Origin of the sequence: Pseudomonas sp. SB113 (genome assembly GCF_040754745.1) — a bacterium.
Taxonomy (GTDB): Bacteria; Pseudomonadota; Gammaproteobacteria; order Pseudomonadales; family Pseudomonadaceae; genus Aquipseudomonas; species Aquipseudomonas grimontii.
Genome location: NZ_JBFMHW010000032.1, coordinates 1 through 57,671, shown reverse-complemented (window position 1 = coordinate 57,671; position 57,671 = coordinate 1). Strand labels below are relative to the sequence as shown.

42 protein-coding genes are annotated in these 57,671 nt (G+C 61.3%); 14 read left to right on the top strand and 28 right to left on the bottom strand.

What is annotated here, in order from left to right; translation table 11 throughout:
• Window positions 1-263: 263 nt before the first annotated feature.
• On the bottom strand, window positions 264-1,514 hold the full coding sequence (locus tag AB1462_RS28170) for a ribonucleotide-diphosphate reductase subunit beta (protein WP_003173711.1): 1,251 nt from the start codon (window positions 1,512-1,514) through the stop codon (window positions 264-266).
• Between the two features lie 233 nt (window positions 1,515-1,747).
• On the bottom strand, window positions 1,748-3,160 hold the full coding sequence (locus tag AB1462_RS28165; protein ID WP_367248566.1) for a PLP-dependent aminotransferase family protein: 1,413 nt from the start codon (window positions 3,158-3,160) through the stop codon (window positions 1,748-1,750).
• Window positions 3,161-3,284: 124 nt separating this feature from the next.
• Between AB1462_RS28165 and AB1462_RS28160 the strand changes: the two genes are divergently transcribed.
• The 3 genes from AB1462_RS28160 (at window position 3,285) to AB1462_RS28150 (ending at window position 6,358) form a co-directional block, all read left to right on the top strand.
• On the top strand, window positions 3,285-3,917 hold the full coding sequence (locus AB1462_RS28160; protein ID WP_259195064.1) for a LysE family translocator: 633 nt from the start codon (window positions 3,285-3,287) through the stop codon (window positions 3,915-3,917).
• 106 nt (window positions 3,918-4,023) lie between these two features.
• Window positions 4,024-5,082, top strand: coding sequence for a diguanylate cyclase (locus tag AB1462_RS28155; RefSeq protein ID WP_367248563.1), 1,059 nt, complete (start codon window positions 4,024-4,026; stop codon window positions 5,080-5,082).
• A 46-nt stretch (window positions 5,083-5,128) separates the two neighbouring features.
• Window positions 5,129-6,358, top strand: a complete 1,230-nt coding sequence (locus AB1462_RS28150) for a M20/M25/M40 family metallo-hydrolase (RefSeq protein WP_259195065.1) — start codon at window positions 5,129-5,131, stop codon at window positions 6,356-6,358.
• Window positions 6,359-6,535: 177 nt separating this feature from the next.
• On the opposite strand, the gene AB1462_RS28145 is transcribed toward AB1462_RS28150, so the two are convergent.
• From AB1462_RS28145 to AB1462_RS28130, 4 genes are all read right to left on the bottom strand, one after another.
• Complete coding sequence (locus AB1462_RS28145; RefSeq protein WP_367248562.1) at window positions 6,536-7,186, bottom strand: hypothetical protein; 651 nt, start codon at window positions 7,184-7,186, stop codon at window positions 6,536-6,538.
• 2 nt (window positions 7,187-7,188) lie between these two features.
• On the bottom strand, window positions 7,189-11,880 hold the full coding sequence (locus AB1462_RS28140) for an RHS repeat-associated core domain-containing protein (protein WP_367248560.1): 4,692 nt from the start codon (window positions 11,878-11,880) through the stop codon (window positions 7,189-7,191).
• 110 nt (window positions 11,881-11,990) lie between these two features.
• Entirely contained in the window at window positions 11,991-15,074 is a 3,084-nt protein-coding gene (locus AB1462_RS28135; protein WP_259194931.1) for an efflux RND transporter permease subunit, read from the bottom strand.
• A 2-nt stretch (window positions 15,075-15,076) separates the two neighbouring features.
• A complete protein-coding gene (locus AB1462_RS28130; RefSeq protein ID WP_367248559.1) occupies window positions 15,077-16,183 on the bottom strand; it encodes an efflux RND transporter periplasmic adaptor subunit in 1,107 nt (368 codons plus the stop codon).
• Between the two features lie 100 nt (window positions 16,184-16,283).
• Between AB1462_RS28130 and AB1462_RS28125 the strand changes: the two genes are divergently transcribed.
• Window positions 16,284-17,489, top strand: a complete 1,206-nt coding sequence (locus tag AB1462_RS28125; RefSeq protein WP_259194933.1) for a multidrug effflux MFS transporter — start codon at window positions 16,284-16,286, stop codon at window positions 17,487-17,489.
• Window positions 17,490-17,567: 78 nt separating this feature from the next.
• Entirely contained in the window at window positions 17,568-19,508 is a 1,941-nt protein-coding gene (locus tag AB1462_RS28120; protein WP_315338809.1) for a TonB-dependent receptor, read from the top strand.
• Here AB1462_RS28120 and AB1462_RS28115 read toward each other — a convergent pair.
• A complete protein-coding gene (locus tag AB1462_RS28115) occupies window positions 19,466-20,824 on the bottom strand; it encodes an ATP-binding protein (RefSeq protein ID WP_259194954.1) in 1,359 nt (452 codons plus the stop codon). The two genes, AB1462_RS28120 and AB1462_RS28115, sit on opposite strands and share 43 nt — an antisense overlap.
• Before the next feature lie 20 nt (window positions 20,825-20,844).
• On the bottom strand, window positions 20,845-21,588 hold the full coding sequence (locus AB1462_RS28110) for a response regulator transcription factor (protein WP_146371678.1): 744 nt from the start codon (window positions 21,586-21,588) through the stop codon (window positions 20,845-20,847).
• Between the two features lie 179 nt (window positions 21,589-21,767).
• Between AB1462_RS28110 and AB1462_RS28105 the strand changes: the two genes are divergently transcribed.
• The 3 genes from AB1462_RS28105 (at window position 21,768) to AB1462_RS28095 (ending at window position 24,959) form a co-directional block, all read left to right on the top strand.
• Entirely contained in the window at window positions 21,768-22,634 is an 867-nt protein-coding gene (locus AB1462_RS28105; protein WP_367248556.1) for a pirin family protein, read from the top strand.
• A 175-nt stretch (window positions 22,635-22,809) separates the two neighbouring features.
• Window positions 22,810-24,255: a mechanosensitive ion channel domain-containing protein gene (locus AB1462_RS28100; protein ID WP_367248555.1), complete on the top strand. Its 1,446-nt coding sequence runs from the start codon at window positions 22,810-22,812 to the stop codon at window positions 24,253-24,255.
• 89 nt (window positions 24,256-24,344) lie between these two features.
• A complete protein-coding gene (locus tag AB1462_RS28095) occupies window positions 24,345-24,959 on the top strand; it encodes an LpxA family transferase (RefSeq protein ID WP_259194938.1) in 615 nt (204 codons plus the stop codon).
• Here AB1462_RS28095 and AB1462_RS28090 read toward each other — a convergent pair.
• From AB1462_RS28090 to AB1462_RS28050, 9 genes are all read right to left on the bottom strand, one after another.
• The gene (locus AB1462_RS28090) at window positions 24,956-26,278 is read right to left on the bottom strand and encodes a carbohydrate porin (RefSeq protein ID WP_367248553.1); all 1,323 of its coding nucleotides are present in this window, start codon (window positions 26,276-26,278) and stop codon (window positions 24,956-24,958) included. The two genes, AB1462_RS28095 and AB1462_RS28090, sit on opposite strands and share 4 nt — an antisense overlap.
• Before the next feature lie 186 nt (window positions 26,279-26,464).
• On the bottom strand, window positions 26,465-27,235 hold the full coding sequence (locus AB1462_RS28085; RefSeq protein WP_090404936.1) for an SDR family NAD(P)-dependent oxidoreductase: 771 nt from the start codon (window positions 27,233-27,235) through the stop codon (window positions 26,465-26,467).
• A gap of 28 nt (window positions 27,236-27,263) precedes the next feature.
• Complete coding sequence (rhaT, locus tag AB1462_RS28080; RefSeq protein ID WP_090404933.1) at window positions 27,264-28,322, bottom strand: L-rhamnose/proton symporter RhaT; 1,059 nt, start codon at window positions 28,320-28,322, stop codon at window positions 27,264-27,266.
• Between the two features lie 40 nt (window positions 28,323-28,362).
• Complete coding sequence (gene rhaM, locus AB1462_RS28075; RefSeq protein WP_186731569.1) at window positions 28,363-28,683, bottom strand: L-rhamnose mutarotase; 321 nt, start codon at window positions 28,681-28,683, stop codon at window positions 28,363-28,365.
• Window positions 28,683-29,564 (bottom strand): amidohydrolase, encoded by an 882-nt coding sequence (locus AB1462_RS28070; protein ID WP_367248551.1) that lies wholly within the window; start codon window positions 29,562-29,564, stop codon window positions 28,683-28,685. The genes rhaM and AB1462_RS28070 overlap by 1 nt, the downstream gene beginning before the upstream one ends.
• 69 nt (window positions 29,565-29,633) lie before the next feature.
• A complete protein-coding gene (gene aldA / locus AB1462_RS28065) occupies window positions 29,634-31,067 on the bottom strand; it encodes an aldehyde dehydrogenase (RefSeq protein ID WP_367248550.1) in 1,434 nt (477 codons plus the stop codon).
• A 10-nt stretch (window positions 31,068-31,077) separates the two neighbouring features.
• Window positions 31,078-31,878: an aldolase/citrate lyase family protein gene (locus AB1462_RS28060; protein WP_090404923.1), complete on the bottom strand. Its 801-nt coding sequence runs from the start codon at window positions 31,876-31,878 to the stop codon at window positions 31,078-31,080.
• A gap of 10 nt (window positions 31,879-31,888) precedes the next feature.
• Complete coding sequence (gene rhmD / locus AB1462_RS28055; RefSeq protein WP_090404920.1) at window positions 31,889-33,073, bottom strand: L-rhamnonate dehydratase; 1,185 nt, start codon at window positions 33,071-33,073, stop codon at window positions 31,889-31,891.
• A 16-nt stretch (window positions 33,074-33,089) separates the two neighbouring features.
• The gene (locus AB1462_RS28050; protein ID WP_090404917.1) at window positions 33,090-34,385 is read right to left on the bottom strand and encodes an MFS transporter; all 1,296 of its coding nucleotides are present in this window, start codon (window positions 34,383-34,385) and stop codon (window positions 33,090-33,092) included.
• A 115-nt stretch (window positions 34,386-34,500) separates the two neighbouring features.
• On the opposite strand from AB1462_RS28050, the gene AB1462_RS28045 reads away from it, so the two are divergent.
• The 3 genes from AB1462_RS28045 (at window position 34,501) to AB1462_RS28035 (ending at window position 36,966) form a co-directional block, all read left to right on the top strand.
• Complete coding sequence (locus tag AB1462_RS28045) at window positions 34,501-35,442, top strand: LysR family transcriptional regulator (protein WP_090404914.1); 942 nt, start codon at window positions 34,501-34,503, stop codon at window positions 35,440-35,442.
• Window positions 35,443-35,533: 91 nt separating this feature from the next.
• Window positions 35,534-36,052, top strand: coding sequence for a sigma-70 family RNA polymerase sigma factor (locus AB1462_RS28040; RefSeq protein ID WP_027607930.1), 519 nt, complete (start codon window positions 35,534-35,536; stop codon window positions 36,050-36,052).
• The gene (locus AB1462_RS28035; RefSeq protein WP_090404911.1) at window positions 36,049-36,966 is read left to right on the top strand and encodes a DUF4880 domain-containing protein; all 918 of its coding nucleotides are present in this window, start codon (window positions 36,049-36,051) and stop codon (window positions 36,964-36,966) included. The genes AB1462_RS28040 and AB1462_RS28035 overlap by 4 nt, the downstream gene beginning before the upstream one ends.
• A gap of 40 nt (window positions 36,967-37,006) precedes the next feature.
• Here the strand turns inward: AB1462_RS28035 and AB1462_RS28030 are convergent, their stop codons facing one another.
• Genes AB1462_RS28030 through AB1462_RS28020 form a run of 3 tightly spaced genes read right to left on the bottom strand, consistent with a single transcriptional unit; the run spans window position 37,007 to window position 39,529 of the window.
• Window positions 37,007-37,723, bottom strand: a complete 717-nt coding sequence (locus tag AB1462_RS28030; protein ID WP_259194945.1) for an ABC transporter ATP-binding protein — start codon at window positions 37,721-37,723, stop codon at window positions 37,007-37,009.
• A complete protein-coding gene (locus tag AB1462_RS28025; protein WP_090404905.1) occupies window positions 37,720-38,547 on the bottom strand; it encodes an ABC transporter permease in 828 nt (275 codons plus the stop codon). The genes AB1462_RS28030 and AB1462_RS28025 overlap by 4 nt, the downstream gene beginning before the upstream one ends.
• A gap of 10 nt (window positions 38,548-38,557) precedes the next feature.
• Complete coding sequence (locus AB1462_RS28020; protein WP_367248547.1) at window positions 38,558-39,529, bottom strand: aliphatic sulfonate ABC transporter substrate-binding protein; 972 nt, start codon at window positions 39,527-39,529, stop codon at window positions 38,558-38,560.
• 411 nt (window positions 39,530-39,940) lie between these two features.
• Between AB1462_RS28020 and AB1462_RS28015 the strand changes: the two genes are divergently transcribed.
• Entirely contained in the window at window positions 39,941-40,156 is a 216-nt protein-coding gene (locus AB1462_RS28015; protein WP_090404900.1) for a molybdopterin-binding protein, read from the top strand.
• A gap of 40 nt (window positions 40,157-40,196) precedes the next feature.
• On the opposite strand, the gene AB1462_RS28010 is transcribed toward AB1462_RS28015, so the two are convergent.
• The 3 genes from AB1462_RS28010 to AB1462_RS28000 all read right to left on the bottom strand — a co-directional run bounded on the left by AB1462_RS28010 (window position 40,197) and on the right by AB1462_RS28000 (window position 47,493).
• Window positions 40,197-44,630: a DUF6543 domain-containing protein gene (locus AB1462_RS28010; protein WP_367248546.1), complete on the bottom strand. Its 4,434-nt coding sequence runs from the start codon at window positions 44,628-44,630 to the stop codon at window positions 40,197-40,199.
• Between the two features lie 101 nt (window positions 44,631-44,731).
• Window positions 44,732-45,877: a MalY/PatB family protein gene (locus tag AB1462_RS28005; protein ID WP_367248544.1), complete on the bottom strand. Its 1,146-nt coding sequence runs from the start codon at window positions 45,875-45,877 to the stop codon at window positions 44,732-44,734.
• Window positions 45,878-45,942: 65 nt separating this feature from the next.
• On the bottom strand, window positions 45,943-47,493 hold the full coding sequence (locus AB1462_RS28000) for a hypothetical protein (RefSeq protein WP_367248543.1): 1,551 nt from the start codon (window positions 47,491-47,493) through the stop codon (window positions 45,943-45,945).
• A 246-nt stretch (window positions 47,494-47,739) separates the two neighbouring features.
• Here AB1462_RS28000 and AB1462_RS27995 point away from each other — a divergent pair, with 246 nt between their 5' ends.
• A complete protein-coding gene (locus tag AB1462_RS27995; protein ID WP_367248541.1) occupies window positions 47,740-50,979 on the top strand; it encodes a hypothetical protein in 3,240 nt (1,079 codons plus the stop codon).
• A 306-nt stretch (window positions 50,980-51,285) separates the two neighbouring features.
• Here the strand turns inward: AB1462_RS27995 and AB1462_RS27990 are convergent, their stop codons facing one another.
• The 5 genes from AB1462_RS27990 to AB1462_RS27970 all read right to left on the bottom strand — a co-directional run bounded on the left by AB1462_RS27990 (window position 51,286) and on the right by AB1462_RS27970 (window position 56,028).
• Window positions 51,286-52,596 (bottom strand): MFS transporter, encoded by a 1,311-nt coding sequence (locus tag AB1462_RS27990; RefSeq protein ID WP_090404887.1) that lies wholly within the window; start codon window positions 52,594-52,596, stop codon window positions 51,286-51,288.
• Between the two features lie 92 nt (window positions 52,597-52,688).
• The gene (locus AB1462_RS27985) at window positions 52,689-53,321 is read right to left on the bottom strand and encodes an N-carbamoylsarcosine amidohydrolase (protein ID WP_090404884.1); all 633 of its coding nucleotides are present in this window, start codon (window positions 53,319-53,321) and stop codon (window positions 52,689-52,691) included.
• A gap of 13 nt (window positions 53,322-53,334) precedes the next feature.
• A complete protein-coding gene (locus AB1462_RS27980) occupies window positions 53,335-54,087 on the bottom strand; it encodes an Asp/Glu racemase (RefSeq protein ID WP_259194952.1) in 753 nt (250 codons plus the stop codon).
• A gap of 10 nt (window positions 54,088-54,097) precedes the next feature.
• Window positions 54,098-54,898, bottom strand: coding sequence for an alpha/beta fold hydrolase (locus AB1462_RS27975; protein ID WP_367248538.1), 801 nt, complete (start codon window positions 54,896-54,898; stop codon window positions 54,098-54,100).
• Window positions 54,895-56,028 carry an FAD-dependent monooxygenase gene (locus AB1462_RS27970; RefSeq protein ID WP_090404876.1) on the bottom strand — a complete coding sequence of 378 codons (1,134 nt, stop codon included), beginning with the start codon at window positions 56,026-56,028 and terminating at the stop codon, window positions 54,895-54,897. The genes AB1462_RS27975 and AB1462_RS27970 overlap by 4 nt, the downstream gene beginning before the upstream one ends.
• 307 nt (window positions 56,029-56,335) lie before the next feature.
• Here AB1462_RS27970 and AB1462_RS27965 point away from each other — a divergent pair, with 307 nt between their 5' ends.
• On the top strand, window positions 56,336-57,388 hold the full coding sequence (locus AB1462_RS27965; protein ID WP_090404873.1) for a 2,5-dihydroxypyridine 5,6-dioxygenase: 1,053 nt from the start codon (window positions 56,336-56,338) through the stop codon (window positions 57,386-57,388).
• The last annotated feature ends 283 nt before the right edge of the window (window positions 57,389-57,671 follow it).

The following is a 57,671-nucleotide window of genomic DNA, read 5'->3' as shown; positions in this document are numbered from 1 at the left end:
TGCTCATCCGGGTTAATTTGGAGCCCAAGATATCGTGCAGATTCTTGTCTCCGACGATAAGCCGTTGACACCGCTTGAGGGTCCTCCATAATCACGCCGCGCATTTCCTCAAATGCATTCGTGATTGTGGTTTTTCCCCAACCGCGGCCCGTATAGGTGGGCTTTGTTCACCTCTCCGGTCAAGACCCATAGCAGCCGCTCGAACGGTTGCTGTGGGTTTCTTGTTTCTGGTCCCTTGTATTTCAGTCCCGACGTTATAGAGATCAATCCCAGCTCAGCGCACCGCCGGTCTGATACTCGATTACACGGGTCTCAAAGAAATTCTTCTCTTTCTTCAAGTCCATGATTTCACTCATCCAAGGGAACGGGTTAGTCGTCCCTGGATACTCTTCCTTCAAGCCAATCTGCGACAGGCGACGGTTAGCGATGAACTTGAGGTAATCCTCCATCATCGCCGCGTTCATCCCCAGCACCCCACGCGGCATGGTATCCCGCGCATATTCAATCTCCAGTTGAGTCCCTTGCAGGATCATCTGGGTCGCTTCTTCCTTCATCTCGGCATCCCACAAATGTGGGTTTTCGATTTTGATCTGGTTGATCACGTCGATACCGAAGTTCAGGTGCATCGATTCATCGCGCAGGATGTACTGGAACTGCTCGGCCACACCGGTCATTTTGTTGCGGCGGCCCATGGACAGGATCTGGGTGAAGCCGCAGTAGAAGAAGATGCCTTCCAGCACGCAGTAGTAGGCGACCAGGTTGCGCAGCAGTTCCTTGTCGGTGTCGACGGTGCCGGTTTCGAACTTCGGATCGGAGATCGAGCGGGTGTATTTCAGGCCCCAGGCGGCTTTTTTGGCCACCGATGGGATCTCGTGGTACATGTTGAAGATCTCGCCTTCGTCCATGGCCAACGATTCGATGCAGTACTGGTAGGCGTGGGTGTGGATCGCTTCTTCGAAGGCCTGGCGCAGGATGTACTGGCGGCACTCCGGGTTGGTGATCAGGCGGTATACGGCCAGCACCAGGTTGTTGGCGACCAACGAATCCGCAGTGGAGAAGAAGCCGAGGTTGCGCATGACGATGCGGCGCTCGTCGTCGGTCAGGCCTTCGGGGTTTTTCCACAGGGCGATGTCGGCGGTCATGTTGACCTCCTGCGGCATCCAGTGGTTGGCGCAGCCGTCGAGGTACTTCTGCCAGGCCCAGTCGTACTTGAAAGGCACGAGTTGGTTGAGGTCGGCGCGGCAGTTGATCATGCGCTTTTCGTCAACGGCGACGCGGGCGGAGGCGCCTTCGAGTTCGGCGAGGCCTTCGGCGACGTCGAGTTTGTCGAGGGCAGCCTTGGCGCGGATGATCGCGGCCGAGTCGTTGGCGGTCACGTTGCGCGCTTCCAGGGCGGCAGCGGCGCCGGCACCGTCGAGGCGGTCCATGTTGGCTTCGCTGGCGTGGCCGGCGTTGGCGCCCTTGATCACTGCTGCACCGGTGTCCTCGTTGTCGACTTCATCCCAACTCAGCATTGAAATACTCCCTTCTGTTCTGTTCTGACGGCGTGTGAACCCGTCCAAAAAAATCTGATTTGCAGGCTGCCAGGCATTGAAATACTGCGCAGAGTGTGGTCGGTCAATACCGATACTGCACACTATGTAGTGGTCTGTTCTGTTTGTGGGCACACTATATGGTGTGTAACAGAACCGGTCAACGCACAAGAAGGGATCGAACGTCGCAGGGACGGCAGAACCGCCGCTGCGGTTCAGGACCTGCGCCCGGCCTTCAGTAACAGCGCTTCAAACACCTGCTGCACCCGTGGCTCATCACTGTGGGCCACGTTGAAACGCATCGAATTGCGATGGGCCGGGTCGTAGCCGAAGAGCGCGCCCGGCGCCAGTACCATGCTGTGTTTCAACGCTTCCTGGGCCAACAGCTCGCCGTTCACACCCGCTGGCAGGCTTGCCCAGATGAACATCCCGCCTTCATAGGCCATCGGCAACTCACACCCGCAGCGCCGCAGCCATTGCTCCACACGCCCGCCTGCCTCCATCAGGCGTTGGACCATGCGCTTGCGGTGCTTGGCGTAGCTGCCTTCGCTGAGCATGCGGTAGACGATCTGCTCGAACAGCTCCGAGGTCACGCCGCCGCTCATCAACTTCATATTGGTCAGGTTGGCAGCCAGTTGCGGCGCGGCCACCACGAAGCTGACCCGGGTGTTGGCGCTGAGGATCTTCGAGAAACCCGACAGGTAGGTGACCTGGTCCAGCCCGGCAACGGTTGCCAGGCGCGGCGGCGGGTTGGGGTGCAGGTCGCCGTAAAGATCGTCCTCGACGATATGGCAGTGGTACTGCTGGGTCAGTTGCAACAGGCGAAACGCTTGGCTGGGACTGAAGGAATGGCCGGTCGGGTTGTGCAGCACGCTGGTGGTCAGGTACAGGCTGGGGCGGTGTTCGGCCAGCAGCTGTTCGAGGGCGCTGAAATCGAAACCGTCGGGGCGGCGTTGGAGGGTCACCACCTTGACGCCGTGCAGGGCCAGGTTGGCGTGGAAGTTGAAATAGCACGGTGCGTCGAGCAGCACCGTGTCGCCGGGACGTGCGAGCAGGCGCATCAGCATGTCCAGGCCTTGCACGGTGTTGGGGGTGGTGATGATCTGTTCCACCGGCACCGACAGGCCTTCGCCGTGCAGCTTGTGTTGCAGTGCCTGGCGCAGTGGCAATAACCCGGCCGGAGTGCCCAGCCCGGCGATGCGCAACGACGGCGCGCGCACCACGCCGCGCATGGCCTGGCGGATGGTCTCGGTGTTCAGCCATGCTTCCGGCAGGTGGCCGCTGCCGGGGCGCAACTCGCCGCCGGCGGTGACCAGCGGGCGACGCAGGACGCTGAGTAGATCCTGGGGCAGCAGGTCGACCCACGCCACCGAGGCCGGGCGCGCGCTGTCCATCGCCACAAAGTAGCCACGCCCCTGGCTGGAGGTCAGCAGGTTGCGCCCGCGCAGGCGGTCGAGGGCTTCGTTGAGGGTGAACTTGCTGACGCCCAGGGTCTGGGTCAACTCTCGCACCGACGGCAACTTGCTGCCGGGTGCCCATTCGCCGCTCTCGATGCGCTGGCTGAACGTCTCGACGATCTGCTGCACCTTGGGTGTGCCGTCCACGAACGCGATGGCGGATACAAACATAAACCGTCCTTGTGTTTGCCGGTGCTTTTACCGGTGAAGTTCGGCTGGATTAGGCCTGACTTTACCTGCCTTGTGCAACGTCGCTTGCCTAGACTGCAGGCCTTCTCACCCTAGGTCCAAGGCCATGACCAGCGCATTGACGCTCTCTTCGTTTATCTACTTCCTGCTGTTTTGCGCCACCATGACCTTCAGCCCCGGCCCCATGACCCTGCTGCTGTTGAGCCTGGGCCTGAAGGATGGCTTGCGCAGTTCGATCCCGGCGCAGATCGGCGCCAGTGTGTCGTACCTGATTTCGATCCTGGTCTTTGCCGTGGGCTTTTCGGAACTGATCAAGGGCAACCTCGCCATCACTCAGGGCATCCAGATTGTCGGTGTGGCCTACATCCTCTACCTGGCCTACAAGCAGTGGACCAGCAGCGGCGTTGCCATAGACCAGGCTGCTGGCGTAGAGGGCGCACGCCGCTTGTTCGGCAAGGGTTTGCTGACCGGGTTCTCCAACCCCAAGACCCTCATCATGTTCAGCGCCGTGTTCCCACAGTTCGCCGGGGCAGGGGAGCACAGTTCGGCGGCGGATATCGCCATCCTCGGGGCGACCTTCCTGGTGCTGCAATTTGCCAGCGGTTGCCTGTATTGCTACTTCGGCCAGCGCATCAGGCTCGTGCTGGAAAACCCCGAGCGCCGTGTGCTGTTGCAGCGGATCACGGCGGTGCTGTTGCTGGGTGTGGCGTGGATGCTGGCCCGGGGCTTTTCCCACTAAGCGTTTTGGATGGGTTTTTTGCCTGGGAGGTGAGCTTATGAGTGGTGGTGGCTAATTGCTGGCGCCCTGATAGACTCCAGGCATTCATCCAGGATTACAGCCGTCCATGCCAGCCGCCGGAGGAAAAGGACTTCCGCTCGCTACCCGTTTGTATAAATCCCGCACCTTAGGGCTGACGCTCGGTTTTGTGTGCGTGGTGTTTGGCATGTACCCGCTGGATCCACCCCCGTGGGTGTGGGCCTGGATGGTCATCAACGCGTTCGTCTGGCCGGTCGTGGCCTTTCAACTCTCGTTGCGTACCGCCAATGCGTTGCGCAGCGAGCGCCGTAACCTGCTGTTCGATTCGTTTTGCGGCGGTTTCTGGGTCGCTGCCATGCACTTCAACCCGCTGCCCGGTGTGACGACGCTGTCGATGATGACCATGAACAACGTGGCCATCGGCGGTCCGCGTTTCATGCTGGCGGGTTGGGTGGCGCAGGCGGTCGGCATCGGCACCTCGCTGTTGATATTCACCCCAGCCTTTATCGCCACGACCACCCCGATCCAGCTCTATGCCTGCCTGCCGATTCTGACGCTGTATCCGCTGGCGCTGGGCTGGATCTGTTACCGCCAGGCGGTGACCCTGGCCCGGCATAAACGCGAATTACTGGCGCTGAGCCGCACCGACAGCTTGACCGACTTGCTCAACCATGGCGCCTGGAAAGACCACCTGGAGATCGAGTTCCAACGCTGCCGCCGCGAACAGCAAGGGGCCGCGATTGCGTTGATCGACATCGACCATTTCAAACTCATCAATGACACCTATGGCCACGTCACCGGCGACATCGTGCTGCGTCAGCTCAGCAAAGTGCTGCGCCAGAACCTGCGGGTCACCGACCTGGCCGGACGCTATGGCGGTGATGAATTCTGCGTGATCCTGCCGGGCATGTCGCTCAACCGCGCGACCGAAGTGATGGATGCGTTGCGCGATCGCTTCAACGCGTTGGCGTACGCCCAGGACGCTTCATTGCGCGCCAGCTTGAGTATCGGCCTAGCGCCGTATCAACCGGAGCACGCCGATTCCACCACGTGGCTCAACGATGCAGACCTGGCGCTGTATGAAGCCAAGAGCAGCGGGCGCAACCGGGTCAGTTCGGTGCAAGGCACTTGGTTGCGGTCGGTCTAGTGGGGTAGGGTGAGGCGGCACCCCAACAAACAACAAGGATCGGTTCATGCCCTTCACCTTCCCGCGTACCCTCCTGGCCGCCACGCTGGCCTTGTCCTTCGCACTCCCGGCCTACAGCGCCGAACCCCACAAGCAGATCCAGGCGGACGCCGAGCAGTACAAGGCCCCGGCCCTGAAACTGCTGGAGCGCCTGGTGAATATCGACTCGGGTTCCGGCTACGGGCCAGGCCTGACCCAGGTCAGTGATATCGCCGTCGATGAACTCAAACAGCTGGGCTTCACCATTGAACGGGTGCCGGATGCCGCCGCCAACAGCAGCCATGTGATCGCCACCCTCAAGGGCAGCGGCAAGGCCAAAATCCTGCTGATGGCCCACATGGACACCGTGTTCAAGGAAGGCTCGGCGGCCGAACGGCCATTTCACATCAAGGACGGCCGCGCCTATGGTCCCGGCGTGATGGATGACAAAGGTGGCATCGTCGCCGGCATCTACGCGCTCAAAGTCCTGAAAAACCAGGGCTTCAAGGACTACGCACAGATTACCTTCCTGCTCGATGCCAGCGAAGAAACCGGTTCCGACATCGCCTCTGAACTGATCCGCAACACCGCCAAGGCCCACGACGTCACGCTGAACCTCGAACCCGGCCGCCCGGCCGACGGCCTGGTGGTGTGGCGCAAAGGCAGTGCCACCGCGGTGGTCGAAGTCAAAGGCAAAGCCGCCCACGCCGGCGTCGCCCCGGAGCTGGGGCGCAACGCCGCCATGGAAGCCGCGCACCAGATTCTGCAACTGGGCAAACTCGGTGATGAAGAAAAGAAGACCACCATCAACTTCACCGTGATCAAGGCGGGCGACCGCACCAACGTCATCCCCGACCAAGCCACCGCCAAGGCCGACGTGCGCGCGGCGTTGCCGGAAGAGTTTGATCGGATCGAGAAAGACTTGGTGCGGGTCTCCGCCAACAAGCTGATCCCGGAAACCGAAGTGACCACCACCTTGAAACGCGGCCTGCCGCCCATGCCGCAGACGCCGGAGTCGGACAAACTGGTGGCGATTGCCCAAGGGATTTATGGGGAGCTGGGTAAAAAATTGACCATTGAAGGCAGCGGCGGGGCGGCGGATGCCAGTTTGTCAGCCGGTGTGGGCACGCCGACGTTGGATGGGTTTGGGATAGTGGGGGGGAATATTCATACGCCGGAGGAGTACGCGGAGGTGGAGAGCGTCGCGCCGCGGATCTACTTGCTGAGTCGGATGATTATGGAACTGAGTAAACGCTGATCCGCCTGTGAGGCTCACCCATTCAACTCGGCTGAGCCTTCATTCCTTGTGGCGAGCAGGCTTGCCCTGCGTTGGGCTGCGCAGCCGGCCCAAACCTAAACCCACCGATCTACCTGAATAATCGCATCGCCCTGACGGGGGCCGCGGTTTTATTGTGGGGAGGTATATAGGTCGAAATTATATTTTTTGTTTGTTGTTTATATAGAGATGGATGTCTTCAATGCTTGTCTTGTCGAATCGGTTTTTGATTGTTTCTAAAATGTTTTTACTCTCGGTATTGGTGTGATAGATGAATTGAGCTGCGGCATGTGTATCGGATTCGTAAAACCTACATAACAATGTATCGGATTGAGACTCCAAGAATGTGCTGATTTTTTCGGGCGTAATACCATTTTCAAATATTGTCATTTTGGACCAGAGTTCGGCTATATCACTTTCTGTTTTTTGGATTATTAAGATGACGTCGTGCGAGCCTTCAAAACTCTGGTTCTTTATTTCTTTCGGATTGCCAGGGAGGTTTTTGATTGTCGAGTAAATATTGCTTTTTTCATTTTTTTTAAATAAGTCCCCGTTGTGAATCGTTTTGGCTGTGTTCTTTTTAAATAAGTGTTCCTCGCTTTTTGAATTGAATCCGGCAGTGAGTGCTGAGTCCCACTGTCTTTTAATCGACCATTTTTCTGATAGTGGTTCCATCACGGCACACCATGATTCCCAGACACTGTTGAAGTCATGACTTAATAGTGTGGTGGTAGTGAATCTTGCATCATTTGTTGGGTGTACGCTTTCCCATGGCCTTACTCCAGACTCATTTATATATACAGTTGTCATTTTTATCTCTTGAAGTAAGTGTGTGAGTCATCGCCAATTTTCAAAGGGACTTTTATGTCATGTGCGGTATTTTTGGTATTGAAATGTGGGCCATGATTGCCTTCTGTATGTCCTAGTGAGTGCTCATAAATTCTAGTAAGGTGTTTCTTTTTCAAGCTGAAAACGTACACGCGCCCCATGATATGACGATCCTGATCACGGATGGTCTCCCAATATATCTCTATCGGCTGAGTGTTTCGCGGTATGCCTCCTATCTCTTTTGCCCTTCTAAAAGCTCCGTTTCTCGACAGATTGGTATCCGAGCCTTTGGGGGGCTCTACATTTCCCTCGTTAACCTTGGCGTTTTTCTCCGGATCTTCAGCGTGATTTTTCGGTTTACATCCATCAGTACCCGGGCACCTACTCAACCCTAACGGATCCACCCACCCGATAGGGTTCGGCACGTACTGGTACGCATTGATCCCACCCGCCAACTTCACCGGGTCCGGCGTCAGGTAGCGACCAATATCCGGATTGTAGTAGCGATGGCGGTTGTAGTGCAGTCCGCTTTCCTGATCAAAGTACTGACCCTGAAAACGTAGCGGGTTGTCGATTTTGCCTTTGTCGAGTCGGCTGATCTGGCCGTAGGCGCGGTAGTGGGCGGACCAGACGATTTCGCCCTCTGGGTCTGTCAGTTCCTGTGGCGTGCCGAGGTGGTCCAGTTGGTAGTGGTAAGGCTTGGTATCTTTTGGGCCGAACCCTTCCAGCAGTGCCAGCGGACGAAAACTGTCCGGTTCATAGAGATAGGTGCGATGGCGTTCCGCATGGTGCTCGGCAATCAGCTTGTCGCCTTGCCAGAAAAACTCCGTCGTTAGGCCGTCAACGGCTTTGCTGATTCGTCGGCCAAACGGGTCGTAGCGATAGCTCGCGGTTTGCCCGTTGGGTTGGGTAATGTCGATCAGCCGGTGCTGACAGTCATAACGATATTCGGTGACGAGTTGATGGCCTTTGCCACGGCGTTCACGGATCAGGTTGCCGAAGGCGTCATAGTCGTAGTGACGGTCGCCCTGGATCATCAGGCGGTTGCCGGCGACGATGTCGGGGCCTGGGCGGTCGTGCATGAGCAGGTTGCCGGCAGGGGTGTGGCCGAAGCGTTCCTGCAGGTCTTGGGAGTGGTCGGCGCGGGTGAGGCGGCTTACGGGATCGTAGTGGTAGTGGTGTTCGCCTTTGCGGGTGTCGAGCAGGCGGGTGAGGTTGCCGGTTTTGTCGTAGTTGTATTGACGTTGGTAGAGGTGATCTTGTTGCTGGGTGATCGCGTGGGCGTGCAGGCGTTGCTGGTCGTCGTAGTGGTAGTGGCTGAGGAGTTGGCCTTGTTGGCGTTGGTGTTCTTGGCCGGCCTTGAACAGATGGGAGGTCAGCGGCGCGCCGTTTAATTCGACGTTGGCGAGGTGGCCGCCTTTGCTGTGGTTGAACACCAAGCGGTTGTTGTCGGGCAGGCGCAGGTTTTTAAGTTGGCCGCAGGCGTCGTAGCCGTAGCGCAAGGTGCCCCAGCCTTGGTGTTCGGCGGTGAGGCGGTTTTGTTGGTCGTATTCGTAGGCCAGCGCCCAGTGGCCGTCATCGACGCTGAGAAGGTTGCCCTGACGGTCGTAGGCATATTCAACAAGGCCGCCGTCGGGCAGGGTTTTTCGTACGAGGCGGTCAGCGTGATCGCGTTCGTAACGAGTGACTAACTGACTGCCATCGTCGCCGTATTCGGTCTTTTCCAGCAGATTGCCGTTGAGGTTGTAGGCATACGCCGTACGCTGCCCGTCAAACCCGGTTTCCTGCTGGATCAGCCCGTTGGGGTGATAAGCAAGTCGGTAGGTCTCGCCAACCTCGTTTTCGATCTCGGTCAGCAGTAATCGCGCATTGTCGTAGCGGTAGTTGACCTGGGTACCGTCGGCGTTGATGCGCCGACTGATCAGGTGCAGGCCGTCGGCGTATTCGTAGCGAGTAACGTGGCCCCGTTCATCGCGTTCGGCGGTGATTTTTCCGTAGGGGTTGTAGCTGTATTCCCTACAAGCACCGCCGGGTAAAGCGACACGCGTTAACCGACCGACACTGTCCCATTGGTACTGGGTCAGCGCCCCATGTTCATCCTCACGGGCAATCTGTCGGCCAAGATCGTCATAGCGGTACCGCTTGATCCCGCCATTGGGCAGTTGTTCCTCTATGAGCTGCCCACGATCATTCCACACCAGTCGCTGACAACTGTGATCGGGATACCAAACCCCAACCAGTTGCCCGTATTTGTTGTAGCTGTAGTCCGTGACATGGCCGTCGGGATCGGTCTTGCGGATGACATCGCCCTGGTCATTGCGCTCGTACTTCCAAACCGCCAGACCCCGCCTTACAACCCGTACGAAGCCATTGTCATGCTCGTAGGTTGTTGGCTCATCATCCCCGGGAAACAACGCCACCAACCGTCCGGCTTCGTCGTACTGATACGCCGTCACAGCGCCCAGAGGATCCTGCTCGACCGTCAGCCGGCCCTTGTCATCGTAGGATTTGAAGTGCTGCGCACCGTCCGGATCAATCCGCTGCACCAGCCGCGCCCGGTCGTCATGGACATACACTTCCTGGCTGCCATCGGCGTTGTGCACCGTGACACGGCCGTCGTCCCCCCAGGCATACCGCGTATCCATCTGGGAAAAACTGGCCCAATGCCGGACACATCGCGCCGCTTTGCCGGACCGTTCCCACGCCCAAAAGAAACTCGCCCCACCGGCCAGCCCACGCTCAAGAATCACGTGCTGATCGTCGTAGCGATAAACCTCGCTTTCGCCTATCGCATTGGTCGCCGAGACCAGCCGGCCAGCGTCGTCATAGGCGTAGGAAACGACGTTCTGCTCCGTGACCCAAACGTAGGGTTCACGTCCCTTGGCCCGCTGCACCTGGTAGTCCACTGCCACGATGCGGCCCGACGCATAGCGCAGGAACAGCGCACAACCCGCCCCGTTATCCAGCCGCTCAATGCGCCCCAGAAAATCCCGAGAAATCCGCAACCGGTTGTCATACGCATCACTGATCGAGACCAACACACCGTCGCGAAAGTGATAAAGCCGAGACGCCTGGGCCAACACCAACTCGTCCGGCAAAGAACCCAAATAGATCGCCGCTTCGGCCAAACTATTGGTGATTGCAGGCCGAGCAACGGTCGGCATCGGAAACGAAGTAATGCGATTCTCATGGTCCGTCCACACCACCGAATCGCCCGACACCGTAAGCCGATGCGCCAGCGAATGACTCCAACCAAACCCCAACCCGCCATCCACTTCCACCGCACTGGTGCGATATAACCGCGTCCACTCGAACGGCAAGATCCCATCCAACGTGCCATCGGTCAGGGTCAGCAATTCCTCCCCGGTAACCATCGACACCGGGCAGCCGTTGGTGACCGTCTTATCCGAAGAAGCCGCCGCATCCCCATTCAGGTTCTTCCCCGGAACAGGCACATCATCGACAAGCTCCTGCCTGACCAACACCGTTTGCTGAGTCTTCCTGCGAACCGCCGGCACCGGGTTCGAAACCACATGCTCCCCAGCCTTCAACGGCACATCCGGGATGGTCTTGATCGACGTCGCAGGGCTACCTAGCAGAACCGGTTTGGCAAGCTCGGCATGCTCATCCAGGCGAGATTTTCCGAACTCTCCAGCCATGCGCTCCAACCATCGGCGCGCACGTTGAGACTTGATGCTGCCCAGCACTTTCGTACTCATTCGCACCGCTATGCCCATCCCGGCAGTGGCAAGACACAGCAACAAATTGATCAATACTTCGGCGCTGATTTCCCCGAGCAATTCGTTCATATACGGCGGTGGCAACAGGCGCATCCAGCTGACCATTGCCGACAGATAGATGAACAGCAGCGGCTCGTCGCTGAGCACCAACAAGCCCTTGGCGAGGGTGTCGGCGCCGAGGCTCAGCAGCTTTTCAAGTTCGTCCCGAGACAGGTAATGCAGCAGTTGTTCGGCATAAGCCAACGGGTCGCCAAGCCACTGAAACAGCTGCTTGATAGTGTCCCAGAGCGAGTAAAGCGCTTCGCCGAAGCCGCGCGCGTAGGCTTGATGCAGGGAGAGGTAGCGCTTGGGGAAGCGGGCTTCGGAGTAACCCTTCCATAACGGTTCGAAGGTGGTCTCCCATTCACTGCGCAACCAACCGTCCAGCGGGGCAATAACCGACTGATAAGAGGCGTACAGCGCTTTGAAATGGTCTTTGGAGACGTTGGGGTAGAAGCTGACTCGGTACTGCTGGTTGCGATCACATTCCTTGATTTCAAGAATGCCGCTGGGTCCGATGGTTTTATGGAGGGGCTCGCCCAGGGGACCGCCGTTTGAATCGATGCGTTGCACCATCACGGGCGTATTGCCAATGGGCACGAACCGCGCGCTCTGGAACATGTGCACCAGGGTCAACGTGCCGTTTGCCTGGCACGTTGCGGTCGTGCTGCTGGGAATGAGGAAGCGGTTGATCGGCGCGACAAGCGCCACTTCATCCCCGACTTTGAAGACCTGTTCGATATCCAGCGCCGAGAAGCTGAAAAAGCTCTCCGCCCAGGCGTCGTAGGTATTGAGGCAGCGCTTGAAGTCGCTGAGGACGGATTCGACGTCTCGCGTCTTTGAATCCATGGCGGCCAGCACCAGGTAGCCAATGGCCTGGCTGCTCACCTCGATCATAAAACCGCCCCTTCAGCCGGGGCTTTAACGAAAACAACCATCTGCAATCCCTCGCACTGTGTATTCAGGCGAGGGACTTTGCAGAGGTTTTCAGGACAGGGGAGTAGAGCTTATCCGACCGTTACGTGGGATGTTTCGACAGCCTTTGTCTTCTCCCGGCCCAACACAAGGCTGCACAGCGCGGGCAAGAACAACAGCGTCAACACCGTGCCCACCAGCACGCCGCCAATCAGCACAAACGCCAGGGACGACCAGAACACCGACAACGTCAGCGGAATAAACGCCAGCGCCGCTGCCAGTGCGGTCAATATCACCGGCCGCGCGCGCCGCACCGTGGCTTCGACGATCGCCGCGTGGATCGCCATGCCATGCTCCTGGTTCTGGCGGATCTGGTCGGTAAAGATCAGCGTGTTGCGCATCAGGATCCCGCCGATACCGATCAGGCCCAGGATCGCGTTGAACCCGAACGGCTGGTTGAACAGCAGCAAGGTCGGCACCGCGCCAATCAAGCCCAGCGGCGCGGTGGCGAAGACCATGAACATCACGCCGAAGGAGCGCACCTGGAACATGATCACCGTGAGGGTCAGCAGGATCATGATCGGGAACAGCGCCGCCAGCGCCACGTTGGCCTTGGCGCTTTCTTCCACCGGGCCGCCGATCTCTATCCGGTAACCGGCCGGTAGCTTGGCGATCAGCGGTTGCAGGTCTTTGTACACGGCCATTTCCACGTCGGGCGGTTGCACGCCGTCGATGATGTCGGCGCGCACTTCCACGGTGCTTGCGCGGTTGCGGCGCTTGAGGATCGGTTCTTCCATCACCGCCTGGAACTGCCCGACCTGGGCCAGCGGCACCGACGTGCCGGCGCTGTTGGTCAGGGTCATATTGTTGAGATTACCGAGGTTCTCGCGCTGGCTGCCCTGGGAGCGGGCAACCACGGACACGGTGCGGTTGCCCTCACGCACTTCGGTGATCGGGTTGCCGCTGAGCAAGGCGTTGAGCTGGGATTTGACCTCGTTGGGGGTAAAACCCAGCAGGCGCAGGCGGTCTTGATCCAGCACCAGGCGATAACCGCTGGTGCGCTCGCCCCAATCGAGAAAGGCGTCCTTGGTCAGCGTGTTGGCGGCGACGACCTTACGCACGTCCTCGGAGACACCGCGCAACACCTCCACATTCGGGCCGGATACGCGGAACACCACGGGGAAGGGCACAGGCGGGCCGAACAGCAGTTGTGTCACCCGTACCCGCGCCGCTGGAAACTCACCGGCCGCAATTCGTTCACGCATGCGCAGCTTCAACGCATCGCGCGCATGGGAGTCCGGGGTTTGGACGATCAGCTTGGCAAACGCCGGGTCCGGCATTTCGGGGTTCAGCGACAGGAAAAACCGAGGCGCGCCGCCGCCCACATAGGTGTCGACCATGCTCGTCTGTGGTTCTTGCAGCAGCGCCTTTTCCAACTGCGCTGCTACCGCCTCGGTGCTCTTGAAGGCACTGCCGGGAGGCATATACACCTCAAGAATCAGCTCGGAGCGGTCGGAGTTGGGGAAGAACTGTTTCTTCACCACGGCCATGCCCAGTACGCACAGTACAAAGGCCGCGATAACCAATCCGGTCACCAGCCAACGCCTGCGCACGCAGGCTTCAACCAGGCTGCGCAGCTTCTGGTAATAGCGCCCGGCATAAATCGCGTCGTGACCGCCGGGCACCGGTTTGATCTGCGGCAGCAACTTCACACCCAGGTACGGCGTGAACACCACCGCCACCAGCCAGGACGAGATCAGTGCAAAGCCGACGATCCAGAAGATATTGCCGGCGTATTCCCCTGCACCGGACCGCGCAAATCCCACCGGCAGAAAGCCGATGATCGTCACCAGCGTACCGGTGAGCATCGGCGCCGCCGTGGAGCTCCAGGCGAAGGTGGCGGCATGAATCCGGTCGAACCCTTCCTCCAGTTTCACCACCATCATTTCAATCGCGATGATTGCGTCATCCACCAGCAGGCCCAGGGAAATGATCAGTGCACCCAGGGTGATGCGGTCGAACTCACGCCCGGTGAGCAGCATGATCACAAACACCACCGACAAGGTCAGCGGCACCGCAGCCGCCACCACCAGGCCGACGCGAAAGCCCAATGCCAACAGGCTGATGAGCATGACCACCGCCAGGGCGACGAAGAATTTCAGCATGAATTCATTCACCGCCAGGCTGATGTTTTTCGCCTGGTCGGAGACTTTGGCGAAGTTCACGCCCAAGGGCAGGTCCGCCTGGATCCGGGCTTCCTGGGCCTTGAGGCTTTTGTCCAGTTCCAGACCGTTCCAGTGCTTTTCCATGATCACGCCGAGCATCAGCGCCGGGTCGCCCTGGTGGCGGATACGGTAGCTCGGCGGGTCTTCATAACCGCGGCTGACGCTGGCCACATCGGCAATGCGCAGCACGCGACCGTTGACTTCCAGCGGCACGTTTTCGATCAGCGCGAGGCTGTCGAAGGCACCGTCCACACGGATATAAGCGCGAGCCCCTGCGGTTTCGACAAAACCTGACGGGGCCACGGCGTTCTGTGCGGCGAGGGCGGCGAAGATCTGGTCCGGCTTGATTCCCAGGGTCGCCAGGCGCTCATAGGAGAATTCGACAAAAATCCGCTGTGCCTGCTCGCCGAGGATATTGACCTTCTTCACCCCCGGTAGGTTGAGCAGGCCCTGGCGCAACTCCTCGGCCATCTGCACCTGTTGCCGATGGGGCAAGTGCTCGGCTTCCAGGGCGTACAGGGCGAAGTACACATCGGAATATTCATCGTTGAACAACGGCCCGATCACACCCTTGGGCAGTTTCGCCGCTTCATCGCTGAGTTTTTTGCGCGTCTGGTAGAACAGGTCCTGGATTTCACTGGGGCGAGTGGACTCCTTGTAGGTCATGCGCATCGACACAAAGCCCGGCTGGGCGATGGTCTCGACGCGGTCGTAGTAGTCCAGTTCCTGCAAGCGCTTCTCCAGGCGGTCGGCCACTTGCTCCTGCATTTCCTGGGCGGTAGCGCCGGGCCAGGCGGCGGTAATGGTCATGACCTTGACGGTAAACGACGGGTCTTCGGCGCGCCCCAGCTTGCCGAACGAGAAGATCCCGGCGGCTAGGATCGCAATGATCAAAAAAAGCGTGACTGCGCGGTGCTTGACCGCCAGTTCCGAGAGGTTGATGCCGCGCATGCTCATTGGTCCTGTTTGCGGTTGAGGGCCAGTGCCTGGGCGGGCAACAGGCGCACTGCATCGCCGCTGTGCAACAGGTGCGCGCCGAGGGCCACGACGACCTGGCCGGGATTGACGCCACTGTCGAGCAGGGCGTCCTCCTGGCCGAGGCTGGCAACTGACACCTGGGCGAAGCTGACCTTGTCATCCGCGCCGATCAACCACACGCCGGTGCCTTGTCCGGCATCGTGCAACGCACCGATGGGCACGCGGGTTTGTTGCGCCTGGCCGTTGCCTTGCAGGCGCACGGTGATGGTCGAACCGAGGGCGAAACGCTCGACACCGCCGTGCAGCACATACCGGGCGCGGTAGGTGCGGGTGGTGGGGTCGGCACTGGCAGAGAGTTCGCGCAAGGTGGCCGTTACCGCCTGGTCGGGGGCGCCGAAGGAGAAGGCCAGGGCTTTTTGTGCGGCCTGGTCGCGCTGGTTTTCCGGCAGGTTGACGATGGCTTCGCGGGCGCCGTCATGGGCCAGGCGGGCGACGATTTGCCCTTCGGCGACCACTTGGCCGCGATCCACCCGCACGTCGGTGACGATGCCGTCGCCGTCGGCCTTGAGCACGGAGTAGGTGCGGCGGTTCTCGATCTGGCTGGCGTCGGATTGCGCCGCGGCCAGCTCGGCCTCGGCCACGCGCAAGTTGGTCGCCGACTGATCGAAAATCTGCCGTGACACGGCACCGGTATTGGCCAGGCGCTGGTAGCGGTTTTCATCGTCGCGGCGTTGGCGCAGTTGTGCCTGGGCGGCGTTGACGCGGTTTTTCGCCGAGCGCAGGGCCAGCTCGAAGTCGCCTATATCCAGCACCAACAGGGTGTCGCCACGGGAGACATGCTGGCCGGGGTCGACCTTGCGTTCGATGACCTTGCCGCTGACCCGGAAGCCCAGGTCGCTTTCCGTACGCGCTGCCACCACGCCGGTGTAGGCGCTTTGCTGAGTGCCGGCGGCCTCGACTTTGGTCGCGAGTACCGGACGTGGTTGGGGCACTTGGGCGGCGGTGTCGGCCTGGCTGTTGCAGCCACTGAGGATGATCAACAGGGCCAGGGGCGTGAGAAGACGCGAGGGGAGAGGGTGCATGTCGGGCTCCGGGGGTAACCATTGGGCCAAAAATTATGGACATAATTTTTTACGCATATTATGGTCGAAATATAAATAAATCCAGCCCCGGAAAATCCCCATGTCGAACGCCCCGGCCCCATCGCGACGCTTATTGTTTTTACTCGTGGCCCTGACGGCACTGGGTGAAGTCTCGACCCAATTGATCATCCCAGGCTTGGGTGTGATCGAGCAGGCATTGCTGGCGCCGCCGGGTTCGGCGCTGATGGCACTGTCGGCGTTTGTCGCCGCCTTTGGCCTGGGGCAACTGGCGTTCGGCCCGCTGTCGGACCGTATCGGCCGCCGCCCGGTGCTGATCGGCGGGTTGCTGTTGTATGTGCTGGCGACGCTGTCGATGTTGCTGGTCCACGACATCCACCAATTCATCGCCGCCCGCGTGCTGCAAGGCCTCGGTGCCTGCGCCGCATTGGTATTGGCGCGGACTGTGGTGCGTGACGTGTGGAAGGCCGAAGCGGGGCCGGCGCTGGCGCTGACCATGATCGGCATGCTCTACGCCATCGTCGTCGCCCCGATGGTCGGCGGCCTGCTGATCAAGCTGCTGGGCTGGCAGGCGCCGATCCTGCTGGCACTGGTGATTGGCAGTGTGGTGTTGCTGCTGGCGCTGCTGTTCTTTCGCGAGAGCAACCACGCCCTCGACCCCAAGGCCGGCCACTGGCGCACCCTCGGCGGGCAATACCTGGATTTGCTCAAGGGCCGCCAGTACCGCGCGTTCGCCGTGGCGCTGGCGTGCACCTATGGCGCCATGTTCGCGGTGATCGCCGGTTCCTCGGCGGTGTTCATCAACCTGTTGGGCCTGAGCAGCCTGGAGTACGGCATCAATTTTGGCGTGATCGTGTCAATGCTGATCATTGGTTCCACCTACGCCCGGCGCAACATCCTGCGCCTGGGGCCGCAACGGATTGTGGCGATGGGCGTGACGCTGGTGGCCATTGGCGGGATTGCCGCGCTGGTGATTTATGCGCTGTTTGGCCTGTCGGTACTGGGCCTGGATATTCCGATTGCGCTGGCGACCCTCGGCGGTGGCCTGGTATTGCCCGGGTCTGTGACCGGCGGGGTAATGCCCAACGCTCACCGCGCCGGTTTGGCGGCGGGCTTGATGGGCTTTGCGCAGATGTTCGGCGCGACCTGCAGTGGCCTGTTGCTGAGCCATCTGCGCGACGGCAGTGCCACGCCGATGATCATCATCCAGGCGTGTTTTGCCGTGACGGCCTTCGTGGCCTTCCATCTGCTGCGTGAGCGCCGTACTGCCGAGGTCGCGGCGGCTTGAGTTGTCACACTTTGTCCAAGTTATTCGGGGCTGGATGATTACGATTCTCTTTTGAGTCTAATCCGAAGGTCTTCGCCCATGCTGCCTGCTTTTCGTTTCTCGCCCCTGGCCCTGCTGGTTGCCGCCAGTCTTCATGCCCACGCGGATGAGCCTGTTGCACTGGAACTCAATGATGTAGTGGTGACCGCATCCGGTTTTGCACAAAGCGTGGAAGACGCGCCAGCCTCGGTCACCGTGATCGATGGCGAGCAATTGCGCCGCAAGTCCTACCGTGACCTCGGTGACGCGGTTAAAGACGTGGAAGGCGTGACGGTCAACGGCGGCGCGAATGAAACCGACATCTCCATCCGTGGCATGCCGGCCGACTACACTCTGATCATGGTCGACGGCAAGCGCCAGAGCGCGCGGGAATCGCGGGTCAACGGCAACAGTGGCTACGAACAGAGCTTTGTGCCACCCGCCGCGGCCATCGAGCGTATCGAAGTGGTGCGCGGGCCGATGTCGTCGCTGTACGGCTCGGATGCTATCGGCGGGGTGATCAACGTGATCACACGCAAGGTCTCACCGACCTGGGGCGGCTCCATCGGGTATGACTACTCGGCGCGCCAGCACAGCGACCAAGGCAATGCACGCCAGACCCAGTTCTACCTCAGCGGCCCGCTCAAGGAAGATTTCCTCGGTTTGCAGGTGTGGGGCCGCTACCTGGACCGCCAAGCCGATGACGACATCGAGCAGACCAATGGCTTCAGCAAGGCCGACCACCGCGACCTCACCGCGCGCCTCGCCTTCACCCCGACCCTCGACCACGACATCCTGTTGGAAGCCGGCGCCACGCGCTTGAAAAATGGCGACGGCATGAGCGCCAACTGGGCCACCCGCGAGCAGGAAAACAACCGCGATCACTGGTCGCTGTCGCATCAGGGCCGCTGGGGCTGGGCCACCTCGGACATCGCCCTGTCCCAGGAAACCTCTACCCGCGAAGGCAAGGCGACGCCGGCGCAAACCGACATCTACGGGCGCAAACCCGAGATCAAGAACACCGTGTTCGACGCCAAGCTGGTGGTGCCCACCACCCGCAACGTCAGCACCGTGGGCGTGCAATGGAATAAAAGCGAGCTGACCGACTGGAACCAGGGCCTCGGTGACCGCGTCGACTATAAATTCTCGGTCGTGCAAAAAGCCCTGTTCGCGGAAAACGAATGGTCGATGACCGACAGCTTCGCCCTGACCACCGGCCTACGCCTGGATGAACACGAAGAGTACGGCGCCCACGTCAGCCCGCGGGTCTACGGCGTGTGGCGCGCCACTGAGCAGTGGACGTTCAAGGGTGGTGTTGCACGTGGCTTCAAGGCCCCTGAGTTGCGTGCGGTGGTTGAGGATTATGCCTACCTGCGCCGCAACCGCTTCGTGATGTTCGGTAACCCGGACCTCAAGCCCGAGACCAGCACCAACTATGAAGTCTCGGCGCTGTGGAGCAACCGCGACAACCTGTCCGGCGGCGTGACGCTGTTCTACAACGACTTCCAGGACAAGCTCTCTACCGTCACCACCGACCGGCGCTGGAACGGCTACACCATCATGGAGCGGGTCAACGTCGACAAGGCGATCATCCAGGGCGTTGAGCTCAACGGCCAGTGGGACATCAACCCCAGCGTGCTGCTCAAGGCCAACTACACCTACACCGACTCCGAACAGAAAAGCGGCGCCAACAAAGGCGCGCCCCTGGCCCTCACCCCTGAGCAAAAAGCCAATCTGCGCACGGAATGGACCCTCAACGATCGCACCCAGGCCTGGGCCTCGCTGAGCTACTACGGCGAGGAAACCGGCAACACCCTTACCACCGACGAACCGGCGCCGGGCTACACCACCGCCGACCTGGGCGGCTCCTACGACGTGAACGATTCGTTGACCCTCAACGCCTCCCTCAACAACCTCACCGACAAGCGCCTGGACGATGAAACCTACGGCACGGTGAACTACGGCCGCACCCTGTGGATGGGCGCCACGCTCAACTTCTGAAGCGCTGCGGGCAATCGCACCACCGCGCACAAGCCGGCCGGTGGGCGATTTTCCAGCACCAGCTCACCGCCATGGGCCTGGATGCACGACCGTGCGATCGCCAGGCCCAACCCCACGCCGCCGTCACTGACACCCCGTTGCACGAAGGGCTCGAAGACTTTGCTCAACCACGCTTCGGGCAAGCCCTGGCCGTGGTCGAGAATCTCGATGCGCAGCCAGCCGTTGTCCTCGCGGACCAGGCGCAGGTCGGCATCACCGGCGTGGCGCAGGGCGTTGTCGATCAGGTTGGTCAGTGCACGCTTGAGCGCCAGCGGGCGGCAGGTCAGCAGCAACGGTGGTGCGCCGGCCCAGGTGACGGGCTGTCGCAGGCGTTGGTAACGCTTGGCCAGGTCATCCAGCAGATCGCTCAGCGACAGCGTGGCAGTCGCTTCCTGCACCGCGTCGTCGCGCACGAAATTCAGGGTTTCACGCACCATCGCGCTCAGTTCGGCGAGGCTTTCGAGCATGTCATCGCGGGCTGCGCCGGACTCCAGCAATTCCACCTGCAGGCGCAGTTCGGTGATCGGCGTGTTCAAGTCATGACTGACCGCTGCGAGCATCCGCGTGCGGCCTTCGACATGCCGGGCAAGATTGGCCTGCATGGTGTTGAAGGCGGCAGTGAGGTCGCGGGCTTCCTGTGGGCCGGTTTCCGGCAGCGGCGCGATCCATTCACCCCGGCTGACGCGCTCGGTGGCCTGGGCCAGGGTCTTGATCGGGCGCACCACGCGGGCAATGAAAAACATCACGATCAGCAGCACCGGCAGGGTGGTTACAGGCAGGCTGTACGCCAGAACGCGGCCCCATTCATAGGCGCCGGCGGGGTATTGCACGGCATTCAGGTAGCTACCGTTGGGCAGCGGCACGCTGCTGCGCAGGCGCAACGGCGCCCAGCCGGCGGGGCTGAACACATGGGTGCGGGCGTCGGCGCCGCTGATGCGTTCCAACTGCATGCCAATGGCGGCAGTGTTATCCAGCTGTAATTGGTCGCGCAGCTCGTTGGCCAGGCGCTGTTCTTCCGGGCGCTGTGCAAACGGCGCCACCTCCGGCGTGGGGCCGATCCAGAAGCGCGTGTCTTCGGTGCTCATGCCGGCCAGCAGGTGCGCGGTTTCACTCGGGGTCAGGTCGATTGCCGTGTGATGCGCAATCCCTAGGCGTTCCAGGCTGAAACTGCGCGACAGCGGGTGGATCAGGCTGCCGGTGCGTTGCAAAAACAACATCGCAATCGCGTTCGACGCCAGCAAGGCCAGCAGTAACAACAGGCTCAACTGCCGTGCCAGGGTGCGCGGCCACAGCCGGCTCAAGGGGTGCATTCGCTGACCTCGGCCGCCAATAGATAGCCGCCGCCCCAGATGGTGCGCAACAGTTCCGGGGAGGCATCGCCCTGGGCCAGCTTGCGGCGCAGGCGGCTGACTTGCCGGTCGATGGCGCGGTCGCTGACATCGCTGTCGGTGGCGGCGGTGAGGTCGATCAGGCGTTCGCGAGGCAGTAGGGTGTTGGGGTGGACGAGGAACACCTGCAACAGCCGGCTTTCGGCAGTGCTGAGCTGGATGGCCGGGCTGCCCTCGCGGCGCAAGGTGGCGCTGGTCACGCTGAAGTGCCAGCCGGCAAACTGATAGGCCCGTGCGCCAGTGCTGGGCGCGGTGGGGCCGGTCGCGCGGCCCTGACGGCGCAGTACGCTGTTGATACGCGCCACCAGCTCCCGGGGTTCGAACGGCTTGGTGACGTAATCGTCGGCACCCAGGTCCAGGCCGCGCACGCGGTCGGCGGCGGTGTCGCGGGCGGTCAGCAGGATCACCGGGGTGTTGCTGCGCCGATGCAACTGGTTGCATAACTCAAAGCCATCGCCATCCGGCAACAGCACGTCGAGCACCACCACATCGAACGCCTGGGTCTTGAGCAATTGCCACATGCCGGCCGCGTCTTCAGCGGTGCGCACCTCAAAGGTGTGGCGCCGCAGGTACGTGGCCAAGGGTTCGCGAATCTTGCGGTGGTCATCCACCACCAGTACGCGCGGTGCGACAGGCGCAGGGGCAAACGGCATTGCAGCCCTCGAGGGTTGAGCGGGAGAGGGCGGATATTACTACGAGTCATTATCATTAACGCTGTTTTTGTGCGGATGCGGCGGTATACCGTCCTGTCAGTAGGACGATCCAGGTTGTTTTTACCGTCTAGCGCCAAATTGCTGCGAGTTTTAAGGTGTATGCACTTTGGAGGACTACCATGAAAAAACTCATCGGCATCTACACCAGCCCTCGCGCCCATTGGGTCGGCGACGGCTTCCCCGTGCGTACGCTGTTTTCCTACGACTCGATGGGCAAGCACATCAGCCCATTCCTGCTCCTGGACCACGCCGGCCCGGCCGATTTCACCCCGACAGACCAACGTCGCGGTGTCGGCCAGCACCCCCATCGCGGCTTTGAAACCGTGACCATCGTCTACGACGGCGAAGTCGAACACCGCGACTCCACCGGCGCCGGCGGTACCATCGGCCCGGGTGACGTGCAATGGATGACCGCCGCCAAGGGCATCCTCCACGAGGAATTCCACTCCGAAGCCTTCGCCCGCAGCGGCGGCGTGATGGAGATGGTGCAACTGTGGGTCAACCTGCCCGCCAAGGACAAAATGGCCGACGCGGGTTACCAGACCATCGTCGACGGCGATATTCCCGTGTTGCCCTTGGCCAACGACGCCGGCCACCTGCGCCTGATCGCCGGTGAATTCGCCGGCACCCAGGGCCCGGCCCGTACGTTCACCCCGATTGACGTGTGGGACCTGCGCTTCAACGCCGGCAAGCCCGTCACCCTGGACCTGCACGCCGGACGCAACACCGCCCTGGTAATCCTGCGCGGCACGGTGCTGGTCAACGGCGAAGACGTCGCACGCCAAGGCCAACTGGCATTGTTCGAACGCGATGGCCGCCAACTCACCCTGGAGTCCAACGACGACGCCAAGGTGCTGCTGCTCAGCGGCGAACCGATTGACGAACCTATCGTTGGGCATGGACCGTTTGTGATGAATACCGAGCAGGAGATTCACCAGGCGTTTGTGGATTTCCAATCGGGTCGTTTCGGGCAGATGCAGGATTAAAGGTCGGTCACAAGGCCAATGTGGGAGGGGGCTTGCCCCCGATGAGGGAGTGTCAGTTGATGCATCCTTGGCTGACCCACTGCTATCGGGGGCAAGCCCCCTCCCACGTTTTTTCGCTATACCCTGGAACGGCATTTCATGCGATCTTCCCGTCATTCGCCCTGGAGTCGCCTGGATGCCCTCATTTATCGCTGATCACCCGATGCTGTGCGCCGTGGCGCTGATTCTTATCGACATCGCCGTGTGGCGCCTGATCTCTGCCAACCTGGCCAATTGGAAACTGGCCGCGCGGTTGGCGATCTTCGCGGTGTTCAGTGCCGTGCTGTTCAACGACGGCATGAACCCCATGCAACTCGCGCCTTACACCGACAACACCGCGTTGCACCTGGCCGCCACGGCCTTGCAGATCGGCTGGTGGTTGTTTGCCGCGCGCACGCTGACGGTGTTGCTGGGTGCGGTGATGATGCAGCGGGTTGGCCACACCGGGCGGTTGTTGCAGGACTTGATGGGCGCGGTGATTTTCCTGATCGCGATCATCGCCGCCATGGCCTACGTGCTCGACCTGCCGGTCAAGGGCGTGCTGGCCACCTCCGGCGCAGTGGCGATCATCGTCGGCCTGGCGTTGCAAAGTACCCTGAGCGATGTGTTTTCCGGGATCGTCCTCAACACCACCAAGCCTTATCAGATCGATGACTGGATCTCCATCGACGGCACCGAAGGGCGGGTCACCGACATCGACTGGCGCGCCACGCGCCTGCAAACCTCCCAGGGCAGCCTGGCGGTGATCCCCAACTCCCTGGCGGCCAAGGCCAAGATCATCAACTTCTCGCGCCCGGCGGATATGTTCGGCCTGGCGGTCAGCCTGCAGGTCAGCCCCCATGCACGCCCGCAAACCGTGATCGAAGCGTTGGAGCGCGCGATGCAGGGTTGCCGGCCGTTATTGGCCAAACCTGCGCCAAGCGTGGCATTCAAGACCTCCGCCAGTGGCGGCGTGGAGTATGAAATCAGCGGGTTCGTGCCGGCCATGGCCCTCAAGCGTGAGGTGCGCAACCAGCTCTATGACCTGGCGTTCCGGCACCTGCAAGCGGCGGGCGTGGGCGTGCTGTCCGCGACCGAAAGCAGCGCGCCACCGGCCATGTCCGCCGCGCGGGCGTTGCTGGAACGCTCGTCGATTTTCTCCACCTTGCGCCAGGAAGAGAAAGACACCTTCAGCCAGAACATGACCCTGCACACCTATCGCGCCGGCGCGATGATCCTGCCGGCGGGGGAAGTCAGCGATCATTTGTTTATCGTCGAGTCGGGTGTGGTCTCGGTGATGTTGACCAAGGGCGGCCATGTATTCGAAGCAGGGCGCATGGGGCCGGGAGAAGTGATTGGCGAGGCCGGGATCTTGTCCGATCAGGCGGCGCTCGCGGACTTTTCCGCCAAGACGTTTTGCACGCTGTACCGCATCGAGAATGAATACCTGAAACCCTGCCTGGACGCACGTCACGACATCGGCGAGGCAATGAAGGCGCTGTTGGATTTCCGCCTGCACGCCGCCCAGGTCCTGACCCAGGAGGCGCCGGTGGTGCCGGTCAAGAAGGGCTTTTTGCAGTGGTTGCGCAAGCGCGGTTTGTGAGGGGCGAGGGTCTGAAAGTGCTGTACTCGATGTCGAATGATCGCAATGCTGGTTTTCTTGAACGTCTCTGACCACGTGAGGGCTCGACCTTGATTCGACTCACCGACTACATTGCCAACATTGCTCAGTCCCCCCTGGCTCCTTGGGCCGGTTTGGCGCCTTGGGCCCTGGTCGCCCAGGCGCCCGCTGTTGTTCGCCAGATGCTCGCCGGACTGCCGGCCGACGAGTACAGCGTGAAGGACGAAGTCGCCATCCACCGCACCGCTACCGTCGAACCCGGTGCCTTGCTCAAGCCGCCGCTGATCATTGGCGCCCATTGCTTTATCGCCAGCGGCTCACTGCTGCGCGGCGGTTGTTGGGTGGATGAGCACTGCATCATCGGCCCCGGTGCCGAACTGAAAACCACCGTCATGTTCAGCGGCAGCAAACTGGCGCACTTCAATTTTGTCGGTGATTCAGTGCTGGGCCATGGGATCAACCTTGAGGCAGGGAGTATCGTCGCCAACTACCGCAACGAGCGGGACGACAAGGACGTGCTGGTGCGGGTTGACGGGGTATTGCAGCGGACCGGCTGCGACAAGTTTGGCGCGTTACTGGGGGATCAATGCCGGGTTGGCGCCAATGCGGTATTGGCGCCGGGGACGGTCCTGGTACCTGCCAGCGTCGTGGCACGCGGACAGGTGTTTGATGCAGAGAACGACTAGAAATCGGCGATAAATTGCACCCCGCCAACCACTGCGCCCGTGGTTTGCGTCAGCCCGCCGGGGTATTTCACGTATTGCAGGTTGGGCCGCACCATCAGCCATTTCGTCGCCTGCACGCCATAGTTGATCTCGTAGCTGTACTCGCGGCGCTGCTCGGGCACGTACAGCGGGTCATCGATGTTGGTCACGCCATTGGCCGCGTTGAGCATCTGCGTGTTGCGCGTATAGCGGTCGCTGACCTGCAATTTCGACGCGCCGAGGCCGAAGGTGTCGTCGGGGCGTGAGTCGAAGGGGCCACGGTAGATCAGGCCGACCTGGATCAGGTTTTTGATCACGCTTTTGTCCGGGTCATTCATGGTCAGGTTGGCAAACACATTGAGCCCGCGCTTGCTATTGCCGTCCACCGTGGTCAATTGCTGCTGGCCCGACAGCCACCAGCCGTCGTTGCTGGAGTACATCCGATAAGGCTTTTGCGAGCTGGCGGCGTAGTTGCCGTCGGCGTCCTTGAGCCTGTCCTTGGTACCGGCGTTGGCGTAGTAGTAACCGGCGTGGTACTCGGAATTCAGCCCGGCGAGCTGGCCTTTCCAGATTGCTTCGATGGGAAAGCTGGTGCCCTGGGAGCCGCTGATAAAGGGTTTGAAACCGTTGCTGGCTTCGGCGTTGCCGGGGTTCTTGTCGTAGGCACCGACCTGCACGGCGAACTCATCGGTGAACTGGTACTTGGCCCGCACCGCCCACTGGCTGATCGGGAAGCTGTTCCATACGCCGTTCCAGTTGCCTTCCTGGGAACCGCACAGGGTGACGTTCTGGAACTCGCAGGGGAACTGGTCGAAGTCCTCTCCATGGCCGAAGCGCCCCAGTTTCAGGGCGAACTTACGCTCGAAGAACTTTTGCTCGTACCAGAACTGCGAGAGCCGCCAGGCATTGCCGCCGCCGAAGACTTCCATGGTGGAGGTCAGGCCGGTGGCATTGGGCTGGTGCACGCGGTCGTTGGTGATGTCCTTGCCATGGCGCTCGCCGATGCCGATGCGAAAGGTCGCATCCTGCCAGCCGAGGAGTTTTTGCAGGTCCATGTTCACGCCCAGGATCAACTGGTCGCTCCAGCGCGCGGTGGTGTGCGAGTTGTAGCCGCCGCCGAGGTTGGAGCCGACTTCGCCGACGTACTTGAGGGTGAAGTCGTAGCCTTGTTCAGCCAACTGCGGGCGCAGGCCGTTCCAATCGCCGAGCATGGCCGTGGAGTTGGAGTCGAGCAGGCCGGCGCTGAAGGCGCAGGTGGACATGGCGCTGCAACACAGGGCCAGGGGGAGTGTGGTACGCATGGGATGCTCCTTGGATTGTTGTTTTTATTAGGTACAACACAAATTTCAGGCACACAGAGATCCCTTGTGGGAGGGGGCTTGCCCCCGATGGCGGTGTATCAGCCACGAATGTACCGACTGACACTCTGCTATCGGGGGCAAGCCCCCTCCCACATTGGAACGGTGGTGATTGAGGGCGAGCGGGGGTTACTGCAGGTTTACGTAGAGGCCGCCATCGACGAGCAACGACGCGCCGGTCACATAGCGCGCCATGTCCGAGGCGAGGAACACGATCGGCCCGGCCACATCGTCCGGCTCGCCCAGGCGGCCCAGGGGCGTGCGCGAGGTCATGTAGGCGAGTTTTTCTTCGTCGGCCAGGTCTTCCTTGTTGATGTCGGTGGCGATGGTGCCCGGCAGCACCGAGTTGCAGCGGATCCCATACGGGCCCAAGGCGATCGCGCAGGATTGCATCAGCGAATGCAGGCCGGCCTTGGTCGGCGTGTAGTGGGTTTGCATACCGCCGCCCACCAGCGCACTGATGGAACTGACGGCAATGATCGCGCCGCCACGGCCCTGGTTTTTCATCTGGTTGGCCGCCGCCTGCACGGCGAAGTAGGCGCCGTTGAGGTTGGTGTTGACGGTTTTCAGATAGACCTCGCGGGGCATGTCGAGGAACGAGTGGAACGGGCAGATGCCGGCATTGTTGACGAACACGTCGACACTGCCGAAGGCCTTGACTGCGCCGGCCACCAGCGTGTCGCCGGTGTCCGGGTCGGCCGCATCGCCGCCCACTTCGATGGCCTGGCCGCCGAAGGCCTTGATCTCTTCGATCAACGCATGCGCAGCCGCGGTGCCTTGGCCGCTGCCGCTGTGGCCGATCACCACGCGGGCACCCTGGCGCGCACATTCACGGGCGGCGGCGCGGCCGATGCCACGGGAGGCGCCGGTGATGATCACGGTTTTGTCTGCAAGCAACATAAAAACACTCCTAAGGAATCAAGCGGCTTCAGCCGAGGTAATTGCCGTAGCCGACCATGGCGATAGCGCCGAGGATCACCGCGATGCCCGCCACCAGCACGCCCTTGTTGGCCGCGCTGGTGCCGTGCCATTCGCGGAAATACAGGCCCCAGCAGTTGGACACGATGATGATGAATGACATGTGCAGCACCCAGGAACTGGCGTCGTTCTGCAGGCGGCTTTCGCCCATGCCGTAGAAAAAGAACTGCAGGAACCACAGCGTGCCGGCAATGGCCACCAGCAAGTAGTTGCCCAGCAGCGGGGTGCTGCGGTCGGTGTAGTTATGGAAAGTGCGGTTGCGCCAGTTCAGCCACAGGCACCAGATGCCGTTGGTGGTCAGGCCGCCCCACATGATCACCATGAAGGTCACGTTGTTCTGGAACAGGCTGTTGGCGCCATGTTCCACCGCTGCCGCCGCCAGTGGGCGACCGGCGGAAATGCCATAGCTGAAACAGGCACTCAGCACGCCGGAAATCACCGCCACCAGCATGCCCTTGCCCAGGGCGAATTCGCTGACGCTGGCGAATTTCACCGCTGCGGACACTTCCCGTTCCTTGATCAGCCCGGCCTTGCCGCACACCGCGATACCGATCAGCGACACCGCCACGCCCCACAGCACCCAATGCCCGCCTTGCGAGGCCAGCATCGAGGTCAGGGTGCCTTCGGTGTCCTGGGTGAACAGGTCGCGGTACAGCGCCGGCATCAAGGCGCCGAGCGCCGAGGTGAGGCCCATGATCAGCGACATGCCCAAGGACAGGCCCAGGTAGCGCATGGTCAGGCCGAAGGTCAGCCCACCAATGCCCCACAACACGCCGAACAGGTAGGTCCAGAGCAGGGTGCCGGTGTCGGCATTGCGCAGGATTTCCACCCAGCCTGGCACCGTCAGTTGGGCGGCAATCAGCGGCACGATCAGCCAGGACACCAGGCCGCCGGTGATCCAATAGCTTTCCCAGGCCCAGCCGCGCACCTTCTTGTAGGGGATGTAGAAACTGCCGGAAGCGAAGCCGCCGATAAAGTGCAGAATCACACCAAGGAGAATGATTTCCACGTCGTTGAATCCTTTTTATTGTTGTTGTGCGTCGGTTAATTCAGGGGTGGTTCAGGTGGAACATCGGCAGCAGGTCGACACTGACCGGCGCGCCGTCCGCGTGGCTGGGCATGATGTCCTGCATGTGGCGCCACCAGCGTTGCATCAGTGCGGTACCGGGCAGTTCATCCAAGCGGTGCGCGTCTTCGTGGGTGAGTACGGCGAACAGCGCATTGGTCGACTCATCGAGGAAAATCCGGTAATCCACCACGCCCGCGTCGAGCAGGGCCTGGGCCAGTTCCGGCCAGATCTCGTCGTGACGCCGACGATATTCATCGGCCTGGCCCGGATTGAGGTGCATGCGAAAAGCGCGGGTCTGCATCACAGCTCTCCATGGGGTGGCGTGGGCGAGTAGATACGCACGGCGTTATGCAGGAAAAACTTGGCCTGCACGGTTTCGGGTTTGTCGGCCATGCAGCGTTTGACGAGCCCCAGGGTGGTGGCGAAATCCGCCAGGTGATCGCTGTTGGGCCAGTCGCTGCCGAAGAAGCAGCGCTCTTCGCCAAAGGCCTCCCACAGCACAGCCAGGCGGTCGTGGTAGAACGCTGTATCAGTGAGCAAACCGTGAGGCCCGAGCTGGGGGATTTCCGCCAGCTTGGCGAACACATTCGGGCGTTCGGCCAGGCGCAGCAGGTCAGCGTGGTACGCGGCCTCTTCACCCGCCGGTACCTGGGCATTGGGCAGGTGGTCGACGATGATGCGCAGCTGCGGCAAGGCATCGCTCAGGTGCAGCAGGCCCTTGAGCAGGCGCGGGTTCGGGTTGGCGCTGTCCAGGCTGCGGCCGGTGGCGGCGAGTTGGCGCAGGCCGTCGATAAACCCCGGGCGGGCCTGGTCGTGCAGCAGGTCGCGGTCCCACAGGTTGCCGTAGCGCAGGCCGAGGAACCGCGGCTCATCCGCCAGGGCCTCGAGGTCGGCGGCGAAGTCGGCGTGCAGCGGGTCCAGGTTGCCGACAAAACCGAGCATGCGCGGATCGCTGCGCAGGGTGTGCAGTAGCCAGCGGTTGTCGTCGCGCCACGGGCTGGCTTCCACGGCAATTGCGCCGATCACATTGTGTGGGCCGGCCAGGGCCCAGTAGTCGGCGGGTAAATGGGCGGCGTACAGCCGATTGCCCGGCTCGGGCCACGGGATGCCTTGGGGGCGACGTGGGTCGAACAGGTGCAAGTGGCTGTCGATGATGGGGCCGCTATAAGGCGTCAGGGGCATCGCGCAATCCTTGTGGGATTTTGTCAGGAAGGGCCCGCACGCTACCGCGCACCAGCCCGTTTCACCACCTCAGCTCTGCAGGTACACCACATGGGTATGGGTGTACTCGTAGAGGCCGTGCTTGCCGTCGGCGCCGCCGATTCCGGATTTGCGCACGCCGGCATGGAAGCCTTGCATTGCTTCGAAGTTCTCGCGGTTGACGTAGGTTTCGCCGAAGTCGATCTCGCGCACCGCGTGCATGGCCTTGCCGAGGTCACGGGTGTAGATCGACGAGGTCAGGCCGTAGTCGCAGTCATTGGCCAGGGCGATGGCTTCGTCGAGGTCGTCGACAATCTGGATCGGCAGCACCGGGCCGAAGATCTCTTCGCGCATGATCTCCATATCGGCCCGGCACCCGGCCAATACCGTCGGCTGGAAGTGAAAGCCGGCACCCAGGTCGGCGATCTGCCCGCCGCTGACCAGCGTGGCGCCCTGGCTCAGGGCGGTGCGCACTTTGCGGTTGACGTTGTCCAGGCCCTGGCGGTTGATCAGCGGGCCCATTTCCGCATCGGCCAGGGCCAGCGGATCGCCGTAGCGGGTCGCGGACATGGCCGTGCTGATACGCTCGATGAATTGTTCGGCAACCTTGCGCTCCACGTACACGCGCTCGGCGCAGTTGCACACCTGGCCGGTGTTGATGATGCGCGAATCGCGGATGGCTTTGACCGCCAGGTCGAGGTCGGCATCCGCCAGCACGATGGCCGGCGCCTTGCCACCCAGCTCCAGGTTGAGCTTGGTGATGTTCGGCGCGGCGGCGGCCATGATGCGTGAACCGGTGGCGACGCTGCCGGTGAAGCTGATCATGTCCACGCCCTTGTGGGCAGTCAGTGCAGCGCCGACCTGGCCATCGCCGCACACCACGTTGAACACGCCGGCGGGCAGGTCGGTCTGGGCCACCAGTTTGGCGAATTCAAAGCAGTTGTTCGGGGTTTCTTCGCTGGGCTTGATCACGATGGTGTTGCCGGTGAGCAGCGCCGGGGCCAGCTTGCGGGCGATCAGGAAGAACGGGAAGTTCCACGGCAGGATCCCGGCCACCACGCCCAACGGTTTGCGAAACAGGAAGATGTTTTCGTTGGGGCGGTCGCTGGTGATGATCTCGCCTTCGATGCGCCGCGCCCATTCGGCCATGTAGTCGAGGTAGTCGGCGGTGAAGTTCACTTCGACCTCGGCCAGGCCGCTGACCTTGCCTTGTTCCAGGGTGATGGTGCGGGCCAGGTGGGCGACGTTCTCGCGCAGCTTGGCGGCGATGCGGCGCAGGTGCCCGGCGCGTTCGATCGCGGGTTTGCGTGCCCAGTCCTTTTGCGCAGCGCGGGCCGCGGCGAGGGCCTGGTCGACGTCGTCGGCGGTGGACGCCGGGACCTTGGACAACACGGCCCCGGTCGCCGGGTTGAGCACATCGATGTGCGCCTGGCTTGGGGTAAAGCGGCCGTTGATAAAGTTCTGGTACACGGGAACGGATGACATGGGCAGCTCCTCAGTAAGTGCGCGATGGCGCGTTCGTTTCAGCCGCGGGGCGGTAGCGGGCCAGGGTGGCCAGGGCGCTCTGGCGCAGCAGGCTGATGTCGATGGCCACCGCGATAAAGCGGCAACCCCAGGCCTGGTAGCGGCGTGCGTCGTCTTCGTTGGGCGCCAGGATGCCGCTGGCCTTGCCGGCGGCGAGGGTGGCCTCCACCGCATGCTGGATGCGCTCCTGCACGTCGGGGTGGCCGGGGTTGCCGGCGTGACCGAGGCCGATAGACAGGTCGGCGGGGCCGATAAACACCGCATCCACGCCCTCAACGGCAGCAATCGCCGCGACGTTTTCCACGCCCAGGCGCGACTCCACCTGCACGATCAGGCACAGCTCTTCATGGGCGGTTTGCAGGTAGTTCGCTACCCCGTCCCAACGGGTGGCGCGGGTCAGGCCGCCGCCGACGCCACGAATGCCGTGGGGCGGATAGCGCATGGCACGCACCAGGGCTTGGGCCTGTTCGGCGGTTTCCACCATGGGAATCATCAGGGTCTGGGCGCCGACGTCGAGCAGTTGCTTGATCAGGCTCGCGTCACCATTGACCGCACGCACCACCGGCGCGGTGGAGTAGGGCGCAACGGTTTGCAATTGGTTGAGCACGCTCGGCACGGTGTTAGGCGCGTGTTCGCCGTCGATAAGCATCCAGTCGTAGCCGAGGCCGGCGACGATTTCGGCGGCGTAGCCGGTGGCAAAACCGGCCCAGATGCCATATTGGGTGGCGTCCTTGGCCAGGGCGGCCTTGAAGCCGTTACGGGGCATATTCATGGCGTTTTCCTCAGCGATTGTACGGGCGATGCAGCTGGCAATCCGGGTTCAGGTCTACGCCGAAACCGGGCTTGTCGAGTACCGACAAGCGCATGCGGCCATTCATCGGTACCGGCTCGCCGAGCAGTTGCGGGTGGAACATCGGCACCACTTCATCGGCCTTCGGCGCCATCATCAGGAACTCGGCGAACGGGCTGTTATGACGGGTGGCAACAAAGTGGTAGCTGTACACCGACGAGCCGTGGGGCACGACCATTGCGTTGTGGGCATCGGCCAGGGCGGAGATTTTCACCAGTTCGGTGAGGCCGCCGCACCAACCGACATCCGGCTGGATGATGTCGCAGCAGCCCATTTCCAGGAGCATGCGGAAGCCCCAGCGCGTGGCTTCATGTTCGCCGGTGGTCACCAACATGCCTTTTGGCACGTTGTTGCGCAGGGCGGCGTAGCCCCAGTAGTCGTCAGGGGACAGCGCTTCCTCGATCCACTTGAGACCGTGTTCGTGGGCACCAATCGCCAGTTTGGTGGCGTAGTTCACATCCAGGCTCATCCAGCAGTCGAGCATCAGCCAGAAGTCCGGACCGACCCGTTCACGCATGGTTGCCAGGGCTTCGAGGTTTTTGCGCAGGCCTTCTTCGCCTTCGCTGGGGCCGTGGTGCAGGGGCATCTTGCCGCCGATAAAGCCCATCTTCTGCGCGAGGTCCGGGCGCGCGCCGGTGGCGTAGAACTGCAACTCGTCGCGCACCGCGCCGCCGAGCAACTGGTGCACCGGCTCCTGGCGGATCTTGCCGAGCAGATCCCACAGCGCCAGGTCCACCCCGGAAATGGTGTTGATCACCAGGCCCTTGCGACCGTAGTAGAGGGTGGACTGGTACATCTGGTCCCAGATCTTCTCGATGTCCGTCACACGTGCGCCTTCGATAAAACGCGCCAGGTGTTTCTCGACGATATACGCCGCCGGTTCACCGCCGGTGGTCACCGCGAAACCGACGGTGCCGTCGCTGGCTTCGATCTCCACGACCAGGGTGCCGAGCACGTTGATGCCGAAGCTGCGGCGGCTCTGGCGGTACTCCGGGTATTTGCTCATGGGCGTGGAAATATGGTCGTCGATCCAATGGCCGTCGCCCTGGTCGTGATAATCGGCGCCGCCGCCTCGCAGGACAAAGGCGCGCACGTGTTTGATGGTGAGATGACCCATGGTATGACTCCTGGAATTAAACCGTGGCCGGCGTGTTCGACGCGGTGCGGCCGGGTGAATGGATGCCCAGTACCAGCAGTGCAGCCAGTACCGTGGTGGCGGACAGCAGGTACAAACCGGCCGCCGGGGAATCGAAGGCGCCTTCGGCCCAGTGCTTGATCACCGGGGCGATAAAGCCGCCGAGGGCACCGAACGAATTGATCAGCGCAATGCCGGCTGCGGCGGCGCTGCCGGCCAGGTAGCTGGATGGGAAGGTCCAGAACACCGGCTGCACGGCGATAAAGCCCGACGCGGCAAAGCACAGCGCGAGCATGCCCAGCAGCGGATTGGCGAAGGTCACCGAGCAGGCGATGCCGGCGGCGGCCATCAATAACGTCAGGCAGGCGGTGCGGCGGCGTTCGCCGGTGCGGTCGGAATAACCGGGGATCCACCAGGCGGCGAACAGCGCGCAGACCCAGGGAATCGCCGAGACCAGCCCGACCATCAAGCCGACCTTGGTGCCGAGCAGGCCGCCCACTTGGGTGGGCAGGTAAAACACCACGCCGTACACGCTGGCCTGGATCAGCAGGTACACCAGACACAAGTACAGCACCGAGGGTTGGCACAACACGGTCAGCAGGCTGCGGCCATGGGAGGTTTTGTGTTGGTCTTCCTGGTCGAGCAGCTTCTGGATTTGCTCGCGCTCGTCCACGCTCAGCCACGTGGCGTCGGCCGGCCGATTGTCCAGGTACCAGTAGGCCCAGATGCCTACCGCGCTGGCCATCAAGCCTTCCACGGCGAACAGCCATTGCCAGCCGTGAATCCCCCCGAAGCCATCCATCTCCAACAGCAAGCCGGACAACGGGCTGCCGAAGATAAAAGCCAGGGGCGCGCCAAAGTAGAAGAAGCCCATGGCCTTGCCGCGCACGGCCTGGGGGAACCAGTAGGTGAGGTAGAGGATCACGCCGGGGAAGAATCCGGCTTCGGCCACGCCCAGCAAAAAACGCAGCACGTAGAAACTGGTTTCGTCATGGGCGAACACCATCGCCGCCGAAATCAGGCCCCAGCTGACCATGATCCGGCACATCCACAGGCGGGCGCCGACGCGGTGCAGGATCAGGTTGCTCGGCACTTCCAGCAGCGCGTAGCCGACGAAGAACACACCGGCGCCAAAGGCGAAGGCGGCATCGCTCAAGCCGGTGTCGGCCTGGAAGGCTTGCTTGGCGAACCCGACGTTGGCGCGGTCGAGAAACGCCATGATGTACATCAGCAGCAGGAAGGGCAGCAGCCGCCAGGAAATCTTGGCGAGCAAGGGCGCGGGCAGGGTTTTCATGAGGAAGTCCGTTGTTTTGTTCTTATGGACCGGACTGTACGGCGGCCGAGCAATGCGCTACAAATCGAATCTCGCTTACAGCCGATAACCTCAGGGTATCGATAATAAGGAAAAAATGCGTAGTCCCACGATCTCTCCCAGCCTGTTCAACCGCCTGCGCTACAAGCACCTGCATATGCTGGTGGCGCTGAGTTCCAGCCAGAACCTGCACCGCGCCTCGCAGGCGCTGAACATGTCGCAACCGGCGGCCACGCGCATGCTGCGCGAAATCGAGGACATGTTCGGCTGTGACCTGTTCGAGCGTTTGCCACGTGGGATGCGTCCTACAGCGCTCGGCCAGCAGCTGATCAACTTTGCCGAATCGGCGCTGAGTGGCCTCGACCGTTGCGCCGAAGACCTGATGGCGCGCCAGCAGGGCGGCTATGGCTACTTGTCCATCGGCACCATCATGGGCGCCGCGCCGGACTTGGTGATGGACTGCATTGCGCAGATCAAGGCGCTCAACCCGCAACTGCGTATCCGCATCATGGGCGACACCAGCGACCAGGTGATCCAGTTGCTGGAGCAGGGGCGCATCGACATGGCCATCTCCCGGCGCACTGCCGCCACCGACAGCGAGCACTACAGCTTCGAACCCCTGGGCAACGAGCGCCTGCTGGTGGTGGTGCACGCCGGCCACCCGTTGGCCCGGCGCGGCCGGCTATCGTTGACGGAGCTGGTACGCGACTGGCCGTGGATCCTGCAACCGCAAACCAGCCCGGCGCGCATCGGTTTTGACCAGGCCCTGCAAGACCTGGCGCTGCCGAGTCCGGCGGACATCATCGAATGCAGCTCGGTGTACTCCATGCAGCAGTTGATCCAATTGACCGACGCGGTGATGGTGCTGTCGGAAAGTGCCCTGCGTGATTATCTGAAGATGGGCCTGGTGGTGGCGCTGCCGGTGGCCCTGGACGTGCGGCTGGCGCCGTTTGGCATGCTGTTGCGCAAGGGCGAGGGGGTGAGCCGCGAATTGGGCTTGTTTATTGACCTGCTGCGGCAGAAGGCGGCGATGCTGTAAACGCGAGGTTGAAAAGATCATGGTGTCCCGGCAGGATATTAAATAGAATGAATCTCATTTGAGACTCAATCGCGCCGTGCAGGTTGTTGCCATGAATGATGCTGTTGTCCCCACGCACGCCCCCGAACTGACGCTATCGAGTTTGTACCGCGACCATCGCAGCTGGTTGGAAAGCTGGCTGCGGCGGCGCCTGGGCAATGCCTGGGATGCGGCCGACCTCAGCCAGGATACGTTCTTGCGCGTGCTCGCCAGCGCCCAGCCGATTGCGCAGATGCAGGAACCCCGGGCGTACCTGGTGACGGTGGGCAAGCGCCTGCTGGTGAATTTCCATCAGCGCCGCAGTCTGGAACAGGCTTACCTGAATGCCCTGGCCACCTTGCCCGACACCTGTGTACCGTCGCCCGAACAGCGCTGGCTGGTGCTGGAAACCCTGCAAGCCCTGGATGAATTGCTCGACGGCTTGCCGGTACTGGTGCGCCGCGCGTTTCTGTGGAGCCAGCTGGAAGGCCTGGGTTATCGCGAGATTGCCGAGCGCCTTGACGTGTCCGAACGTACGGTGAAGCGCTACATGGCCCAGGCCTATGAGCATTGCCTGCTGGTGGAGCTGTGAGCCGCGACGTCGCGCGCGCCGCTGCCGAGTGGCTGGCGCTGCTCGAGTCCGGCGCGGCCACGGAGCGCGATCACGCCGCGTTGCAGCACTGGCGCGACAGCCATCCCCAGCACGAACAGACCTGGCAGAAAGCCCAGACCTTGCGCCAGCGTTTCAGCGACTTGCCCCAGGCGCTCGCCATGGCCAGCCTCGACCGCCCGCAACCGGGGCGGCGTGCCGTGCTCAAGCGCACCCTGGGGGTGGCGGCGCTGGTGCCGGCGGCGTGGTTGATCAGCCGTCAGTTGCCCATCGAAGCGTGGCGCGCCGACTTGCACACCGCCACCGGCGAACGTAAACGCATGCCGTTGGCCGAAGGTGGCAGCCTGCAACTGAATACGGCGACAGCCGTGGACGTGGACCTGGCACAACGGCGCATCACCCTGGTCGACGGTGAACTGGCGCTGAACATTCCGGGCACGGCGGCGATGACGGTGCAAACCCGCTACGGCCAATTGCTCGTCAGCCAGGCTGAAGTGTGCGTGCGGCAACTGTCTTCCGGATGCCTGGTGTCGGTGCTCAAGGGCGCGGTGCAGGTGCGTGAGTTGAGCGGCAACCTGGCCACATTGCAGGGTGGCCAGCAAGCGCCGTTGAAAGCTGGCGGACTTGGCGCCTGGGTGCCGTTCGATGTGCTGCAACTGGGCTGGCGCGACGGCGTGTTGACCGCGCAGAACCAGTTGCTCGGGGATTTTTTGCGCGAGCTGGAGCGTTATCGACCGGGCGTGTTGCGCTGGGATCCCCGCCTGGAAACGCTGCGGGTCACCGGCAGTTTTCGCTTGGATGACACCGACCGCATCCTCAACCTGCTGGCCTCGACCCTGGGGTTGGAGGTGCAATCTCGAACGCGTTATTGGGTGAGCCTGCGCAAGGCGGCGTGATGCGGTTTGTGGCAAGCCTGCTTTTTGTGGCGAGTAGTCCTCAGATCACATGGGCCCGCTGCAACTCGGTCAAGGCTCGCGCCTTAAGCTGCGCCAGCAACGGATCACGCCGATCCCTCGGGTGTGGCAGGTCGACCGCCAGCTCCTGGCGAATACTGCTCGGCCGGTTGTCCATCACCAGCACCCGGTCACTCAGGTACAGCGCCTCATCCACATCATGGGTCACCAGCAACAAGGCGATGGCGTGATGCGCCGCCAGTTGCAGCAGCAAGTCCTGCAGCTTCATGCGGGTGAACGCATCCACCGCGCTGAACGGCTCATCCAGCAACAACACCTGCGGGCGTGAATACAGGCCGCGTGCGATCGCCACCCGCTGCGCCATGCCACCGGACAACGCTTTGGGCAGTGCCTGGGCGAAGCCCTTGAGGCCTACTTCCTCGATCAATTGCGTGACCCAGGCCCTGTCGTAGTGGTTGTCATCGCTGAAACCGATGTTCTGCTCCACCGTGAGCCAGGGCATCAGGCGCGGTTCCTGGAACACAAACGCCACGTGGCCGTCGGGGCTGCGCAGCGCGCCCTGGAAGTCCTTTTCCAACCCGGCGACGATCCGTAGCAAAGTACTTTTGCCGCAGCCACTGGGGCCCAGCAGGCTGACCGCTTCGCGAGGCTGCAAGGCCAGGCGCACGTCTTTCAATACGGTGGTGCTGGCAAAGCTTTTACGCTCCACCCGAATATCCAATAGCGGCTGCGTACTCATTGTTCCGCTCCTTGACCAGTGAAGGTGTCGCGCCAGGCCAGGCAGCGTTTCTCCAGCGCCGCGAGCAGGCCGTCGCTGACCTTGCCCAGCAGCGCCAACACGATTATGGCGGCCAGCACAATGTCGGGCCGTGAGGTTTCCCGCCCATCGCTGAGCAGGTAACCCAAGCCCTTGGTGGCCGCGATCAGTTCGGCCGCCACAAGGAACATCCACGCCAGGCTCAAGCCACTGCGCAGCCCGGTAAACAGGCCGGGCAGGGCGGCGGGCAGCAGCACGCGCCGCACCAGGCGACGGCGACTGAAAGCGTACATTTGCCCGACTTCCACCAGCTTGCGATCAATATCGCGAATCGCCGCGACGCCATTGAGGTACACCGGGAAAAACGCGCCAATGGCGATCAGCACAATCTTCGAGGTTTCATCGATGCCCAGCCAAAGCAGCAACAAGGGTACCCAGGCCAGGCTCGGAATTGAGCGCAGCCCGGCGAACGTCGGTTCCAGGTAGGCTTCGGCCTCACGGCTCAAACCGACCCAGGCGGCGAACACCAGGGCCAGGCTGGCGCCGATGGCAAAGCCCAGCAGCACCCGCGCGAGACTGGCGCTGATGTGTTTCCACAACGCGCCTTCGGCCAGGTCGGTGAGGGTCACGGCGATCTCGCTGGGCGCCGGCATCTGGTAGGACGGTAGCCAGCCGACCCGCACGACCACTTCCAGGATCAACAGGATCAGCACCGGCAAGACCAGGCCTTTGAACCGCCGTGGCCAGGCGTTGCGCTGGCTGACCACGGGAACCGGAAGGGGCAACGCTTGGCTTTTGCTGGTCATTACATGCCCCTTACTGCTGCGGCAGGGTTTGGCCAAACGAAGGGTCGATCAGTTGATCGATCACCTGGTCCACATTCACCCCACGGCGTATCAATTCCTCGGACACCAGGATCGGCGCCGCGGCCTTGGACGACTGCACATCCTTGGCGCTCAACCACGGCGTGCTCAGGTCGGTGCGCGACAATTGCAGCTTGGCGACTTCCAGCGGCAGGCCGGATTCGTCGGCCAGCAACTTGGCGAATTCATCCGGGTGCTTCACTGCCCAGTCACGCGCTTTTTCATAAGCGCCCAACACCTTGGTGATGGTTTGCGGGTGCGCCTTGGCGAACGTCTCGGTAACGCTCACCACGCCATAGCTGTTGAAGTCTTTGTTGCGGTACAGCAGGCGCGAACCGGCCTGGATTTGACTGGCGGCCATGTGCGGGTCGAGACCGGCCCAGGCGTCCACGTCACTTTTTTCCAGGGCAGTGCGGCCGTCGGGGTGTTGCAAGTGCACCAGTTCCACATCGTCTTTTTTCAGCCCGGCCTGTTGCAGGCTGCGCAGGGTGAACAGGTACGGGTCGGTGCCTTTGGTGGCAGCGATTTTCTTGCCCTTCAGGTCGTTGACGCTGTTGAGTGGTGAGTCCTTGCGCACCACCAGGGCCGTCCATTCGGCGCGGCTGTAGACGTACACCGATTTGATCGGGCTGCCGTTGGCCCGGCTCAACACGGCGGACAAGCTGGCGGACGAAGCGAAATCCACGCCGCCGCTGTTGAGATATTCCAGAGACCGATTGCTGCCCTGGCTCAGTACCCAGCCGACCTTGCTGTTGGGCAGGGCCTGCTCCAGCCAGCCGAAGTGCTTGAGCACCAGGCTGACCGGCGAGTAGTAGGCGTAGTCAAGGTTGACGTTGGCGGGATCGGTTTCGGCGGCATATGCCTGCGATTGCAGGCACAGGACGAGGGCGCAGGCGCCGAGTAAACGCTGGGTGAAGGGTTTCATGGAACAGCTCCGGGCAAGGCATGGGGAGAAGGCTTTTCTTATATTCAGAAAACTGATTCAGCATGCTCCATCATGCTTTACAGGAATATGCAGTCTCTATGCCAAGGCCACCGCTACCCCGCGTAGATATCGCCTTATCCGAATCCGTAGCAGCTGCGGAGCGCAAGCGAGGCTGCGTCAGGCGCGCTGCAGATTCAGGCTCGAGTTGCGGCCAACGCAGCCTCGCTTGCGCTCGGCAGCTGCTACGGGGGGAGCAAATTGTTGATCGGCTGTTCGTCTGGCAACAGTTCGCATATGTTTTTATGGAATAAATAAAGAGTTATATATTCCTTTTAATTTTTTTGCCCAGGGCGCACTTTGAGGGCCTGCGCATTCGTGCGGATTGACCCAACAGCCAAAAGGAAAACCGACATGACCATTAAAGCGATCAACGTGCGCAACCAGTTCAAGGGCGTGATCAAGGACATTCTGCTAGGAGAAGTGGTGTCGGAAATCGACGTGCAAACTGCTTCAGGCATCGTCACCTCGGTGATCACCACCCGCTCGGTGCGTGACTTGGAATTGAAAGTCGGCAGCGAAGTGATTGCCTTCGTGAAGTCCACCGAAGTGTCCATCGCCAAGCTGTAAATGAGTGCCCCCGAACAGCGTTCGGGGGCGGCTGCCCGGCTCAGTCGATACGGTCGAAGATCTGCCGGATCGTTTCGGTACTGAACACGCCCTTGCCCGTCTCCGGGATCAGCTCGAAGCTGCCGTCGGCTTTGACCGTCACACCTGCCGAGCCGGCAATTGTCACAGTCACACCGGGCCGCTCCTTGAGTAGGTTTCTCAGGGGCTGTTGCCCTTGGAACTCTTGTCCAATGACAGTCGCCATCCCTTGGATGGATTGGCTGTTGACACCTCCCACCCAGATCACGCGTCCACCTTTTTCCAATGAGGTTCGTAAGGTCTCCAGCAGTTCCTGGGTATTGCCTCGCAAGCCCAGCTCCAGGTTACTGCCGGTCAGGTGCATCAGCGTGCGGGTCTGGTAGGTGCTGCCGTTCCAGTCGGTGAGTACCGCCAGCGCCGAACAGTCGGACAGGTTCCGTGTCGACAGCGCCTCGTTGCTTTTGGCGAGTGTTGTCGATTCGCCCATGGCGACATGGACAGTGGCCTCGGCGGGCCTCCTGGGCAGGCGGGGCACGACCCGTTCGGCGGGAGTAGTTTCAGTGTCGGATAGGTAACGGCGCTTAGGCTCTTTGATGAGGGTGTCCATCCAGTCGGGGTCCAAGGGGCTCATATCGGCTTGGTTGCCCTCGCGGATTTTCCAGCCGGCGGCCTCCCATTTGCTCATCGTGGCTTTCAACTGCCGTATGTAGTCCGATGCGGGGCAAGCGATATCAGCCCAGGGGTCGACGATCCAGGCGTCTGCCCAGGCAGGTCCGGAGAAATCGATGCTCGTTTCGGCCAGGCCTGAAGGCCCACCAATCACCGTGAATGAATGCTGGGTGCCGGCGCCCCATTCGTGCGCCAGGCCGCCACTCCTGCGCACGATGTCCCTGGACAGCAGGGCCATTTCACCGCAATTGCCGGCGCCGGATTTCATGACCAGGTTGGCGGCATTCGGCGCGCGTAAGTCGGCGGTGCGACGGAGCCAGCCGAGCGTCATCGAAGCCGCGTCCCCCCTGGCCAGGTCGCCCGCCGAGCGCACCATGTTGCCCGGCCCGAGCCCAGTGGCCTTGAGTGCCAGTTTTACATTGTGCTTGGCGTTCTCGGCGTAAAACTGGTTCTGCTGCCTGGCAGGCCAGCTTGAGAAGTCCGAGGGTTTTTCAAGGGCTGTCACACGCTGGGGGCGCAGCGCCACATCGGGCGGGGTAATGGCGCGGGCCCGCTGCAGTTGGTAGACCACTTCCCGTTGTTGTTCATCGGTGAGCGGTTTGCAGAGTTTTTTCAGCGCGTCAATATCGGCCTCTGTGTAGCCTGATGCACGCAGCAGTTCGTAAGCGCCCTTGAGCTTGGGCAGTGCGACCAAATCGGCATCCAGCGCCTGCATGCTGTGATTGCGGCTCAAGAACTTGCGGTAGTCCTGCACGAGGTCCAGTTCGAAGGGGCTGCACTTTTTGAAGGTGATATCGCCCGTGCGTGCCTTGCCCATGGGGGCGTAATAGAACTCTGCGGTGTCCGCCTCTACGACCAGGTAGTGCTCTGCGCCGCGATTGACTACAACCGCCCTGAGTTGGCGCTGATCATCGACGCTATTGCTGATCTTATTGAGCCTGACCACCCGTGTCTGCTGCGCAAGCTTCCCCGAGGCGGCGCCTGAGTAGAAGCCAAAACCCGGGTCGGCAATGATTTTGCCGCTCACCCGGTTTTTATAGATGATGCGCTTGGCATTGGCGACCGGGATCAACTGTGAACCCGCTTGCGTTTCGGCCATGGTGTACACGCGTTTTTCGTAGATCACCTGCCGGCTCTTGCTGAAGACACCGGCTTTGGACGGGAATAGGCGTACATGCTCCATGGCCTGAAGCTGCTGCTCCGGCTTGGGAAGGTTGGCGATGATCTTGGCGAAGCAATCCTCGCTGACCGCACGCCGCACGCGCTGACCGATCGAAGAGGCGCTGCAGACCGCTTCGAAGGTGTCCAGGGGCTCGTTGCCCTTGAGCGATTCCAGGTCGCTCAACTCGCCGGGTTTGTCGTTCAGGTAGCGATACACGCCGTCACCGTCCACCAGGTCGTAACCCTTGGCGCGGGGCAGTGTGTAGGCGCTTTCGCTTAAGGGGTGGTCAATGACCTGAGCGCGTTGGCCGTCGGCAAATAGTTCGTCGCGCAGCGACAGCGTGGACGGTCGCTCGAGGGCCTCATCTTCCGTGCCACCGACCCCACCCAGCACCGAAAACAACGTGTTGAGCATACCGTCCAGAAGGGTGGATGCACCTTGCTGACGTTCTGCCTGGGTATCACCTGACTTGGTTTTTTCGAGACCCACTACGGTCTCTGCAATCGCGCTGGCCAAGGCTGCGCCGATGACAATCGGCTCGGCAATCACTGCAAATTTGGCCGCGAGCCCCGCTGCGGCGGTCAAGTCGTTCAGCCAGGTGTCGCGGGTGACCTCGCTGTCGGATTTGATCATCACGTCCGCGTCGCTGGTCATGCGCTGCCGGGTAGCGTCCCTCATGGCGCTGAAGACGTCGCCCAGGATACGCACATTGGCGCTGTCGATAATCGTCCCTTCGATATTGTCCCAATACCCCTTGCCCAGGTATTTCAAGGCGGTATCGACACCTTTGTTCGGCGTGTCGTCGGCGGTGAAGAACATTTTCACATCGGTCCAGAAACCGCTGTCGTTGTCTTGTCGGTCCCGCAGCGAAAAATGTGACGCCAGTGCCTGGCTTTTATCGGCATCCTTGCCCTGGTCGGCGACCCATTGGTCCATTTTTTCAAGGGACTCGAATCGAAGAAACGCAGGTTGGTGGCCGGGGATATAGAGCACCTGTACGCCACCGTTTCCGCTAAAACGCAGGATGTCAGTTGATTGAAAACCGTTGAGGTCAAACACATGGGTTATCACTGCGCCCTTTACCGGCGCCGTTGCCTGCAACTGCTTGACGGTCAGGGGTTTGTGTTTATCCAGTGGCAGATTGGAGGCGGCGCCCATGACGAGGCGATAGTCATCCGCCGTAAAGCGTTGCTCCGCCGGCAGTTGCTGACGTTCGTCGGCTGAGGCCAGCTCATGGTGCTTGAGTTGTGCGCGTGCCTGGGCGACAAACTCACCCTTCAGGGCGGTACGGTAATCAGCACCATGGTCTTGCCAGAAACGCTCCAGTTTGTCGGTGATGTGTAGTTGAAAGTTGGTTTTCCAGCTTTCGTGCATCAGCGCCGAAGGGGCGAGCGGGAACTGGTTATGGGCGCCGTAACCGCCTTTTTGACTGTACCCGGCGCCGACTTTGTACAACCCCGCATCCTGGTCAAGTACACCCGGCAGCGCGTCCTGTTCATTGAAATTGCTGAGCAGTGCATCCGGTAGGGCTTGGGAGCGTATCGGCTCTTCGCCCCTGTGCTCCCAACCGGTGGCCGAGGTCGTGGATTGCGCGTTTCCAAAGCGGTTCAAGAACACCGTATTGGCATCCACCGTGAACCCGGTCAGGTTGAGGATGATTGCTTCCGCCCATTTTTTGGCCTCGTCGCGCACGTTCGGCAACGCCGCGTATGTGCCCAGTATCAAGGCCTCATACCGGGCTTTGTCGTGCACCACGTTAGGGTTGGGCGGCCCGAGCGCGGTGAGCTCGCGCAGCAGGCGCTTGAGTTCATTGGTGGTTTTCGGCAGTTGCTTGCCTGATGTCTGCAGGAGTTGCGCAAGGGTGGCGCGAGCGGGTTCGCCGTGATGATAGGCCTGGCTGTAGGAGGAACCTGCGGACACGTTGATGCTGTTGCTGCTCAAGTCGCGGGCTATGGCCTGGATGGCGGCAGGCGGCGGAGGCAAGCCGATCAACACCCGGGCCAGGCCTTCCATGAGCTGATGCCGGTCATGCATATCACCGACGATGCGCTGTTGTGCCGCCAGGGCTGCGTCGCCTCGCCGAGGGTCAGTGCCGGGGAGCGTGGGGAACGTCTGGCTTCGGAGCATTTCGCTGACGGCCTGCGCGTCGGATTGGCTCACGCCGTAGAACTGCGACACCTCTTCGACACTGGCCACGTTGTACGGTTTGAACGGGTAATTGAGCAGCGTGCCGCTGGCCGCTGGCCAGAACCCGAGGGCCTGTACCGCTTGTATCAGCGGCCCGGCGACTGCGGCAAAGCCGGAGTGATCGTCCAGGGTGAAGGTTTGGGGCTGGCCATTGATGATCACGTCCAGGGCCTGGGTGTCCGGATGAAACTGGACGTTGGACGGTGAAATGTCGTTTGCCCTCATCCATTGCTTGAAGTCGGGAGTGCGCAGGGCATTGTCCAGTTGCTTCAACCACCGCCCGAGGGTGGAGTGCGCCGGTATGTTGAACAGTGAACCGGGGCCCGGCGCTGGGTGATCGAGGGGGGTAGATCGGTCGCTCGGTTGACCCCGGGCAGCCTCCCCGCCGTAGGTCCCTGAGGAATACTCGGAGGCGATGTTACGGATTGATTGCATCATGGAATAACGGGCTCTGCAAAAGGTTCTACAACTCGACTGCCCCATCAAGGGCATGCATCAAGCCTGGGTGTAGAAACCTGGTCCTGCGGTTCCCGCCATGCTCATCTGTTTTGTAAGCTGCGCTCCATGCGTTGCACGCCTTCTTCAAGCAGCGCCCGTGGGCAGCCGAAGTTCAGGCGCACGAACTGCTGGCTGTCATCACCGAATTCGATACCCGCGCTCAAGCCGACCTTGGCCTGCTCCAGGAAGAATAGCTGCGGGTCGTCCAGGCCCAGGGCGCTGCAATCGAGCCAGGCCAGGAACGTGCCTTGCGGCGCATGCATCACCACACCGGGCAAGCGGGTTTGCACGGCGTCGAGCAGGTAGTCGCGGTTGGCTTGCAGGTATTGCTTCAGCGCGTCGAGCCATGCGCCGCACTGGCTGTAGGCCGCGCGGGTGGCTTCCAGGCCCAGGGGGCTGACGCTGTCGACCATGCCGCAGCGTGCGTTGTTGAAGCGCTCGCGAATCTCGGCGTTCTGGATCACGGCAAAGCAGGTCTTCAAACCGGCCACGTTGTAGGCCTTGCTCGCCGACATCAGCGTAATGGTGCGCTGGGCAATCTCAGGGCTGAGGCTGGCGGTGGGGATGTGGCGACGGCCGTCGAAGCACAGCTCGGCGTGGATTTCGTCGCTGATGATCAACGCGCCCTGTTCCACGCAGGCATTGGCCACGGCCAGCAGTTCCTCGCGGGGGAAGACCTTGCCCATGGGGTTGTGCGGGTTGCTCAGCAGCAATGCGCCGGCACCGCTCAGGGCCTTGCGCAGGGCGGGCATTGGCGTGATGTATCCAGCGTTGCTCAACTCGAACGGCACTTCGATACGCGGCAGGTTCCAGTGGCCGGGCGCCAGGCGAATCGGGCGGTAGTTGGGGGTTTGCAGCACCACCGGCTGGCCGGGCTGCACGAAGGCGTGGAGCGCCATGTTGAAACCCGGTTCGACGCCGGGCAGGAACAGCAGGTCGTCGGGCTGCACGCGCCAGGCGTACTTGGCCCACAGGTCGGCCACGATGGCCTCGCGTACATCCGGGCCGGCCACGCTGTAGCCGAGAATCTGCTGGTCGAGGCGCGCGTGCAGGGCCTGCAGCACGGCGGGCGGCGCGGCGATGTCCATGTCGGCGATCCACATCGGCAACACATCGGCCGGGTAGCGGTTCCACTTGGTGCTGCCGGTGCCGAGGCGGGGGTGGATCGTGTCGAAATCAAAGCTCATGGGGGGCTCGTGTCAGGGCGGCGGGCGCAGGAATGGCGCTGATTCTAGCGCCATTAATTGGACATTCAACTGATAGTCACCACCCGCCGCAAGGATTCATTCAGGTCCACCGCGCGTGCGCGGGTGAAGTTCGTCCCCGAAATCACGTAATACAGTTCCGGTCGATAGCCTTTGAACCGTTGTAACTGCTCGCGGTAGATCAGGCGTTTGACCGGGGCACCTGCCGGCCAGGAGGGGCCGACGACGCGAGTCTCAATATGCACGATGACCTCGTTCAACGACTTCACATAGCGCAGGATCAGCGAAATCTCGTCAGTTGGGCGGCGCCACGCGTAATAGGGAATATCGACAATCACGTGCTCCGGATCATCGCCAATGTAATCGCTGGGGTAGCCCTCGACCTCGGGGGCTTCCAGGCGAACAATGCTGCCTCTGACGATGGCGGTGGTTTTCTTGGAATAGATCTCTAAAGGCTCGGTGGTCCTTCTCAAGACAAAACTGACTTCTATATGACCGCCAGCGGCGGCACGCACATCAAGGTAGTCGAAGCTTGCTGAATGCGGCCTGCCGGGCGTTTCGATAGGGACAAACCGGTGCACCACGATCACGCCGCCTTTGGGCGGGTAGGCGCGGAGCATCACATCGTACATATCCCCACTGCGCCCGACCTCGGCGGGGGTGAACATCTGTACTTCCAGGGGCTTCTCATTGAGCATTTCCAGATCGACGTAGCCAACCGGCCCGGCGTTCACGAGTGCAGGACCATCGTATTTGGTCACGTCCAGATTGACTGACACCGGCACGCTCGCCGAACCCGGGGTAGAGATGTTCCCCACCAGATCGAGGACCTCCAGCCACACGTTCAGGCGATCACTGTCGCCGGCTTGAATAATGTCCTGGTAAGTCACGGGAATGACGGTCGGCCTGAGAGGATCGATGACTAGGGCGGTCATGATGCTCAAACCCCAATGGAGAATGCAGGTATCGCTTGAATACGCATTCGGGTAGGGATCGAGGGTGACTGTCACCCCTCTGGAGGCATTGCCCGGGACAATCACCGTTTCAGACAGGCTGAACTTCAGGGCTGAATGCCCATCCCCGATCTGATCATCGTCTTCACCCGCCGGTAAATCCGTTTTGACCATGACCCGTAGTGGGTAAGACCGATCGCGATCCGGCCCCCCGCCGTAGTGAACGACATACACCAGCGCATGGGGCCCGTCGGGAAGGAATTTCTGCGCCACCCCAAAGAAGTAAACATTATGATTTTCTTCGCCCGCAGCAAGCGTCTTTCTGGCCAGAACCTCCACCGCTCCGCTATCGAGCAGCCTTCCGACGTTGATGACATCGCCCACTCTTGCCGGCCAATTTTTGTCTACCTGTATCGTAAGGTCAGAGACAAACAACCATTTCGCGATCCCCGCATCGTAGCCTTCAACATTCTCACTCATGCCAGGGATGTATAACCGGTCCAGGTTCTTTGGATTGTCTTTTTCTTCCAGCTCCAGGACGTATGGCAGCGAGGCGGGAGCCTTGGGTTTGGTGGGAGCCTTGGGTTTTGCGCCAGGCTTCTTTTTGGCCGGCGTGCTTGAGGCTGATGGTTTTTTGGCTGGCATGATCGCTCTCCTGGATGACAACGTTTCACTGGTGGCCCGTGTTTTTTAAGTCATAAGACACCTGAGTCCGTCCCTTGGCTACTGTCAGAATTAACAGGTGCCGACAGACCGTGACTGAGGGCGTGCCCGCCACACAACAATCGAAAGCCATTCGTCACCACCTGTTAATTCTGACAGTAGCCAATCAACCGCTTCGGGCGTTTGATAGGGGTAAACCTTCTGTGGACTGCCCTAAGGACTGTCGCCATGGCCAAGAAAAAAACTTCAGGTCCACTGTTACCGCCCATCGACGTCCCGCTTCTGGAACCGTCTATCGAAGGTGATACCGAGGGCGGGCACGGCGGCATGGGCCTTAGGCATACCGAAAGGGATTTGATCGTTTATCTGATCGCCCCTGCCGGCGGTGTGGCTGCCGGGAGTGTCGCCTTGCTTTACTGGGGCGACCGAAACGTAGCGGTGACTTCTACGCCGATTCGCGAGGGTGAAGAAAACCTGGCCCGCATCCCCTTGAGGCTTCCTGTGGGGCGTATCGTCGAGTTTTGGACCGGCCCGGTGTTCGGCAAACTGCGGCGTCGCAGTGGCAATGAATCGTTTACCGAAGAGCTTAATCTGCGGGTGCGCCTGAATCGCCCCGGCGGGGTTGACCCGGATGGTGATACCGAGGGGCACCAACGGTTGGTGTATGTCGTTCCGCCGGAGATTCTGTTCAACGGTGTCAGCGAAGCGGCGGCGCTGGTGGGTGTGAGGATTATCATCCGCCACTGGTTGCACATGGGAGCCTATGACTTGATCCTGCTGGTCTGGGGTTCCCAGCGCGTGGAGCATCGCGTGCAGCCCGGCGAGGTGGGTCGCGATATTACGTTGACTGTCGACTACGCCACCATCAGCGCTGCGGGCAACAACCGGCTTACGCGGGTGGCTTACCAGGTCAGGGACGCAGGCGGCAACCTCCCGGATGAGCGGGCACGCTGGTCGGCGTCGTCGTTTATTGATGTGCACCTGAATGAGGTCCGCCCGGAGGCGCCGTGGCTGGAGTTTCCGAAAACGGGCAAGGTCATCAACCTGGCCGGCCTGGTCAGCTCTGATGTGTTAATCCAATGCTGGATCACCAGCGCAGAGGTTGCCGCGTATTCGCAACTGACCCTGATCTGGGCCGGTACGGACAGCGAGGGTAATTCCATCCCCCATATAATCGCCCGAGCGTTGAATGCACCGGGCGTCCAGACATTCGAGATCCCCAATGCGTTGGTCGCCGCGATTGCCAACGGCAACGCGAGCGTGCATGTGCTGTTTCAGAAGGGCGCCATTGAGCACCCTTCCCAAAAGCTCTACCTGGACATTGTCGGCGAGCTCGTCAGATGGCCAGCGCCGACCATTGACGAGGACCTGGGCGGCCACATTGAACCGGATGTCGCGGCGACCGTGCGCTTCCCCTTGCAAGGCAGCTGGCCGGCGAACGGCTATCTGGAAGTGATTTTCCGCGCGAGCAGCCCCGATAACACCATTGAGCACCGGGTGGGTCGCGAAGTCGACGATATTGCGCCGACGCCCGGTGGGGACATGTTGTTCATCGTCTACCCCGACGAACTGGTGCGCTTTGACGGCCACCTCGTGGAAGTGTTCTACGCACACACGCGCCCTGGCAACCGGCCGCAGGAATCCCAGCGGTTTCAGGTTATCGTCGGCCAGCTTCAGCGCACGATGCCTGCTCCGATCATCGAGAAGGCGATCAGCGGTCAGTTGAATCCCGATGACATCGGCACCCATGCGAAGGTGTTTGCGCCGTTCACGCAAACAAAACGGGCGGACTGGATCCGGATGTATTGGATCGGTGCGCATGCCCATACTGAAGTTGCGGTGCAAGTGTCCGTAGACGGTGCTACCACCGAGCACTCCATTGAAAGCCACTACGTGACCAACAACCTGAATGAATCGGTGACGGTCTTTTATACCTTGCTCCGTGGTGATGAGCCGCCGCGTTACTCACTGATCACGGAGGTGTTGATCAGTCGTGGTTTGGGCGATTTACCTGCGCCGACCTTGCTCGAAGCACAGGTGACCGGCCCGGATACCGCCGATCTGGAACCGCTCAAGGTGCAGCTCGGCACCAAGCTGGTGGTGAGCTACGTTGGCATGCGTGGCAGCGACTCCATCAAAGTCACCATGGCCGGCGCAGGTGATGGCGGGTCGCCGGATATACCGGCCAAGCCCGGTAATGAAGCGTTGCAGAAGGTAGAGTTCGATATCAGCAAGGCGGCGATCCACGCCAATATCCGTAATGTTGCCACCACCGTGAAATTTAACTACGTGGTGACTCGCTACAGCGTGCCAAAGACCTCGGGCACGTTGACGGTGACCGTGAAACCGCTTGCGCTGGAAGAATTGGCCAAGACGGTTCTGCAGATCAACCAGGCCGATGCCACGACCAAAATACTGGACCTGAGCGCGCTTACCGGCGATGCCACAACCCGTGTTGGAGTCTGGCCGTTTATAACCACGCCGTACCCGGTCTGGTTGAGGCTGCTGGGAAGAACCGCCGGTAACGTCGTCCATGATCATTTGGTGTACAACGGGGCAGGGTGGTCGGCGGTCAATGTGAACTGGGTCTCTTCCGGGCAAATCGAAGCCACAATCCCACGTACTTACCTGGATGGGTTGGGTCATGGCACTAAGTTGAGAATAGAGTTTAAGGCAGCGGTGAGTCGTAGCAAGGTGGAGTCCCAGGCCATTACTTTTCCGATGGTTGAGTACACGGTCAATACTTTGCCGCTCGGATTGCCTGTGCCCACGTTGATCCAAGCAATCGGCAGTGGGGCGTTCGTAACGTTGGACCCAATGAATGCTCGATCCGGCGCTCAAGTGGAAGTCAGATACTCCCCGATGTTTTTGACCGATGCTATCCACCTCAGGATGCAAGGGACTCCTGGTGAGGGGACACCGACCATAAAAATCAAGCCTGGGCGCGCCAATGGCGTGGTTACTTTTGATATTCCTTCAACAGCAATTGCGGCCAACATTGCAAATGTCGATAAAACCTTTACTTTGAAGTACGACAGGACACGGGATGGTAAAGTTGAGCCATCCTACTTGTTAACGGTGACGATGATGCGACTATCTGGAAGTAAGTTACCAAGGGCGTTGATAAATAGTGTTGTTCATAATGGAATACTCAACACCAGACGGAACATCTATACCCTTACAGTCGCGCCGTGGCCATTCAGACGTACTACCGATCGGGTGTGGGTGACCCTTCATTGTGATGACGTAGTTCCCCGCGATCTAAACGTCATATCGGATAAAACTTTTAGCTCTTCTAGTGGAGTTTCTACCAATGTTTCTGCTGAAGCCGTAGCTTGGCTGAAGAGTTGCCCCCATGGTGCGACTCTGTCAATTTCATTGGAAATCCTATTTCGTGACACTACCACTAGTGCTCCTCGAGATCCGATAACTTTTCCGATAACTTACTATACGATAAATAATGTTTAGAAATAGAATGCGGCTACGAAAAATAGAGTGCGGATCGACGTGTAATCTACAACCCCCGAGTCTGAACTCTGGTGTTTTGAGGAGTACTGCCGACATTCGGTCACACTGCATTTCCGACAGCGCCCTTCGGGGCGCTACTCATGCAGAAGCGTATTACCGTTTCTATACCTTGCCAACTTTATGGTGAACGATCTACACCCGCCCATACTGCCCATCAGGCAGGACCTTCTGATCGACAGAAAAGAGTTAGTGGCCTATTGAAGCTGACCGCTCCCGCGCAAGACGGAAGCGATCCGGTGCTGGTTGTCAGCGATTCACCAGTTTCGCCGGCAAGGCGATGACCAGGAAGCTGCTGAGGATCAGGCAGCCGGCAAAGAACCACAATGCACCAGCGCTGCTGCCGGTGACGTCGATTGCCACCCCCATCAACGAGTTGCTTACCAGGCCGGCGATATTCGCCAGTGAGCACGCGAGGGCAAAGCCGGTGGCGGCGGCGGTGCCTTTGAGAAAGGTCGCCGGCAGGCTGAAGAACACCGGCACTGCGCCGATGATCGCCGCCGAGGCAATCGCGAACAGCGCCACCGTGGCCGCGACGTTATGGGTGAAGAAGGTGCTGGTGGCCATCGCCGCCGCGCCGATGAAAAACGGCACGATGATGTGCCAGCGGCGTTCGCGGTGTTTGTCGGAGCTGGCGCCGATCAAGAGCATGCCCAGCAGCGCGGCGACGCTCGGCAGTGCGGTGAGGATGCCGATATGGAAAGTGTCGGTGACCCCGGCGTTGCGGATGAACGTCGGCATCCAGAAGCCCATGGCGTAGGCGCTGAGCAGGATCGAGAAGTCGATACCGCCGAGCATCCACACCTTGAGGTTGAAGAAGCCGTCGCGGAAGCTGTGCTTGCTGCCGGCGCCATCGGCGTCGTCTTTGCGCAGTTCGGTTTCGAGCAAGGCCTTTTCTTCGTCCGACAACCATTTGGCTTGCTGGTAGGTGTTGGGCAGCGCCCAGAAAGTCAGCACGCCGAGCAATACGCTGGGCACCGCTTCGATCAGGAACAGCCATTGCCAGCCGCGCAGGCCGCCGATGTGGTCGAAGTGGCCCATGATCCAGCCGGACAACGGGCCGCCGATCACGCTGGACAGCGGCAGGCCGATCATGAACAGCGCAATGATGCGCCCGCGCCGATGGGTGGGAAACCAGGTGGTCAGGTAGTACAGCACGCCCGGCAGGAATCCGGCTTCGGCGGCGCCGAGCAAAAAGCGCAGGATGTAGAACTGGGTCGTGGAGGTGACCAGCATGGTGCAGGCCGACAGCAGGCCCCAGGTGATCATGATGCGCGCGATCCAGATCTTCGCGCCGACCCGTTCCAGGACCAGGTTGCTGGGGACTTCAAAGAGGATATAGCCGACAAAGAACAGCCCGGCGCCGAGGCCGAACGCGGTTTCGCTGAACTGCAACTGGTCGAGCATCTGCAGCTTGGCGAAGCCGATGTTGATCCGGTCGAGGTAAGCGGCCAGATAGCAGAAGCACAGGAAGGGAATCAGCTTCCAGGTGATCTTGTGGTAAAGCGTGTTGACCGGGTCGGCGACCGTGGTCGCGGGCGCTGCATTCGCAATGGGCATTGGGTGTCTCCTGGCGGTGACTTATGGTTTTTATACAGCCGGCAGTTGTTGTAGGCGCGGGCCACGCTCTATGGCGCGGTTCTTCTTAAACCTTATTGCTCCCTGAACTTGCTCATCGCCTCCTGTTTGCTCACCACGTCGCCGTACTTGCTGTCGATGTCGAACAGGTTGGCTTCATGGGGCGCCGGGTGTCGATCACCGACGCACTCGCGCACGACGATGGTGCGAAACCCGTGTTGCACCGCGTCCACCGCCGTCGCACGAATGCAGCCGCTGGTGGAGCAGCCAGCGAGTACCACGGTGTCGATGCCCTGGGCATGCAGCATCGAGGCCAGGCTGCTGCCGAAAAACGCGCTGGCGTACTGTTTGCTGATCACCACTTCATCGGCCCGGGGCAGCACCTCTGCGCAGAACGCCGCCAGCGGGTTGCCTTCGACCATGTCCTTCATCACCGGGGCTTTTTTCACCCAGATACCGCCATCGGCGAAATGGCCGGGATGGTAGCGGATATTGGTGTGCACCACCGCAATCCCGTGCTGGCGTGCCGTGGCCAACAGTTCGACGCTTTCAGCCACGGCGATCACCACTTCGGGGGCATATAGCGGCGCGCCTTCGGTGGTGTAGCCCTGCATGAAGTCGATCATCAGCAGTGCGGGTTTCTTGCCGAAGCCGATGCGGTTGCCCCACACGCCCTGGTAGTTGGCGTCGGCGGATTGTTCGCTCATCTGTTCAATTCCCTTAGTAGGCACCGGAGAGCAGGGCGCCCGCACCGGGAACGATGGGTTCCAGGTCCAGGGCCTTGAGCATGGCGTAGGTGGTGGCGATGGCGGCGGTGAGCACCGGTTTGCCGGTTTGTGCCTCGACCTTGGCGACCACCGGCAGCGACTGCATCTGCACGCACGCCGATAACACGATCACGTCGACGTCTTGCAGGTTCATGCCGGCGACGATGGCCGGCAGGTTGGCCGGGTCGTGACGGGCCACTTCGAGGTTGTCGGGGATCTCCAGCGCGCGCCAGTCCACCACCTCGAAGCCTTCTTCGCGGATGTAGTTCACCACCAGTTCGGTCAGCGGCTTCATGTACGGCGCGACAATCGCGATGCGTTTGGCGCCCATCACCTTCAGGCCTTCGATCAGCGCACCGGCGCTGGTGATCACCGGGGCGTTGGCGTCGTTATCGGCGGTGGCCTTGCGCAGGCGTTGTTCGGACGTGCGGTGGTAACCCAAGCCCATGGCCATGATCGCCACCAGGCACGCATAACCCAGCACGTCGACCTTGGCGTCGGACAGCTCGACGGCGCAACGGTCGGATTCGCCGTCCATGGCCGCCAGTTCTTCCTGGCGCACCTGCTTCATGCGCATGCGGCTGGAATGGAAGGTAAAGCGCTCGGGACGGATCGCCTGGCGTGCGGTGAGCATCGCCGGGATCTCGGTCTCCATGGTGGTGTTGGAGCTCGGCACAATCTGGCCGATGCGGTAGGGCTTGTGCATGGGAGTGTCCTTATTGTTGGGTGAGGAAGTCGCCGAGGGCTTCGAAGAAGCCTTCAAGGTCATCCCATGGAATCATGTGCCCGGCATTCGGTACGCGTGCGACCTGGATGCGCGGTTGCAGGTCCTGGATCTCGGCGATGTCCTCGTCGAGGATCACGCCGCCACGTCCGGCCACCATCAACAGGGCAGGGGCCTTGAGGTGGGGCAGGTCGTGGTGGAAGTTCACCGTGTGGAAGTCATCGAAGGCGCGCACGATGGCGGGCTCAAAGCAGGTGTGCAGCCATTCGGCGCGCAGTTGCAGTTGTTCTTCGGTCCAGGTGGCGCAGAAGGCGCGCATCGCCTGTGCATCCATGCCGACCAGCGACTGGCGGATCGAGTCGACGTACCACGGCAGCTTGCTCGGGTACTCACGACGGCCTGGGCCGGACACGGGTGGGTCGATCAACACCACGCGATTGACACCGTTGGGATGCTTGACCGCGCTGCGCACGGCAAAACGCGCGCCCATGGAATGCCCGACCAGGTGGTAGCTGCTCAGGTTGAGTGCGTCGGCGAACGCGCCAATGTCCTCGGCGCAGGTGTCCGCGCTGTAATCCAGCTCCGGACCCGTGGATGAAAGCCCGCGCCCGCGCACATCCAGCACGTAGGTATCGAACTGCGTGCCCAGGCGTTCGGCCACGAAGCCCCAGGTGATTGCCGGGCTGGTGATGCCCGGGATCAGGATCAGCGCCGGGCCTTTGCCGCCGTAGCGCAGGTAATGCTGGCGAATGCCATTGGCCTGCACGTTGCCGCCGTAGAGAAAAGTGCTCACGCGGCCACCCCCGATTTCAATGCCTGGGCGTAGAGGTCATAGCCATACACCCAGGCCGGGTCTTCCTGGGTGCGCAGCCAGGTATTGGCGTTGGACACCGCCTGCACGCGGGACGCGCGCTCCTTGCGGTTGGCTTCGTAGAGTTCAAAGGCGGTGCGGTAGTCGCTGATGCCGGTTTCCTGCAGACAGCGGGTGAGCATGGCGGCGTCTTCGATGGCCATGCCGGCGCCCTGGGCCATGTGCGGCTTCATCGGGTGGCAGGCATCGCCCAGCAGCACCAGGCGGCCACGGCTCCACAGCGGCAACGGGTTGCGGTTGCGCAACGGCCACTTGGTCACGCTTTCGGTGGACTCGATCAGCGCCTGCACGGTGGGGTGGTAGCCCTTGAAGGCGTCGAACATCTCTTCACGGCTACTGTCGACGAACGCACCCTGGAAGTCCCATTCGGCATGGGGCACGCCGGTCACGTAGTAGTACTCGTCGCGCTTGCCGGTGGTGTAGTAGACCATCATATGGCGGTCCTCGGTCCACCACTTGATGCAGTCCTCGAACTTCAAATCGTACTTGGCCAGTTGGTCGCCACGGATCAGTGCGCGATGCGCGACCCAGCCGCTGTACAGCGGTTTCTCCACGCCGAGCAGTTCCTCGCGGATCTTCGAATTGATGCCGTCGGCGCCGATCACGATGTCGGCGTAGGTCACTTCGCCGTCGGCGAAGGTCAGGCGCACCTGGGTGTCGGTTTCCTCGAGGGTTTCCAGGCGCTTGTTGAAGTGCAGGGTGCCGGGCTTGAGGGTGGACATCTGCAGGGCATGCAGGTCGCCACGGTGCACGGTGATGTAGGACGCGCCGTAGCCGGTGAGCGGGATGCGCGCGAGGTATTCACCGCTTTCGCCGCAACGGCTGAACCAGTGCTCGGGGTGCGAGCCCATCAGGTCCAGCTGCTTTTCGATGCCCATGCGCCGGAAGATTTTCATGATGTTGGGACCCATGTGGATCCCCGCGCCCAGCCGGGAGAACTCCGGCGCCTGCTCGTAGATGTCCACGTCGAAGCCGGCTTGCTGCAACAGGGTGGCCGCCGCCGCGCCGCCCAGTCCGGCACCGACGATGGCGATTTTTTGTGTGCTTCCCATGGGGCGTTGTCCTCTGTCCTGTTGATTTTCGGCGGCGTCTGTCCGCAAGGTTTTTAAAGTGTATACGCTCATATTTTCAAATGGGAAGTCTGTGCTCATAAATTTATTTTTTGGCTTGTTTTGTCATCTGTACTGTATTTTGCCCAGTATCTGTTGGGTATGTGTGGAAAGGTAACGTTTTGGTGCGATGCTTGCAGTCCGTCTTTAATTCAGGTCTTATCGATATTAATTGGCGTATACGCTATATAAATGCACCAGCGTGAAGCGCGATGCCTGAACGTGGTGCAGCCCCACAGGAGACAGGAAAATGCCGGTAAGCGATTGCGAACTGACCCAGATGTTTGAACACGTGCTGACGCTGTCGAAGGTCGACCCGACCCAGAGCGTTGCCGTGCTCAAGAGCCATTACTCCGACCCGCGCACCGTGCGCGCCGCGATGGATGCGGCGCAGCGCCTGGGGGCCAAGGTGTATGCGGTGGAGCTGCCGTCATTCAACCATCCACGGGCGATGGGTAATGACATGACCGCCTACTGCGGCGACACCGCGCTCACCGGCAATATCGCCGCCCAGCGCGCCCTGGAGGCCGCCGACCTGATCGTCGACACGATGATGCTGCTGCACTCGCCGGAGCAGGAGCAGATCCTCAAGACCGGCACGCGCATCCTGTTGGCGGTGGAGCCGCCGGAAGTGCTGGCGCGCATGCTGCCCACCGAGGCAGACAAAGTGCGTGTGCTGGCCGCCGAACAGCTACTGAAGAAGGCGCGTTCGATCCAGGTGAAGTCCCGCGCCGGCAGCGACTTCCGCGCCGCCTTGGGGCAATACCCGTCGGTGACCGAGTACGGCTTTGCCGATGAGCCGGGGCGCTGGGACCATTGGCCGAGCGGTTTCCTGTTCTCCTGGCCCAATGAAGAAACCGCCGAGGGCGTGCTGGTGCTGGATATCGGCGACATCCTGTTGCCGTTCAAGACCTATACCCGCGAGAAGATCACCCTGGAGATCGAGAAGGGCTTTATCACCGGGATCCACGGCGGCTTCGAGGCCGAGTACCTGCGTGACTACATGAAGTACTTCAATGATCCCGAGGTGTACGGCATTTCCCATATCGGCTGGGGCCTGCAGCCACGGGCGCAGTGGACGGCCATGGGCCTGCACGACAAGAACGACGGCATGTGCATGGATGCGCGGGCGTTCTACGGTAATTTCCTGTTCTCCACCGGGCCGAATACCGAAGTGGGCGGCACGCGCAAGACGCCGTGTCATATGGATATTCCGCTGCGCAACTGCGATGTGTATCTGGATGATGAGGCGGTGGTGATTGCGGGTGATGTGGTTGCACCGCCAGCCTCCCTGGCACGCTGAAGGTCCAATGTGGGAGGGGCGGTGCGATGATTCGACTTGCACCTGATGGCGGCCTCTGGGCCGACCATTTGCTGGGGTTGGAATGAGTACATATCCGTTGCTGTGGTCACGGCGGCTATGGGTTCCGCCCTTACGGCGGCTCACTTTGGAAAAGCCTGTACGGACCGGACACATGGTTGACACCTGTGCGGGGACATAGTGGACACATTATGCGCCGTAGTCAGGGCTATTCACGTCGAAGGTCCGTAAAAAGTGATGGCAGAAATAGACGTCAAACAAGCCA

Excerpts from the sequence above, each read along its gene's own strand:
- AB1462_RS27995 (WP_367248541.1), top strand. The coding sequence starts at position 47,740 with ATGGCCAAGAAAAAAACTTCAGGTCCACTGTTACCGCCCATCGACGTC.
- AB1462_RS28010 (WP_367248546.1), bottom strand. The coding sequence starts at position 44,630 with ATGATGCAATCAATCCGTAACATCGCCTCCGAGTATTCCTCAGGGACC.
- AB1462_RS28165 (WP_367248566.1), bottom strand. The coding sequence starts at position 3,160 with ATGTTTGTATCCGCCATCGCGTTCGTGGACGGCACACCCAAGGTGCAG.
- rhaM (WP_186731569.1), bottom strand. The coding sequence starts at position 28,683 with ATGCAGACCCGCGCTTTTCGCATGCACCTCAATCCGGGCCAGGCCGAT.
- AB1462_RS28105 (WP_367248556.1), top strand. The coding sequence starts at position 21,768 with ATGAAAAAACTCATCGGCATCTACACCAGCCCTCGCGCCCATTGGGTC.
- AB1462_RS28000 (WP_367248543.1), bottom strand. The coding sequence starts at position 47,493 with ATGCCAGCCAAAAAACCATCAGCCTCAAGCACGCCGGCCAAAAAGAAG.
- AB1462_RS28150 (WP_259195065.1), top strand. The coding sequence starts at position 5,129 with ATGCCCTTCACCTTCCCGCGTACCCTCCTGGCCGCCACGCTGGCCTTG.
- AB1462_RS28045 (WP_090404914.1), top strand. The coding sequence starts at position 34,501 with ATGCGTAGTCCCACGATCTCTCCCAGCCTGTTCAACCGCCTGCGCTAC.
- AB1462_RS28110 (WP_146371678.1), bottom strand. The coding sequence starts at position 21,588 with ATGCCGTTTGCCCCTGCGCCTGTCGCACCGCGCGTACTGGTGGTGGAT.
- AB1462_RS28160 (WP_259195064.1), top strand. The coding sequence starts at position 3,285 with ATGACCAGCGCATTGACGCTCTCTTCGTTTATCTACTTCCTGCTGTTT.
- AB1462_RS28120 (WP_315338809.1), top strand. The coding sequence starts at position 17,568 with ATGCTGCCTGCTTTTCGTTTCTCGCCCCTGGCCCTGCTGGTTGCCGCC.
- AB1462_RS28060 (WP_090404923.1), bottom strand. The coding sequence starts at position 31,878 with ATGAATATGCCCCGTAACGGCTTCAAGGCCGCCCTGGCCAAGGACGCC.
- rhmD (WP_090404920.1), bottom strand. The coding sequence starts at position 33,073 with ATGGGTCATCTCACCATCAAACACGTGCGCGCCTTTGTCCTGCGAGGC.
- AB1462_RS28145 (WP_367248562.1), bottom strand. The coding sequence starts at position 7,186 with ATGACAACTGTATATATAAATGAGTCTGGAGTAAGGCCATGGGAAAGC.
- AB1462_RS27985 (WP_090404884.1), bottom strand. The coding sequence starts at position 53,321 with ATGAGCGAACAATCCGCCGACGCCAACTACCAGGGCGTGTGGGGCAAC.
- AB1462_RS27965 (WP_090404873.1), top strand. The coding sequence starts at position 56,336 with ATGCCGGTAAGCGATTGCGAACTGACCCAGATGTTTGAACACGTGCTG.
- AB1462_RS28125 (WP_259194933.1), top strand. The coding sequence starts at position 16,284 with ATGTCGAACGCCCCGGCCCCATCGCGACGCTTATTGTTTTTACTCGTG.
- AB1462_RS27980 (WP_259194952.1), bottom strand. The coding sequence starts at position 54,087 with ATGCACAAGCCCTACCGCATCGGCCAGATTGTGCCGAGCTCCAACACC.
- AB1462_RS28090 (WP_367248553.1), bottom strand. The coding sequence starts at position 26,278 with ATGCGTACCACACTCCCCCTGGCCCTGTGTTGCAGCGCCATGTCCACC.
- AB1462_RS28025 (WP_090404905.1), bottom strand. The coding sequence starts at position 38,547 with ATGACCAGCAAAAGCCAAGCGTTGCCCCTTCCGGTTCCCGTGGTCAGC.
- AB1462_RS28170 (WP_003173711.1), bottom strand. The coding sequence starts at position 1,514 with ATGCTGAGTTGGGATGAAGTCGACAACGAGGACACCGGTGCAGCAGTG.
- AB1462_RS28140 (WP_367248560.1), bottom strand. The coding sequence starts at position 11,880 with ATGATCGAGGTGAGCAGCCAGGCCATTGGCTACCTGGTGCTGGCCGCC.
- AB1462_RS28070 (WP_367248551.1), bottom strand. The coding sequence starts at position 29,564 with ATGCCCCTGACGCCTTATAGCGGCCCCATCATCGACAGCCACTTGCAC.
- AB1462_RS28030 (WP_259194945.1), bottom strand. The coding sequence starts at position 37,723 with ATGAGTACGCAGCCGCTATTGGATATTCGGGTGGAGCGTAAAAGCTTT.
- AB1462_RS28015 (WP_090404900.1), top strand. The coding sequence starts at position 39,941 with ATGACCATTAAAGCGATCAACGTGCGCAACCAGTTCAAGGGCGTGATC.
- AB1462_RS28040 (WP_027607930.1), top strand. The coding sequence starts at position 35,534 with ATGAATGATGCTGTTGTCCCCACGCACGCCCCCGAACTGACGCTATCG.
- AB1462_RS28020 (WP_367248547.1), bottom strand. The coding sequence starts at position 39,529 with ATGAAACCCTTCACCCAGCGTTTACTCGGCGCCTGCGCCCTCGTCCTG.
- AB1462_RS28100 (WP_367248555.1), top strand. The coding sequence starts at position 22,810 with ATGCCCTCATTTATCGCTGATCACCCGATGCTGTGCGCCGTGGCGCTG.
- AB1462_RS28130 (WP_367248559.1), bottom strand. The coding sequence starts at position 16,183 with ATGCACCCTCTCCCCTCGCGTCTTCTCACGCCCCTGGCCCTGTTGATC.
- aldA (WP_367248550.1), bottom strand. The coding sequence starts at position 31,067 with ATGTCATCCGTTCCCGTGTACCAGAACTTTATCAACGGCCGCTTTACC.
- AB1462_RS28050 (WP_090404917.1), bottom strand. The coding sequence starts at position 34,385 with ATGAAAACCCTGCCCGCGCCCTTGCTCGCCAAGATTTCCTGGCGGCTG.
- AB1462_RS28155 (WP_367248563.1), top strand. The coding sequence starts at position 4,024 with ATGCCAGCCGCCGGAGGAAAAGGACTTCCGCTCGCTACCCGTTTGTAT.
- AB1462_RS27970 (WP_090404876.1), bottom strand. The coding sequence starts at position 56,028 with ATGGGAAGCACACAAAAAATCGCCATCGTCGGTGCCGGACTGGGCGGC.
- AB1462_RS27990 (WP_090404887.1), bottom strand. The coding sequence starts at position 52,596 with ATGCCCATTGCGAATGCAGCGCCCGCGACCACGGTCGCCGACCCGGTC.
- AB1462_RS28005 (WP_367248544.1), bottom strand. The coding sequence starts at position 45,877 with ATGAGCTTTGATTTCGACACGATCCACCCCCGCCTCGGCACCGGCAGC.
- AB1462_RS28085 (WP_090404936.1), bottom strand. The coding sequence starts at position 27,235 with ATGTTGCTTGCAGACAAAACCGTGATCATCACCGGCGCCTCCCGTGGC.
- AB1462_RS28135 (WP_259194931.1), bottom strand. The coding sequence starts at position 15,074 with ATGCGCGGCATCAACCTCTCGGAACTGGCGGTCAAGCACCGCGCAGTC.